The organism is Corallococcus interemptor, from assembly GCF_003668875.1.
Classification (GTDB): domain Bacteria; phylum Myxococcota; class Myxococcia; order Myxococcales; family Myxococcaceae; genus Corallococcus; species Corallococcus interemptor.
On the sequence record NZ_RAWM01000067.1, the window covers coordinates 1 to 46,417 of the forward strand.

At 69.3% G+C, this 46,417-nt stretch carries 39 protein-coding genes; 18 read left to right on the forward strand and 21 right to left on the reverse strand.

Annotated elements, in window-relative coordinates:
* Positions 1-475 (forward strand): EamA family transporter (locus D7X96_RS22880; RefSeq protein WP_147468372.1); only part of this gene is annotated, 475 nt, incomplete at its 5' end.
* 7 nt (positions 476-482) lie between these two features.
* Here D7X96_RS22880 and D7X96_RS22885 read toward each other — a convergent pair.
* Positions 483-2,270 (reverse strand): eCIS core domain-containing protein, encoded by a 1,788-nt coding sequence (locus tag D7X96_RS22885; RefSeq protein WP_158626614.1) that lies wholly within the window; start codon positions 2,268-2,270, stop codon positions 483-485.
* A 247-nt stretch (positions 2,271-2,517) separates the two neighbouring features.
* Here D7X96_RS22885 and D7X96_RS22890 point away from each other — a divergent pair, with 247 nt between their 5' ends.
* From D7X96_RS22890 to D7X96_RS22915, 6 genes are all read left to right on the forward strand, one after another.
* Positions 2,518-3,234, forward strand: coding sequence for a hypothetical protein (locus tag D7X96_RS22890; protein ID WP_121770713.1), 717 nt, complete (start codon positions 2,518-2,520; stop codon positions 3,232-3,234).
* Positions 3,231-4,169, forward strand: a complete 939-nt coding sequence (locus D7X96_RS22895; RefSeq protein ID WP_244219689.1) for a type VI immunity family protein — start codon at positions 3,231-3,233, stop codon at positions 4,167-4,169. The genes D7X96_RS22890 and D7X96_RS22895 overlap by 4 nt, the downstream gene beginning before the upstream one ends.
* Before the next feature lie 98 nt (positions 4,170-4,267).
* Entirely contained in the window at positions 4,268-4,966 is a 699-nt protein-coding gene (locus tag D7X96_RS22900) for a hypothetical protein (RefSeq protein ID WP_244219690.1), read from the forward strand.
* Positions 4,963-5,886 (forward strand): DUF3396 domain-containing protein, encoded by a 924-nt coding sequence (locus D7X96_RS22905; protein ID WP_121770714.1) that lies wholly within the window; start codon positions 4,963-4,965, stop codon positions 5,884-5,886. The genes D7X96_RS22900 and D7X96_RS22905 overlap by 4 nt, the downstream gene beginning before the upstream one ends.
* A gap of 98 nt (positions 5,887-5,984) precedes the next feature.
* The gene (locus D7X96_RS22910) at positions 5,985-6,683 is read left to right on the forward strand and encodes a hypothetical protein (protein ID WP_244219691.1); all 699 of its coding nucleotides are present in this window, start codon (positions 5,985-5,987) and stop codon (positions 6,681-6,683) included.
* A complete protein-coding gene (locus D7X96_RS22915; RefSeq protein WP_244219692.1) occupies positions 6,680-7,591 on the forward strand; it encodes a DUF3396 domain-containing protein in 912 nt (303 codons plus the stop codon). Before D7X96_RS22910 ends, D7X96_RS22915 begins: the two co-directional genes overlap by 4 nt.
* Here D7X96_RS22915 and D7X96_RS22920 read toward each other — a convergent pair.
* The 4 genes from D7X96_RS22920 to D7X96_RS40040 all read right to left on the reverse strand — a co-directional run bounded on the left by D7X96_RS22920 (position 7,588) and on the right by D7X96_RS40040 (position 18,503).
* Entirely contained in the window at positions 7,588-9,561 is a 1,974-nt protein-coding gene (locus D7X96_RS22920; RefSeq protein WP_120547051.1) for a hybrid sensor histidine kinase/response regulator, read from the reverse strand. The two genes, D7X96_RS22915 and D7X96_RS22920, sit on opposite strands and share 4 nt — an antisense overlap.
* Positions 9,562-9,680: 119 nt before the next feature.
* Positions 9,681-17,102, reverse strand: coding sequence for a HAMP domain-containing protein (locus D7X96_RS22925; protein WP_121770715.1), 7,422 nt, complete (start codon positions 17,100-17,102; stop codon positions 9,681-9,683).
* A 224-nt stretch (positions 17,103-17,326) separates the two neighbouring features.
* Complete coding sequence (locus D7X96_RS22930; protein ID WP_120547053.1) at positions 17,327-18,202, reverse strand: hypothetical protein; 876 nt, start codon at positions 18,200-18,202, stop codon at positions 17,327-17,329.
* Between the two features lie 130 nt (positions 18,203-18,332).
* Complete coding sequence (locus D7X96_RS40040) at positions 18,333-18,503, reverse strand: hypothetical protein (protein WP_158626615.1); 171 nt, start codon at positions 18,501-18,503, stop codon at positions 18,333-18,335.
* Positions 18,504-18,776: 273 nt separating this feature from the next.
* Between D7X96_RS40040 and D7X96_RS22940 the strand changes: the two genes are divergently transcribed.
* Positions 18,777-19,520 carry a hypothetical protein gene (locus D7X96_RS22940; protein WP_147442657.1) on the forward strand — a complete coding sequence of 248 codons (744 nt, stop codon included), beginning with the start codon at positions 18,777-18,779 and terminating at the stop codon, positions 19,518-19,520.
* A 67-nt stretch (positions 19,521-19,587) separates the two neighbouring features.
* On the opposite strand, the gene D7X96_RS22945 is transcribed toward D7X96_RS22940, so the two are convergent.
* Positions 19,588-20,325, reverse strand: coding sequence for a MerR family transcriptional regulator (locus D7X96_RS22945; protein ID WP_120547056.1), 738 nt, complete (start codon positions 20,323-20,325; stop codon positions 19,588-19,590).
* 344 nt (positions 20,326-20,669) lie between these two features.
* On the opposite strand from D7X96_RS22945, the gene rsgA reads away from it, so the two are divergent.
* Positions 20,670-21,761: a ribosome small subunit-dependent GTPase A gene (rsgA, locus tag D7X96_RS22950; RefSeq protein ID WP_120547057.1), complete on the forward strand. Its 1,092-nt coding sequence runs from the start codon at positions 20,670-20,672 to the stop codon at positions 21,759-21,761.
* Positions 21,762-21,813: 52 nt separating this feature from the next.
* On the opposite strand, the gene D7X96_RS22955 is transcribed toward rsgA, so the two are convergent.
* Complete coding sequence (locus D7X96_RS22955; RefSeq protein WP_120547058.1) at positions 21,814-22,362, reverse strand: hypothetical protein; 549 nt, start codon at positions 22,360-22,362, stop codon at positions 21,814-21,816.
* 90 nt (positions 22,363-22,452) lie between these two features.
* Positions 22,453-23,058 carry a TetR/AcrR family transcriptional regulator gene (locus D7X96_RS22960; protein ID WP_167510873.1) on the reverse strand — a complete coding sequence of 202 codons (606 nt, stop codon included), beginning with the start codon at positions 23,056-23,058 and terminating at the stop codon, positions 22,453-22,455.
* A gap of 106 nt (positions 23,059-23,164) precedes the next feature.
* On the opposite strand from D7X96_RS22960, the gene D7X96_RS22965 reads away from it, so the two are divergent.
* On the forward strand, positions 23,165-23,914 hold the full coding sequence (locus tag D7X96_RS22965) for an SDR family NAD(P)-dependent oxidoreductase (RefSeq protein WP_120547060.1): 750 nt from the start codon (positions 23,165-23,167) through the stop codon (positions 23,912-23,914).
* Positions 23,915-23,929: 15 nt separating this feature from the next.
* On the opposite strand, the gene D7X96_RS22970 is transcribed toward D7X96_RS22965, so the two are convergent.
* Positions 23,930-24,160 carry a hypothetical protein gene (locus D7X96_RS22970; protein ID WP_120547061.1) on the reverse strand — a complete coding sequence of 77 codons (231 nt, stop codon included), beginning with the start codon at positions 24,158-24,160 and terminating at the stop codon, positions 23,930-23,932.
* A 29-nt stretch (positions 24,161-24,189) separates the two neighbouring features.
* Positions 24,190-25,032 (reverse strand): 2-oxo acid dehydrogenase subunit E2, encoded by an 843-nt coding sequence (locus tag D7X96_RS22975; RefSeq protein WP_121722103.1) that lies wholly within the window; start codon positions 25,030-25,032, stop codon positions 24,190-24,192.
* Positions 25,033-25,107: 75 nt separating this feature from the next.
* Here D7X96_RS22975 and D7X96_RS22980 point away from each other — a divergent pair, with 75 nt between their 5' ends.
* Entirely contained in the window at positions 25,108-26,034 is a 927-nt protein-coding gene (locus D7X96_RS22980) for a DUF1684 domain-containing protein (protein ID WP_120547063.1), read from the forward strand.
* 8 nt (positions 26,035-26,042) lie between these two features.
* Here D7X96_RS22980 and D7X96_RS41060 read toward each other — a convergent pair whose 3' ends face one another.
* Together D7X96_RS41060 and D7X96_RS22990 are read right to left on the reverse strand one after the other, a co-directional pair.
* On the reverse strand, positions 26,043-26,942 hold the full coding sequence (locus D7X96_RS41060) for a hypothetical protein (protein WP_120547113.1): 900 nt from the start codon (positions 26,940-26,942) through the stop codon (positions 26,043-26,045).
* Positions 26,943-27,354: 412 nt separating this feature from the next.
* Complete coding sequence (locus tag D7X96_RS22990) at positions 27,355-27,933, reverse strand: type 1 glutamine amidotransferase domain-containing protein (protein WP_120547064.1); 579 nt, start codon at positions 27,931-27,933, stop codon at positions 27,355-27,357.
* Positions 27,934-28,099: 166 nt separating this feature from the next.
* Here D7X96_RS22990 and D7X96_RS22995 point away from each other — a divergent pair, with 166 nt between their 5' ends.
* Complete coding sequence (locus D7X96_RS22995) at positions 28,100-29,281, forward strand: PQQ-dependent sugar dehydrogenase (RefSeq protein WP_120547065.1); 1,182 nt, start codon at positions 28,100-28,102, stop codon at positions 29,279-29,281.
* Here the strand turns inward: D7X96_RS22995 and D7X96_RS23000 are convergent.
* Together D7X96_RS23000 and D7X96_RS23005 are read right to left on the reverse strand one after the other, a co-directional pair.
* Positions 29,278-30,081 carry an ABC transporter permease gene (locus D7X96_RS23000; protein WP_121722099.1) on the reverse strand — a complete coding sequence of 268 codons (804 nt, stop codon included), beginning with the start codon at positions 30,079-30,081 and terminating at the stop codon, positions 29,278-29,280. The two genes, D7X96_RS22995 and D7X96_RS23000, sit on opposite strands and share 4 nt — an antisense overlap.
* Positions 30,078-30,848: an ABC transporter ATP-binding protein gene (locus D7X96_RS23005; RefSeq protein WP_121770717.1), complete on the reverse strand. Its 771-nt coding sequence runs from the start codon at positions 30,846-30,848 to the stop codon at positions 30,078-30,080. Before D7X96_RS23005 ends, D7X96_RS23000 begins: the two co-directional genes overlap by 4 nt.
* 148 nt (positions 30,849-30,996) lie before the next feature.
* On the opposite strand from D7X96_RS23005, the gene D7X96_RS23010 reads away from it, so the two are divergent.
* The 3 genes from D7X96_RS23010 to D7X96_RS23020 are packed head-to-tail and all read left to right on the forward strand — an operon-like array spanning position 30,997 to position 34,764.
* Positions 30,997-32,553, forward strand: coding sequence for a cation:proton antiporter (locus D7X96_RS23010; RefSeq protein WP_244219693.1), 1,557 nt, complete (start codon positions 30,997-30,999; stop codon positions 32,551-32,553).
* Complete coding sequence (locus D7X96_RS23015; protein WP_120547068.1) at positions 32,550-33,686, forward strand: cyclic nucleotide-binding domain-containing protein; 1,137 nt, start codon at positions 32,550-32,552, stop codon at positions 33,684-33,686. The genes D7X96_RS23010 and D7X96_RS23015 overlap by 4 nt, the downstream gene beginning before the upstream one ends.
* Before the next feature lie 16 nt (positions 33,687-33,702).
* On the forward strand, positions 33,703-34,764 hold the full coding sequence (locus tag D7X96_RS23020) for an SDR family oxidoreductase (protein WP_121770718.1): 1,062 nt from the start codon (positions 33,703-33,705) through the stop codon (positions 34,762-34,764).
* Here D7X96_RS23020 and D7X96_RS23025 read toward each other — a convergent pair.
* The 5 genes from D7X96_RS23025 to D7X96_RS23045 form a co-directional block, all read right to left on the reverse strand.
* The gene (locus D7X96_RS23025) at positions 34,751-35,299 is read right to left on the reverse strand and encodes a hypothetical protein (protein WP_121722095.1); all 549 of its coding nucleotides are present in this window, start codon (positions 35,297-35,299) and stop codon (positions 34,751-34,753) included. The genes D7X96_RS23020 and D7X96_RS23025 overlap by 14 nt on opposite strands.
* A gap of 64 nt (positions 35,300-35,363) precedes the next feature.
* Positions 35,364-36,536, reverse strand: a complete 1,173-nt coding sequence (locus D7X96_RS23030; RefSeq protein ID WP_120547071.1) for a tetratricopeptide repeat protein — start codon at positions 36,534-36,536, stop codon at positions 35,364-35,366.
* Between the two features lie 50 nt (positions 36,537-36,586).
* Positions 36,587-38,302, reverse strand: coding sequence for an aldehyde dehydrogenase family protein (locus D7X96_RS23035; protein WP_121770719.1), 1,716 nt, complete (start codon positions 38,300-38,302; stop codon positions 36,587-36,589).
* 86 nt (positions 38,303-38,388) lie between these two features.
* A complete protein-coding gene (locus D7X96_RS23040) occupies positions 38,389-40,605 on the reverse strand; it encodes a M56 family metallopeptidase (RefSeq protein WP_121770723.1) in 2,217 nt (738 codons plus the stop codon).
* Positions 40,606-40,610: 5 nt separating this feature from the next.
* A complete protein-coding gene (locus D7X96_RS23045; protein ID WP_120547074.1) occupies positions 40,611-40,991 on the reverse strand; it encodes a BlaI/MecI/CopY family transcriptional regulator in 381 nt (126 codons plus the stop codon).
* 227 nt (positions 40,992-41,218) lie between these two features.
* Between D7X96_RS23045 and D7X96_RS23050 the strand changes: the two genes are divergently transcribed.
* From D7X96_RS23050 to D7X96_RS23060, 3 genes are all read left to right on the forward strand, one after another.
* Positions 41,219-42,178, forward strand: a complete 960-nt coding sequence (locus tag D7X96_RS23050; RefSeq protein WP_120547075.1) for a hypothetical protein — start codon at positions 41,219-41,221, stop codon at positions 42,176-42,178.
* A gap of 148 nt (positions 42,179-42,326) precedes the next feature.
* Positions 42,327-42,941, forward strand: a complete 615-nt coding sequence (locus D7X96_RS23055; protein ID WP_120547076.1) for a hypothetical protein — start codon at positions 42,327-42,329, stop codon at positions 42,939-42,941.
* Positions 42,942-43,047: 106 nt separating this feature from the next.
* Positions 43,048-44,412: a hypothetical protein gene (locus D7X96_RS23060; RefSeq protein ID WP_120547077.1), complete on the forward strand. Its 1,365-nt coding sequence runs from the start codon at positions 43,048-43,050 to the stop codon at positions 44,410-44,412.
* Here D7X96_RS23060 and D7X96_RS23065 read toward each other — a convergent pair.
* Both D7X96_RS23065 and D7X96_RS23070 read right to left on the reverse strand, forming a co-directional pair.
* Positions 44,409-46,031: a phospholipase D-like domain-containing protein gene (locus D7X96_RS23065; protein ID WP_120547078.1), complete on the reverse strand. Its 1,623-nt coding sequence runs from the start codon at positions 46,029-46,031 to the stop codon at positions 44,409-44,411. The genes D7X96_RS23060 and D7X96_RS23065 overlap by 4 nt on opposite strands.
* A 52-nt stretch (positions 46,032-46,083) precedes the next feature.
* Positions 46,084-46,320 (reverse strand): chaperonin, encoded by a 237-nt coding sequence (locus tag D7X96_RS23070; RefSeq protein ID WP_120547079.1) that lies wholly within the window; start codon positions 46,318-46,320, stop codon positions 46,084-46,086.
* Between the last annotated feature and the right edge of the window lie 97 nt (positions 46,321-46,417).

Sequence of the window (46,417 nt, forward strand, 5' to 3'; positions counted from 1 at the left end):
GGGGTTCGCGGGGGTGGCGCTGCTCAACCTGGGTGGGGACATGGGAGGCGGAGGCGTGGCGGCGCTGGCGGTGGTGGTGGCGCCCATGGCGTGGGCCTTCGGGTCGGTGTGGAGCCGGAGGCTGCCGATGGCCGCGGGGTTGATGACGCCGGCGACGCAGATGTTGAGCGCGGGCGTGATGATGATGGGGGTGAGTTTCGGGTTGGGGGAGCGGATGGCGGACGTGGTGCCCGCGCGCGCGCTGGCGTCGTTCGTGTATCTGGTGGTGTTCGGTTCGCTGGTGGCGTTCAGCGCGTACGGGTACCTGCTGAGGCACGCACGGCCGGCGCTCGCGACGAGCTACGCGTACGTGAACCCGGCGGTGGCGGTGCTCCTGGGAGTGGTGTTCGCGGGAGAGACGCTGGGCCCCCTGACCTGGGCGGCGATGGGCGCCATCCTGGTCGCGGTGATGCTGCTGGCGCGAGGAAGGCGTTGAGCCGGCTTTAGCGCCCGCAGCGGCTGAGCTTGGAGACGCACAACGTCAGGGCATTGGCGAAGCCGTGGGCGTAACAGCTCTCGTGCCAGGACTGGGCGATGAGCGGATCATTGACCTGGGTGGGCACGCGGGTCATCTGGAAGAAGCCTCGTTGCTCGCCGCCATGGAGCTGGGGACCATCGCGGTCCTCGTAGTTGCGGGCGTAGTTCTCGAAGGTGATGCGGTCCGCGCCGCTCTCCGCGACCACGCCGCCCCAGTGATACTCCCACACCGGTTCGCAGTAGACGGGCGGAGGGATGGGCGCTGCCGGGCGGGGAGCGACCTCGTCCCGCATCCGCATCCAGTTGCGGTGCTGGGCGTCCTGATAGCGCTCCATGGCGCCCACGGAGTAGGTCTGGAACGCGTCGCCCACGCGCGGGTTCGCATGGGAGTTGAGGCCCAGCCGGAAGAGCAGCTGCTCGTAGCGTGCGCCCAGCGTGGCCGCGTTGAGGTTGACGCCGTTGAGGGTCATGGCGGCGTTGGCGCGGACGCGGTTCACCAACCGGCCGTAGTTGCGGCCAATGGGGCCATAGAAGCCCGCGAGCGCCGCCATCTGGGCCGGAGGGGTGTTGGCGCCCACCAGCGCGTTCTGCAATCCCACCTGGTAGTCGTTGACCGCGCGCTGCCGGGCCGCGGCGGCGTTGGGGCCCTCGCCCTGTCCATGGAAGAGGAACGTGGTGATGAGCACCGCCAGCCGGAAGGGGATGTCGCCATGGGTCGGGTAGGCATGGGCCCATCCTCCGAGCTGCCAGCGCGGGAGGTTGAGGAAGAGCTGATTGCCGGACGGGTTGAGCCTCACGGTGCGCCGCGAGTCCTGCTGCTCCCCCATGACCTTGCCGGAGATTTCGTTGCAGTTCTGCGACACGGGGGGATCGAACAGCCCGTCCTCGGACATGGCCACCTGGAACAGCCGCTTGGGTCCCGGACCGCTCAGGAAGGGCAGGCAGCCTGGCTGCGCGGGGGGACCGACTTCGAGGTAGCGGGGCCCGGGGACCTTGGCGATCCGGTAGTTGGAGCCCGCGGAACGCAGCGCGCGGTTGCACCGGTCGATGGCGCGGTCGGTGGCGAAGAAGTGCTTGGCCTGCTCGTGGCGGGGATTGGTGTCCTCGACGGCGAGCTCGTTGTCATCCGAGAACCGGAGCGCGACCTGGTTGTGGGCGCGCACCATGACGTTCGCCGTGCCGGCATCGATGAGGAAGCTGTCGGGGTTCGTCTTCGGGTAGGGCTGGGGCCGCAGGCCGTCCCGCTGCGTCTCGAAGGTGGCGTTGTGGAGGTTGACGTGCTGGGCGCCGAACTGGGCGTTCGGGACGACGTGGTACGCCTGAAGCGCGGGAGTGGGCGAGGTCCCCCGGCCCGCGCCCGTCCAGCAGTCACGCGCACCCGACAGGGCCCGTGCCGCCAGGGCCTCGGCCTCTGCTTCGAGGGCTCCATCCACGAGCAGCCCGGCCCCACCGTTTCCGTGAGGGACGCGCCCCGCGCGCTGTTGCAGCACATGCACCAGTTCGTGCGCGAGGATCCGGCCGCCGCGAGCCAGGTCGTGTTCCAGGGTTCCCGGAGCGAAGAGGATCCGCTCGCCCCAGCACAGGGCCTGTGCTCCCAGCCTCGCGACGAGGGGATGCTCGTGCAGGCGAACGGCGCTCAGGTCGGCCCCGAAGGCGCGCTCGAACCGGGCACGCAGCCGCGGTGGGAGTGCCTGTCCCCCAGCGCAGGCCTGCGCCAGGAGCGAGGGGGAGATCCAACCGTGCCGAGCGTCCAAGGTCCGTGCTCCCATGTATCAGGCGTGTCTCGTGAAGTGTCTTGTTACACCAGGGCGCACAGCACACGCGAGCGCGGCCATGGTCCTTGGAATCCAGGTGACTCCTTCAAGCATGGACATCGCCGGAGCTGGAGGAGGCAATAGAGTCCGGCGCGTGCGTCCCGTGACGAGTCTCTGGGTGGTGGGTGCGTTGCTCACGGCGTGTACCGGGGGTTCACGGCATTCCCGGCACGGAGACCTGGGGTTCGTGGATTCGGAGACGGCCGGCAAGGCACGGCACGCGGCCTACGTGGCGGAGCAGGCCTCCGCGAGGGCCGCGACCCTGGCCATGGCCTCCCCGTTGGTTCGGGCCATTCCGCCGGCCGTGCTCGCGCTGATGCAACAGGACCACGACGCGGATGAACTGGAGAAGCAGCTCACCGCCTGCGCGGTGCAAGCCGAGCAGGTGGGGAACGCACGCTACTTCCATGGCCGGCCTCCGACGCGGCAGGAGTGCGCCGAGGTGGTGGAGCAGGACCGCTGTGGCAACCCGGTCACCCGGGCCATGTTCCTGGGCAAGCAGAAGCATGTGCTCGCGCTGGCATGCGCGGAGCAGGTGCTGAAGAAGCTGTGGCCCGCGCCCTTCAGCATCGAGCAGCGCTACCGCTACTACCCCCATGCCCGGATGGTGGAGAGCATCAGCAAGGACAAGGAAGCGCGGCTCATCGCCGATGGCTGCACCGATGAACTCCGGGGCACCATCAAGCCGGACATCGTGCTCCACGAGGACCGCAGCCTCCTGCTGAAGTCCGTGCTCACGCTGGACTTCAAGTTCCCGTGCCCGGACACAAACGGGCCCACCTGGGCGAGGTATGACACAGGCTCCTACGCCGGCAGGTCCCAGCGAACCGTCTACGAGGAAGCCCTGGGAGGGCAGGCCTTGCTCATTTCGCCTCGTACAGGCGTAAAGGAGGTGAAACCATGATCAGGGAATACCCTGTCATCCGCCTGTGGTCGAAAGGCTCGCCCCCGCTCCCCGCGGCTCGCGATGGCATTGGCCTCAGCTTCTTCATCCACCGCGATCACACGGAGATCGCGCCCGCTGTATGGCGTGCGCTGCAGGCCTATCTTCGAGCCATTCCTCCGGGCTCGCTGGGTTGGTACGGCACGGATGACGGCGACATCCTGGAGCTTGATGACAAGGGCTGGGAGGTGGTTCGCCAACAGATGCTCGAGCGCCCCTGGGGATACAGCGGGAACGCGAGCCTGTCGGAGAGCCCCGGCGGAGGTGAAGTCTCCAGCGGCTACATCTTCGAGTACGAAGGCCATCCGCTTGATACGCCGTTCGGCAAGGCACCCATCAACTCGGTGTCATTCACGTTTCCCACGGACTACCTCTTGGGAAATGGTGCGGCCCATCTCCGCGCACTGACGCTGGAGCTCGCTCGCGAGCTTCCGTTCAACTTCGGATACGCCAGCTTCGCCATCACCTCGTCCCATGGCATGTCGGGCGCGGCGAAGTGGGACCACGTCGAGGACCTCCTCACTCGCTATCCGGGCCTGGACCTCCACCACGGCACCGGGTTCCACTCCATCCTCGGCGCCCGAGCCCTGGCCCCCGCCTGGCTCACGTTCTTGGGCCAGCCCCTGCTGGGACAGCTGGGCGGCATCGCCGCGCTCCGGAAAGTGCTTCCGTTCCCGGAAGTCTCACTGCTCCCCATGGACGGAGACCGCGTGCTCATCACGTTGGACGACTGGCCGGACCCCATCGACACGCAGGAAAAGGCCATCCCTCCCCAGTACCGCGCGCTGGCCCGCCTGATGGAGCCCTTCCTCTTCAGGTACGAAGGCGAAGAGACAGAGCTCCCTCTCTACCAGCAGGACACGAACCGGTGGATCCGCCGGTTCCTCCAACCCTGATGGCAGTTCGACAGCGCATGAGTCTCTGGGTCGCCTGTGCCCTGCTGACGGCATGTGCCGGTGGCTCACGGCATTCCCGGCACGGAGAGCTGGGGTTCGTGGATTCAGAGACCGCCGGGAAGGCACGGTACGCGGCCTACGTGGCGGAGCAGGCATCCACGAGGGCCGCGGCATCGACCCTGGTTCGTGCGGCGCCCGTCCTGATGGGCATGATGCAGCAGGAGCACGACGCGGACGAACTGGAGAAGGGACTCGCCGCCTGCGCGGCGCAAGCCGAGCAGGTGGGGAACGCACGCTACTTCCACGACCGGCCTCCGACGCGGCAGGAGTGCGCCGAGGTTGTCGAGAAGGACCGCTGCGGCAATCCCGTGACCCGAGCCATGTTCCTGGGCAGGCAGAAGCACGTGCTCGCCCTTCAGTGCGCGGAGCAGGTGTTGAAGAAGCTGTGGCCCGCGCCCTTCAGCATCGAGCAGCGCTACCGCTACTACCCGAACGCCCGGATGGTGGAGAGCATCAGCAAGGAGAAGGAAGCGCGGCTCATCACCGATGGCTGCACCGAAGAACTCCGGGGCACCATCAAGCCGGACATCGTTCTTCACGAGAGCCGCACCCAGCTGCTGAAGGCCGTGCTCACGCTGGACTTCAAGTTCCCGTGCCCCGACAGCAACCTGCCAAAGTGGGCGCTGTATGGCCCCGGCAGTCCCTACGTCGGCAAGAACCAGGGTGAAGTTTATGAAGCCGCACTGGGCGGACCGGCTCTGCTCATCTCACCAGGCAATGGAGTGAAGCCGCCATGAGTGACGCATTTCCAGTCATCCAGCTGCGCGCCAGGAAAGGCTGGCTCGCCGGCCGGGATGGCGTTGTCATCTCCTTCTTCATCCATCGGAACCCCGAGGATTTCGCGCCTGCCGCATGGCGCGCCCTGCAGGTCTACCTTCAAGCCATTCCCCCCGGAACGTTGAGCTGGTACCCGGACGACGACGGCGAGATGGCTCCACTCGATGACACCGGCTTGGATTACATCCGGAGGTGTCTGCTGGAGTCGCCCTGGAACGGCCTCCGCCCCATTGAGCTCTTGGAAACCCCGAGCGAGGCTGGCGGCTACCACTTTGAGTACTACGGGAGGCGGCTCGGGGATCCCATTCTCAAGGACCCCATCGGCTCGGTGTCGTTCTCGTTCCCGACTGAGTACCTCAAAAAGCACGGAGCTTCACACCTGCGAGCCCTTGCGCTCCAACTGGGTCACGAGCTGCCTTTCAACTTCGGCTACGTCAGCTTCGCCATCGTCTCCCCCCAAGGCTTGTTCAGCTCAGGCGACTGGACCATCACCGAGGCACTCCTCGCCCGGTACCCGGGGCTGGACGCATACAACAACAGGCAGCTCAGCTCAGTCATCGGCACGCATGCCCTGGCACCCGCCTGGCTCACGTTCCTGGGCCAGCCTCTGCTGGGACAGCTGGGCGGCATCGCCGCGCTCCGGAAAGTGCTTCCGTTCCCGGAAGTCTCACTGCATCCCATGGACGGGGACCGCATGCTCGTCACGCTGGACGACTGGCCGGACCCCATCGACACGCAGGAAAAGCCCATTCCCCCCCAGTACCGTGCACTGGCCCGCCTGATGGAGCCCTTCCTCTTCCAGTACGAAGGCGAAGAGAAAGAGCTCCCTCTCTACCAGCAGGACATGAACCGGTGGATCCGCCGATTCCTTCAACCCTGATGGCAGTTCGACAGCGCATGAGTCTCTGGGTCGCCTGTGCCCTGCTAACGGCATGTGCCAGTGGCTCTCGGCATTCCCGGCACGGGGAGCTGGGGTTCGTGGATTCAGAGACCGCCGGGAAGGCACGGTACGCGGCCTACGTGGCGGAGCAGGCGTCCACGAGGGCCGCGGCCTCGACCCTGGTCCGTGCGGCGCCCGTCCTGATTGGCTTGATGCAGCAGGAGCACGACGCGGACGAACTGGAGAAGGGACTCGCCGCGTGCGCGGTGCAAGCCGAGCACTTGGGGAACGCACGCTACTTCCACGACCGGCCTCCGACGCGGCAGGAGTGCGCCGAGGTTGTTGAGAAGGACCGCTGCGGCAATCCCGTGACCCGAGCCATGTTCCTGGGCAGGCAGAAGCACGTGCTTGCCCTGGCGTGTGCGGAGCAGGTGCTGAAGAAGTTGTGGCCCGCGCCCTTCAGCATCGAGCAGCGCTACCGTTACTATCCGAACGCCCGGATGGTGGAGAGCATCAGCAAGGAGAAGGAAGCGCGGCTCCTCGCCGATGGCTGCACCGACGAACTCCGGGGCACCATCAAGCCGGACATCGTGCTTCACGAAAACCGCACCCAGCTGCTGAAGTCCGTGCTCACGCTGGACTTCAAGTTCCCGTGCCCGAGCAGCAACCTGCCACAGTGGACTCGCTATGGTAGCAGCAGCCCATACGCAGACAGTTTTCAAAACAATATCTACGAAAGAGCATTGGGCGGCCGGGCCCTGCTCATCTCGCCCACCCAGGGAGTCGTGCCACCGTGAACGAGACCTATCCAATCATCAGGCTTCGAGGCAGGAACGATTGGCTCGCGGCACGGGACGGCATTGTCTTTTCCTATTTCATCCATCGTGATTACTCGGAGGTCGGCTCAGCGGTCTGGCGCGCGATCGAGGCCTACCTTCGCGTCATTCCGCCCGGCTCACTCAATTGGTACACGTCAGCGGACGGCGACATGGTCCCACTCGACGACGAAGGATGGGAACACAACCGTGAGGAGGTGGCTGGACGCACCGGTGGCGGCGGCAGGACCGCTGAGTTGAGGGAAAGCCCCAGTGAAACCGGCGGCTATCAGGTCGAATACTACGGACGACGGCTCGACAGCCCCTTTCATGATGCTCCCATTACCACCTTGGCGTTCACGTTCCCCACGGAGTACCTCGTGGAGCACGGCGTGGCCCGCCTTCGCACCCTGGCGCTCGAGCTGGCTCGTGAGCTGCCCTTCAACTTCGGTTACGCCAGCTTCGCCCTTGTTTCGACACAAGGCTCTTGGGCCGCAGGCGATTGGAACATCACCGAAGCGCTCCTCGCTCGCTATCCCGGCCTGGATGCGCCTCATGCCACGAGATTCAGTTCCATCCTCGGAACCCGGGCCCTGGCACCCGCCTGGCTCACGTTCCTCGGTCAGCCCCTGCTGGGCCGGCTGGGCGGCATCGCCGCGCTCCGCAACGCGCTCCCCTTCCCCGAGGTCTCCCTGCTTCCCATGGACGGAGACCGCGTGCTCGTCACGCTGGACGAATGGCCAGACCCCATCGACACGCAGGAAAAGGCCATCCCTCCCCAGTACCGCGCGCTGGCCCGCCTGATGGAGCCCTTCCTCTTCCAGCACGAAGCGGAGGGACTGTCCCTCCATGAGAGCGACACGAACCGGTGGATCCGCCGGTTCCTCTAGCTCGGCGTGCGCGAGGACTCCGTCGGCGTCGCCGCCTGGGCCTCCGTGCGCCGGGGCAGCCAGACGTTGAAGGTGGAGCCCTGGCCCACCTTCCCCGTGGACTCCGCCCAGATGCGGCCGCCGTGCTGCTCCACGATGCCCTGGCTGATGGTGAGCCCCAGCCCCAGGCCTCCGTACTTGCTGCCGTGCGCGCGGCCGAAGCGCTCGAAGATGAGCCGCTGCTTCTCGCTGGGGATGCCCACGCCCTGGTCCTTCACGGACAGGTGCACGCCGCTGTCGCCCTCGGCCGCCAGGCGCACCAGCACCTGGCCACCCTCCGGCGAATAGCGGATGGCGTTGGACAACAGGTTCGTCAGCACCTGGTCCAACCGCCCCCGGTCCCACGTGCCTTCCAGGTGCTCGGGGACCTCCACCTTCAGCTCGTGCGTCTGCGACAGCACCGCCATGCGGTCCCGCGTCTCCAGCACCAGCTGCGACAAATCAAACGGCTCCAGCTCCAGGGACAGGCGGCCCGCCTGCAGCCGGCTGATGTCCAGCAGGTCCTCCACCAGCTTCGCCATGCGGTCGATCTGCCGGTTGATGATCTGCAGCGACTTGCCCGGGCCGGCCTCCGTCTGCCCGCCCAGCTTCAGGAGCGCCAGGTGCGCGTGGCCCTTCGCCGCGGCCAGCGGCGTGCGCAACTCGTGGCTCGCGGCGGCGAGGAACGCGTCCTTCGCCTCGCTCGCCAGCCGCAGCGCCGTCTCCGCGCGCTGGCGCTCGGTGATGTCGCGCGCCACGGAGATGAAGCGGCCGGGGCCCTCCTTTTCCGCCACGTACTGGAGCACCACCTCCACCGGCACCTCCGTGCCGTCGCGGCGGCGGTGGTTGGTGGAGTACGTCTGCGACGGCAGCGTGCCGGACATCAGCGGCGCCAGCAGCTTGCGGAAGCCCGTCTCGTCGAAGGCGCCCTCCACCTCCAGCACCGACAGGCCGACCAGCTCCTCCACGGAGGAGGACAGCTGCTTGGCCGCGCCCGCGTTCGCGTACGCGAGCGTGAGCGTGTCCGGGGTGAACATCAGGACGCAGTCCAGCGTGGCGTCCAGCGTCGTCTTGAAGCGGGCCAGCGCCTCCTCCGCGCGCCGCTTGTCGTCGATGTCCGTGGCGATGGCCAGCCAGCCCACCAGCGCCCCGTGCTCGTCGTGCTCGGGCACCGCGCGCGCCAGGTGCCAGCGGTAGACGCCGTCCTTGCGCCGCAGCCGGAACTCCTGCGTGCTGCCATGCACCTGCTCCAGCCCGTCGCTCCACACCACGCGCATGCGCTCGCGGTCCGCCGGGTGCACGTCCTGGAGGAAGGAGGAGAGCGACAGCTCATACCCCTCCTGGTGGCCGGTGTACTCCCGCCAGGCCCGGTTGGCGTACGTCAGCGCTCCGTCCGCGCGGGCCGCCCACATGGGCTCCGGCAGGGCCTCCGTGAGCCGGCGGTAGCGCAGCGCGCTCTGGCGCTCCAGGGCCTCTCGGTCGCGCTGGCGCAGGAGGGCCGCCTGGCGCTGGAGCTGCTGCTCCTTGAGGAACAGGTCCACGAAGACGCTGACCTTCGAGCGGAGGATTTCCGGGTCGAAGGGCTTGAGCAGGTAGTCCACCGCGCCGTGCGCGTAGCCCTTGAAGACATGCGCCGCGTCACGGCTGAGCGCGGTGAGGAAGATGATGGGGATGGTGCGCGTGCGCTCGCGCTGCTTGATGAGCGCCGCCGTCTGGAACCCGTCCAGCCCCGGCATCTGCACGTCCATCAGGATGACCGCGAAGTCGCGCTGCAACAGCTGCTTGAGCGCCTCCTCGCCGCTGGTGGCCTTCACCAGGTCCTGGCCCAGGGGCTCGAGGATGGCCTCCAGCGCCAGGAGGTTGGCCGGATGGTCGTCCACCATCAGGATGGCCGCGCGCGGCGACGCGGCGGCTTCCTGGGGACGTTCCGGAGTGTGCTCAGTGGAGTTCATGTGCGCAGTGGGGGAGCGCGTGGGTCAGGGGACCCGAGACACGGCGAACAAGGCTAGGTCCGCCCCCTTCCAGACGGAAGTGCAAAGGGGGCGGGAGGGTGGATCGCCCTCGTTGAGTATCAAGCACTCACCCAGAGCCGGACCAGTTCCAACAGCTTGTCGGTGTCCACCGGCTTGGGCAGGTAGTCACTCGCGCCGGCGGCCATGCACTTCTCCCGGTCGTCCTTCAGCGCCTTCGCGGTGACGGCGATGATGGGCAGGCTGGCGTACTTGGGGTCCTTGCGGATGGCACGCATGGTCTCATAGCCATCCATCTCCGGCATCATCACGTCCATCAACACGACGTCCACGTCGGGGTGCTGGCCGAGCATTTCAATGGCGGCCCGCCCGTTCTCCGCGAAGACGACCTGCATGCTGTGATTTTCCAGCACGCTGGTGAGCGCGAAGATGTTTCGCATGTCGTCATCCACCAGCAGCACCTTCTTGCCGGCCAGCGGTGCGTCCTGGTCGTTGCGCTGCGCCAGGGCCGCCCGTGCGCGCGCCGGGAGGTTCTCATCCAGGCGGTGCAGGAAGAGCGCCGTGTCGCTGAGCAGCTGGTCCGGGCTCTTCGCGCCGCTCTTCAGGATGACGCTGCCGGTGTAGCGCCGCAGGCGGGACTCGTCCTTGGGCGTCAATTCACGGCCGGTGTAGACGACGATGGGCAGGTCGCGGAAGCGCTGCTGCGTCTTCACCTCCTCCACCAGCTTGATGCCGTCCATGTCGGGCAACAGCAGGTCGATGACGAGGCAGTCGTACTCGTTCTCCTCCAGCTTCTGGAGGGCCTCCTGGCCGGACGCCACCGCGGTGACGACGACGTCGCCGCCATCGCTGAGCAGCTGGGTGAGGCTGCTGCGCTGCACGTCGTCGTCTTCAATGACGAGCAGGCGGCGCTCGCGGCGCTCCAGGAAGCGCGACAGCTGGCCGAAGACGCGCTCCAGGCCCTCCTTGCTCACGGGCTTGGTCAGGTAGCCGAACGCGCCCTGGGTGTTGCCCAGGTGCTTGTCCATCACGCTGATGATGTGGACGGGGATGTGGCGCGTGCGCGGGTTGCGCTTGAGGCGGTCCAGCACGCTCCAGCCGTCCACCACGGGCAGCTGGATGTCCAGGGTGATGGCGTCCGGCTGGTACTCGTGCGCCATGGACAGGCCGCTGTCCCCGCGCGTGGCGACCAGGGCCTTGAAGCCCTTCTCGCGCGCCATCTGGACCATGATGCGGGCGAACTTCAGGTCGTCCTCGATGATGAGCAGGGTGCGGTCACCCTCGCGGATGAGGTCGCGGTCGTCCTCCACCACGACGGGCGTGTGCGCGCCCTCCACCTGCGGGGGCAGCGCGGCGTCCAGCACGTGGGCCTGCGGCTCCAGCACGGGAGGAGGCGTGGAGGCCAGCGGCGGCGGCGTGGCGGTGCTGGAGACGGGCGAGGTGATGAGCGGCTCCGGCAGGGCCCCCAGCGCGCGGCTGGAGGTCTCCGAGCCCTGGGACACATCGTCATCCGCGCCCTGGTACTCCGGCGGCAGGTAGAGGGTGAACGTGCTGCCCTTGCCCGGCTCGCTCTCCAGGCGGATTTCGCCGCCCAGCAGCTTGGCGATTTCGCGGCTGATGGACAGGCCCAGGCCGGTGCCGCCGTACTTGCGCGCGGTGGAGCCGTCCGCCTGCTGGAACGCCTCGAAGATGATGCGCTGCTTGTCCTTGGCGATGCCGATGCCGGTGTCCTTCACCGCGAAGGCCAGCACGTTGCGCGAGCGGCGCAGCGTCTCGTGGTCGAAGCGGATGCCCTTGTCCGCCTGGCGCACGGTGAGCTTCACGCCGCCCTCGTCCGTGAACTTGAAGGCGTTGGAGAGCAGGTTCTTGAGCACCTGCTGCAGCCGCTGCGGGTCCGTGCGCACGTGGCGCGGCGTGCCCGGGAGCACCTCCACCTGGAAGGTGAGGCCCTTCTGGTCCGCCACCGGACGGAAGCTGCGCTCGATGAACTGGTTGAGCTCCGTGAGGACGATGTCCCGGGGCTCCACCTGCATCTTGCCCGCCTCCACCTTGGACAGGTCGAGGATTTCGTTGATGAGGCTGAGCAGGTCCCCGCCGGACGCGTAGATGGTGTTGGCGTACTCCACCTGCTTGGTGGAGAGGTTGCCGTCCTTGTTGTCCGACAGGAGCTTCGCGAGGATGAGCAGCGAGTTGAGCGGCGTGCGCAGCTCGTGGCTCATGTTGGCCAGGAACTCGCTCTTGTACTTGGAGATGATGGTGAGCTGCTCCGCCTTCTCCTCCAGGCTGACGCGCGCCAGCTCCACCTCGCGGTTCTTCTCCTCCACGCGGGTGTTCTGGTCCGCCAGCTCCTTCGCCTTGTCCTCCAGCTCGATGTTGGTGCGCTTGAGCTCGTCCTGCTGCTGGGTCAGCTCGCGCGACTGGCTCTGGAGCTCCTGGGTCAGGCGCTGCGACTCGGAGAGCAGCGTCTCCGTGCGCATGTTCGCCATGATCATGTTGAGCACCACGCCGATGCTCTCCGTCAGCTGATCCAGGAAGATTTGATGGATGGCGCTGAACGGGTGGAACGAGGCCAGCTCGATGACGGCCTTCACCTCGCCCTCGAAGAGGACGGGCAGGACGATGATGTTGAGCGGCGCGGACTCACCCAGCCCGGAGGAGATGGTGATGTAGTCCGACGGCACGCGCGTCAGCAGGATGGTCTTCTTCTCCAGCGCGCACTGCCCCACCAGGCCCTCGCCCAGGCGGAAGCGGTTCGCCAGGTGCTTGCGCTCCCGGTACGCGTAGGTGCTGGTGAGCTTGAGGGACGGCATGCCGCCCTCGGGGTCACTGAGGAAGAAGGCGCCGTGGTGCGCGGACACCAGCGGGGTCAGCTCGCTCATGATGAGGCGGCTGACGGCGTCCAGGGACTTCTGGCCCTGCATCATGCCGCTGAACTTCGCCAGGTTCGTCTTGAGCCAGTCCTGCTCCTGGTTCTTCTGCGTGGTCTCACGCAGGTTGACGATCATCTGGTTGATGTTGTCCTTCAGCGCCGCGACCTCGCCTTCGGCGACGACCGTGATGCTGCGGGTCAGGTCGCCCTTGGTCACGGCGGTGGCCACGTCGGAGATGGCGCGCAGCTGGCTGGTGAGCGTACCGGCCAGCTGGTTCACGTTGTCCGTCAGCTGCCGCCACGTGCCGCGCGCGCCGGGCACGCGGGCCTGGCCGCCCAGCTTTCCTTCGATACCCACCTCGCGGGCCACCGTGGAGACCTGCTCCGCGAAGGTGCCCAGCGTGTCGGTCATGTTGTTGATGGTGTCCGCGAGCGCCGCCACTTCGCCCTTCGCGTCCACGATGAGCTTCTGGGTCAGGTCGCCGTTGGCCACCGCCGTCACCACGCGCACGATGCCGCGCACCTGGGTGGTGAGGTTGGAGGCCATGAAGTTCACGTTGTCCGTGAGGTCCTTCCACGTGCCGGCCACACCGGGCACGCGGGCCTGGCCGCCCAGCTTCCCTTCCACGCCCACCTCGCGGGCCACCGTGGAGACCTGCTCCGCGAAGATGCCCAGCGTGTCGGTCATGTTGTTGATGGTCTCCGCCAGGGCGGCCACTTCGCCCTTCGCGTCCACCACCAGCTTCTGCTTGAGGTCGCCGTTGGCGACCGCGGTCACCACCTTCACGATGCCGCGCACCTGCGTCGTGAGGTTGCGGGCCATGAAGTTCACGTTGTCCGTGAGGTCCTTCCACGTGCCGGACACGCCCTTCACCTCCGCCTGACCGCCCAGCTTTCCTTCCGCGCCCACTTCGCGCGCCACGCGGGTCACTTCCGAAGCGAAGCTGTTCAGCTGATCCACCATCGTGTTGATGGTGTTCTTCAGCTCCAGGATTTCGCCCTTCGCGTCGACGGTGATCTTCTTGGACAGGTCACCGTTCGCGACGGCCGTCGTCACCAGCGCGATGTTGCGCACCTGGCTGGTGAGGTTGGACGCCATGCTGTTCACGTTGTCCGTGAGGTCCTTCCACGTGCCGGCCACGCCGGGCACCGCGGCCTGACCACCCAGCTTGCCGTCCGTACCCACTTCCTTCGCGACGCGGGTCACTTCGGAGGCGAACGCGCGGAGCTGGTCCACCATCGTGTTGATGGTGCTCTTGAGCTCCAGGATTTCGCCCTTCGCCTCCACGGAGATCTTCTGCGACAGGTCGCCGTAGGCCACCGCCGTGGTCACCTTGGCGATGTTGCGCACCTGGTCCGTGAGGTTCGCGGCCAGGACGTTCACGTTGTCCGTGAGGTCCTTCCACACGCCCGCGACGCCGGGCACCGCGGCCTGGCCGCCCAGCTTGCCCTCCGTACCCACTTCCTTACCGACGCGGGTGACTTCCGAAGCGAAGGCGCGCAGCTGGTCCACCATCGTGTTGATGGTGTTCTTCAGCTCCAGCACCTCGCCCTTCACGCTCACGGTGATCTTCTGGGACAGGTCGCCGTTCGCGACCGCCGTCGTGACCTTGGCGATGTTGCGCACCTGGTCCGTGAGGTTGCCGGCGAGGACGTTCACATTGTCCGTGAGGTCCTTCCACACGCCGGACACGCCCTTCACGTCGGCCTGGCCGCCCAGCTTGCCTTCCGTACCGACTTCCTTCGCGACGCGCGTCACTTCCGCGGCGAACGCGCGGAGCTGGTCCACCATCGTGTTGATGGTGCTCTTCAGCTCGAGGACTTCGCCCTTCGCGTCGACGGTGATCTTCTTGGACAGGTCGCCGTTCGCGACCGCCGTCGTGACCTCCGCGATGTTTCGCACCTGGGCCGTGAGGTTGTTGGCCAGCAGGTTCACGTTGTTCGTGAGGTCCTTCCACGTGCCGGCCACTCCAGGCACTTCCGCCTGGGCGCCCAGCTTGCCCTCGACGCCCACCGTGCGCGCGACGTCCGTCACCTGCTGTGCGAAGACGGACAGCGTCTGGGTCATCGCGTTGATGGTGTCCGCGAGCGCGGCGATCTCGCCCTTGGCCTCCATCACCAGCTTCTGGGACAGGTCGCCGTCGGCCACCGCCGTCACCACCTTGACGATGCCGCGCACCTGGGTGGTGAGGTTGAAGGCCATGCTGTTCACGTTGTCCGTGAGGTCCTTCCACACGCCGGACACGCCCTTCACGTCGGCCTGGCCGCCCAGCTTGCCGTCCGTGCCCACTTCCTTCGCGACGCGCGTCACTTCCGCGGCGAACGCGCGGAGCTGGTCCACCATCGTGTTGATGGTGCTCTTGAGCTCCAGGACTTCGCCCTTCGCGTCGACGGTGATCTTGCGGGACAGGTCGCCCTTCGCGACCGCCGTCGTCACCTCGGCGATGTTACGGACCTGGTCCGTCAGGTTGTTCGCCAGGAGGTTCACGTTGTTCGTGAGGTCCTTCCAGGTGCCCGCGACGCCCGGCACCACGGCCTGGGCGCCCAGCTTGCCCTCCACGCCCACCGTGCGCGCGACGTCCGTCACCTGCTGCGCGAAGATGGAGAGCGTCTGGGTCATCGCGTTGATGGTGTCCGCGAGCTCCGCGACCTCGCCCTTGGCCTCCATCTTCAGGCGCTGGGTGAGGTCGCCGTTCGCGACCGCCGTCACCACCTTGGCGATGCCTCGCACCTGCGTCGTGAGGTTGGACGCCATGAAGTTCACGTTGTCCGTGAGGTCCTTCCACGTGCCGGACACGCCCTTCACTTCCGCCTGACCGCCCAGCTTGCCGTGCGTGCCCACCTCGCGGGCCACACGGGTCACTTCCGAGGCGAAGCTGTTGAGCTGGTCCACCATCGTGTTGATGGTGTTCTTCAGCTCCAGGATTTCGCCGCGAGCGTCGACGGTGATCTTCTTGGACAGGTCACCGGTGGCCACCGCCGTCGTCACCAGGGCGATGTTGCGCACCTGGGTGGTGAGGTTGGAGGCCATGCTGTTCACGTTGTCCGTGAGGTCCTTCCACGTGCCGCCGACCCCCGGCACCGCGGCCTGACCGCCCAGCTTGCCGTCCGTACCCACTTCCTTCGCGACGCGGGTCACTTCCGCTGCGAAGGCGCGGAGCTGGTCCACCATCGTGTTGATGGTGCTCTTGAGCTCCAGGACCTCACCCTTCACGTCCACGGTGATCTTGCGGGACAGGTCACCGTTCGCGACCGCGGTGGAGACCTCCGCGATGTTGCGCACCTGGCTGGTGAGGTTGGACGCCATCAGGTTCACGTTGTCCGTGAGGTCCTTCCACGTCCCCGCGGCGCCGGGCACCTGGGCCTGGGCGCCCAGCTTGCCCTCCACGCCCACCGTGCGCGCGACGCTGGTCACCTGCTGCGCGAACACGTTGAGCGTGTCCGTCATGTTGTTCAGCGTGGCGCCCAGCGCGGCGATTTCACCCTGCGACGGCACCATCAGCTTCTGGGTGAGGTCGCCGTTGGCGACCGCCGTCACCACCTTCACGATGCCGCGCACCTGCGTCGTGAGGTTGGACGCCATGAAGTTCACGTTGTCCGTGAGGTCCTTCCACGTGCCGGACACGCCGGACACCGCGGCCTGACCGCCCAGCTTTCCTTCCGTACCCACTTCGCGCGCGACGCGGGTCACTTCGGAGGCGAAGCTGTTGAGCTGATCCACCATCGTGTTGATGGTGCTCTTGAGCTCCAGAACCTCGCCCTTCACGTCCACGGTGATCTTGCGGGACAGGTCGCCGCGGGCCACCGCCGTCGTGACCTCCGCGATGTTTCGCACCTGCGCGGTGAGGTTGCCGGCGAGGACGTTCACGTTGTCCGTGAGGTCCTTCCACACGCCGGACACGCCCTTCACGTCGGCCTGGCCGCCCAGCTTTCCTTCGGTGCCCACCTCCTTCGCGACGCGCGTCACTTCCGCGGCGAAGCTGTTGAGCTGATCCACCATCGCGTTCACGGTGGTGCCGATGCGGAGGAACTCGCCCTTCACGGGCTGGCCGTCGATTTCGAGGGCCATCTTCTGGGTGAGGTCGCCTTCGGCCACCGCCACCAGCACGCGCGCGACTTCCGTGGTGGGCTGCACCAGGTCGCCGATGAGGGCGTTGATGGACTGGACGCTGGTGGCCCAGTCGCCGCGCACGTCGCCCAGGCCCACGCGCTCGCCCATGCGGCCCTCGCGGCCGACGACGCGCTCCACGCGGACGATTTCGTGGGTGAGCGTGGAGTTGAGCGTCACCACCGCGTTGAACGCGCGGGCGATCTCATCCATGACCACGTCCTGCGCGCCCGAGGGCAGCCGCACGGAGAAGTCACCGCCCTGCACGGCCCGGAGCGCCGCCAGCAGCTGCTGGAGCGGAGGAGGACCGCCGGGGCGCAGGTCGTCCGAGGAGGAGCGGCTGTTGCCGTTGCGGCCACGAGCAGGAGTTCGGCGGGCGGGTTCGGCGCGCGTCGCCTCCACGTCGCTCAGCCGGTTGGCCGCGACATTGCCCTGCGACCGGGTGGCTGGAAGGCCAGCGTCCTGGCCTGCGGCGGCCCCGGCCGTCTTTCGGCCATTGGTGCGCTTGCGGGGAGCGGAGGAGCTGGAAGCCTTGGTGTCGTCCACGAGTGAAACCCCTGATCGGCGAAAGCGTTGCGACCGGTACTGCGAAACCGGCCCGCGATCCCAGGAACGTCCAATGAGTTCGCGGGTTTGTCGAATGTAAAGCCGGGGTGGAGAGGCCCTGGGTGTCAGGCACTGAACGTCGTGCCCGCACGTGAACCCCACCAACCCCGGAAGCCCCGGTTCAGCGAGTCACCGGCCCAGGGCGGAACCTCCCCATAACAGGTTCAAGGGGGTGAGGCGGTGCACGGGAAGCCATCACACCCCTGCACGTACAGCGCCCGCCCCGAGAGCCTTCGGGCAGGCGTGCGCGTGCGAGCAGGCACGGTCTCACGGGCGCCGGTGCGGACATCGAAGCGCAGCGAGGACGGCCCGCCACAGGCCAGCAGGACCTGATCCGCGGTGTCGAGCCACCACAGGAACTCCACGGTGCACGGGGCTTCCGCGCGCACGAGCTCCAGGGTGCGGGCGTCGTAGACGATGACGCCGCCGCCCCACTCCACCGCCGCCAGCACGCCGCCGGGGCCGATGGACAGACGGCCTCCAGGCCCTGGCAGCTGGGTCTGGGCCAGCACCTTGCCGTCCGGCGCGATGGAGACGAGCAGCCCGGTGGCATCCAGGGCGAGGACCCCGCCCGCGTGGCCGATCAGCCACTCCGGCGGAGCGATGTCGCCCACCGGCTGGAGCGCGCCGTCGCGCTCGCGCAGCAGGTGGCCTCCGGCGGCGGCCCACAGGCGGCGCTCGCCGTCGAAGGCGAGCGCGGTGGCGCCGGCGATCTCCAGGCGCGAGTGCGAACCGTCCTCGCCGCAGATGGCAATGACGCGGGGCCCGAACACCGCGGCGCGCGAAGCATCCGGCGCCACGGCCCAGCCCAGCCGCGTGGCCCCTTCCAGCTGCCGCGCCAGACAGTCATTGAGCGCGCCCAGGTGCGCGTCCCCGGCGGGTGAGGCGATGAGGTACGGCAGGCTGGTGGTGGAGACGTAGAGCAGCAGGCCCAGGCCCGCGGCGATGACGAGCGTGAGCGGCCAGGCACGGGCGCTCACGCTTCGCGCCAGGCGCATGCTCTTGCGGCCCGCGGCCAGATGCCCTTCCCGTCCGCTCACGCACGCGCCTCCCTGGACCGGAGGACAGCACAGAAATGGCGCGAAGACCGCTCGGCGCGTCACGAATGCCCGCCTGCTGGACACCCCGCAGCTGGCCCATGCCCTGCAATCCGTGGAGGGCATGCCTTTCTCATGGCGTTTCCGTCGGCGGATGCGGCTCGTGGGCCTCGGACTGTGCGTGCCCGGCCTCATGTTCGTGGGGCTCCTGGCCGCGCTGGAGCGTGTTCGAGCCGGACGCCTCCATGACGGTGGAGCCCGTGTGGCCCTGGACCGCCGTGACGACCGTCGCACGCGTCCTCACGTCGAAGCCTGGCGACAGACAATGGCGTTCTGGATGGACGCTCGGCGCGAACATCCCGAGTGCTTCGTGGATCAACTCCAGCCGCGCCGGGACGGTTTGCTGCGCCGCATGCGTGAAGCCGGCGCGCGTGCGTGCAACCCCTGCCCCGGGTGCTTCGTCCCATGAATGACCTGCGAGCTGCCGGCCTGCCATGTGCCGGGTGGATCCAAAGGGTTGCCCTGTCCGCTGAAGCACACAGCTTTAGGCCTCCAGCGACGGGAAAGGGTTCCAGACATGCGACGCTCCATCGGCACTGCGGCACTGGCTTTCAGCTTCCTCCTCTCCACCAGCGCGTTTGCCCAGCAGGTAGGCGACGGGTCGAGCCCCGGGACGACCCCTGGCTCCTCGGGCGGCTCGCCCGAGATGATCAACAGCGGGCAGACGGGCTCCGCCAACTCCACCGGCACGGTCTCTCCTGGCACCACCAACTCCACGGGCGTGGAGACGGGTAACACCGCCACCGGCACGGGCGGATCTGGCTCCGGCGTGACGACGACCCCGGGCACCACCGGCACCGGCACCACCGGCGGCAGCACTTCCGGCACCGGCGGCACCGGGACCAGCGGCATCGGCACGGGCTCCGGCACCACCGGCTCCAGCTCGGACACCTTCGGCACCGGGAGCACCGCGCCGTCCACCGGCACGAGCACCGGCACCTACGGTGGGTCCGGCACCAACACGGGCACCGTGGACGGTGACAACTCCGGTAGCTCCGGCACGATTGGCGGCTCGGGCAGCACCGGTACCATTGGCGGCTCGGGCACCGGCACCACGGGCTCCACCGCTCCCGGCACCGAGTCCAACGGCTCGACCGTCATCAACCCGGGCGGCACCGGCACGGGCGGCACCAGCGGCACGACCGGCACGGGCGGCGTCGGCGGCACCGGCACCAGCGGCTCCGGCGGCACCATGGGCGGCGTCGGCGGCACCGGCACCAGCGGCTCCAATGGGTCGTCCGCGGGCACCATCGGCCAGTAGCCTGGATGCCTCGCGATGACAGCCACGGCCGCCAGTCCTTCACTGGCGGCCGTCGCCGTGTCTGGCTTTACTTCGGCGCGTCCAGACAGGCCATGGCCCGGCCCACGTACTCCATGAGCTGGGGGTCACGGCCCTGGCGCTGCGCCACCTGCGGCTCCTGCTGGTGCAGCGTCTGGAGCGACCTCTCGATGCCGGGGTTGCCGCCCGTGAAGGCGCGGACCAGCTCGCGCCAGCGCGTGGCCAGGGCTCGCACCGGCTCGGACGCGGGGTCGGCGCCCTGTTCCATCTGCTCGCGCATGCTCGCGATGAGGCGGGGCCACTCGGCCTCCACTTCCTTGATGGCGTCGTCGCCCATCGCCTGGCGGCGGGCCTCCAGTTCCTTCAGCTGCTCCGGGGTGTAGTACTTCTCGAACATGGTCATGGCCTCGATGGTCTGTAGGAAGTCGTCGGCGGAGACGGGCTCCGCCGCTCTCAGCTGCCGTGCGAGGGAATCCAGGCGGTCGCAGAGCTGACGCTGTTCCGCCAGCTGCTCCCGGGCCCGCTGGAGCCGCAGCTCCACCACGCGCAGGGCGGAGAAGTCCGCCCGGCCCAGCGTCTCGGAAATCTCCTCCAGCGAGAACCCGAGCTGCTTGAGCGACAGGATGTGACTCAGGCGGGCGATGTCCGCCGCCGTGTACAGCCGGTGCCCCGACTCCGTGTGCGCCGAGGGCTTGAGCAGTCCAATCTCGTCGTAGTGATGCAGCGCGCGGATGGACAGCCCCGTGCGCCGGGCCAGCTCTCCCACCTTCAGCTCCGTGTGCTGCATGCCTCACCCCTTTCCAGCCACGGCCTTCCTCGTGACTGGATGTGATGGGTACAACCTCACGTTGCGTGAGGTTCAAGTGGGAAAACGCACGCAGGAGTTGCTAGGGTCCTTGCACACGCGAACGGCGATGACCGCCGGTGGTGACGCGCACCCTTGAGGAGACCTGTCCTGATGACTCCGCCCCTTGTCGTCGCGGCCCTGTCCGCCACGCGGGCGCTCATCCGCTGAGCCGGTCGTAGCAGCACCGTCGTCCGTCGCAGCGCGAGCCCTGCTTCCTTTTCCGCCCGGCGCCCCGGAGTACCCTCCCACGCGCCCGTGGCATCGCTCTGCCCGGAGTTCCTCAAGTGTCACTCGAAATCCTCGGTTGGGGTCCCGACCTCGACGTCTCCCTGTCGTCTCTCGTCTCGCAGTCGTCATCCAACAACCTCGTCCCCGGGCGCGTCGTGCGTCAGCAGCGGGGACTGCTCACCGTGCAGACCGCCGGCGCGGCCTTCCTCGCGCGCGCCTCGGGACGCCTCCTCCATCAGGCCCAGGGCGTGGAGGCCCTGCCCACCGTGGGAGACTGGGTCCTCTTGCAACCGCCCGCGTCCGGTGACGGCGAGGCGCTGATGCACGCCGTGCTCCCCCGCCGCAGCCTCCTGAAGCGGCGCGAGGCGGGCAGCGAACACGACGCCCAGCTCATCGCCGCGAACGTGGACGTGGTGTTCCTCGTCACCGGACTGGATGGCAACTTCAACCCCCGCCGCATCGAGCGCGCCCTCACGGTCGCCTGGAGCAGCGGCGCCACGCCCGTCGTGCTCCTCAGCAAGGCGGACCTCGCGGACGACGCGGCCGCACGCGTCCTGGAGGTGGAGGCCCTGTCCCCCGGCGTGGACGTGCTCGCGGTGAGCGCACGCACGGGCCTGGGCGTGGAGGAGGTGCGCGCGCGGCTTCCTCCCGGCAAGACGGGCGTGCTGCTGGGCTCGTCCGGTGTGGGCAAGTCCACGCTCACCAACCGGCTGTTGGACGACGCACGGCTCGCCACCCAGCCCGTGCTGGCGGAGGGCGACCGGGGCCAGCACACCACCACGCACCGCGAGCTGTTCGTGCTGGAGCACGGCGGCCTCATCATCGACGGGCCCGGCATGCGCGAGCTGGGCCTGTGGGGCGACGATGACGAGGGATTGGCCCAGGCCTTCGCGGACGTGCTCACGCTGGCCGCCGGGTGCCGCTTCAACGACTGCGGCCACCAGCGTGAGCCGGGCTGCGCGGTGCGGGCGGCGGTGGAGGACGGCACGCTCTCCGAGGAGCGGCGCGCGAGCTTCGAGAAGCTCCAGCGCGAGCAGGCCTTCCAGCGCCGTCAGACGGACGCCGTCGCGCAGCGGGAGCACAAGCGGCTGGAGCGGAACCGGTCCAAGGAGGGGCCGGCGCGGGCGCGCTTGAAGCGCGGCGAATAGACAGACATCCCGGGCGCGGCGCGTGAAGGGCCGCGCCGCGTCCGGGCGTATTTCAGAGACCGGGGCTCGACTCCGGGACGGAGCCGGGCGGCGGCAGTGGCGGCGGGGTCGGGGTCTCGGGCATCGGGACCTCGCCCTCCTCCGGCGCGCGGACCGGCGTCTCCGAGCCCGGGCCCTCACCCAAATCGTGGCGCGGATTGACGTTCTGGGACCCCGACGCGCAGGAGTACGCCACGGTGCGCGAGCCCACCAGCAGCGTGGGCACCAGCAGGCCAATGGCGGCGCAGTTGCCCAGCTCCTCGTCGGTCCGGTTGCTGCCCCCGCACACCGCCGACCCGATGAAGGCTCCCGCCACCGCGAGGCCCGCCTGGATGAGGAAGTCGCTCGGCGTCGCCCGGCTCTGGGCCCACGCGATGCCGTTCTTGCACTCGCTGCCCGGGGGGCTGGACACGGGCACCAGGCCCGCCGCCGTGAACCACTGCCGGTCCTGTTGGACCTTGGGCTCCGGCCGCAGGTTCGTGACGATGCTCGTCCGATAGCAGCCCGTCTGCCCCAGCAGCAGCGCCGCCATGGACGCCGCCACCGCATGTGCCTTCCGCATTGATGCCCCCATCCCGGTGAGTGACCGCACGCACCCGCGTTCAGGCCCCGTGCCTAGCCTGAACGCGGGGGTCACCGGAAGAGGGCGGCGCTAACGGCGGCGCTTCGCCGCGACAGGCAGCCCTTCGAACGCGGTCTCCACCATGCCTCGCAGCGTGGCTTCATCCATGCCTGCCTTGCCCACGGCCTCCAGCCCCCGCTGGACGGCGAGCAGCATGGCGCCCAGCTTGCGCGGATCCGCGTGGGGCGCGAGGTCCCCGTGCGCCCGGGCCTGCTCCAGGCAGCGCACGAACGCGTCCTCCAGCGCCCGGAAGGTCTCCAGGGCCCGGTCCGCCACCTGGGCGTCCTGCGCCGCCAGCTCCGACGTGCCGCGCGACAGCAGACACCCCCGCCGGTTCGCGGGCGCCGCGGACCCGGTGGCGGTGCCCAGCAGGTGCTGACGCAGCCGCTCCAGCGCCCCGGCGTCCGGCCCCTCCAGCGCCTTCTTCACCGACTCCACGGAGCCCACGCAGTACGCGTCGAACACCTTCAGGAAGAGCTGATGCTTGTCGCCAAAGGCGCCGTAGAGGCTGCCCTTGCCCAGCCCCGTGGCCTGCATCAGGTCATCCATGGACGTCGCCGCGTACCCCTTGTTCCAGAACTGGTCGCGCGCCGCCCGCAGCACCTGCGCTTCATCGAATGTCCGAGGCCGAGCCATACCCGGAAAATAAAAGTTATTGACCGCTCGGTCCACCATTCTTAGATATGGACCATAAAGTCCATAACTCCTCGCCAGGGCGGGGGCGGACCAAGGGAGCGGCACCATGGGCAGGCTCGACGGGAAGGTCGCGGTCGTCACGGGTGGAACCACGGGCATCGGCTTCGCGACGGCGAAGCGCTTCGCGCAGGAGGGGGCGAAGGTGTTCCTCATGAGCCGCCGGCAGGCGGAGGTGGACCGGGCGGTGCAGGAGATTGGCCACGGCGTGGTGGGCGTGCGCGGGGACGTGTCCGTGATGGCGGACCTGGACCGGTTCTACGCGCGGGTGAAGGAGGACGCGGGGCACGTGGACGTGGTGTTCGCCAACGCGGGCCTGGGCGAGTTCGTGGCGCTGGACGCCATCACGGAGGCGCACTTCGACAAGACGTTCAACGTCAACGTGAAGGGCACGCTGTTCACGGTGCAGAAGGCGCTGCCGCTCTTGAAGGACGGCGGCTCGGTCATCCTGACGGGCTCCACGGCGGGCTCGGACGGCTCGGCGGCGTTCAGCGTCTACGCGGCGACGAAGGCGGCCGTGCGCTCGTTCGCGCGCACCTGGGCCACGGACCTGAAGGGGCGGCGCATCCGGGTGAACACGCTCAGCCCGGGCCCCATCGACACGCCGGGACTCAACGGGCTGGTGGCCGGCGCGTTGGGGGAGAAGCAGATCAAGGACTACCTCACCAGCCTCATCCCGCTGGGCCGCATGGGGCAGCCGGACGAGGTGGCGAAGGCGGCGCTGTTCCTCGCCTCGGACGACAGCAGCTTCGTCAACGGCGCGGAGCTCTTCGTGGATGGTGGCGCCGGGCAGGTCTGAAGCGGCGCGGGTGTCTCAGTCCGCCTTGCCGTCCGGGTTGGACGCGGCCAGCTTGCGCAGCTTCGCGGCGAAGGGGCTCTCGCCGTTCACCGGCAGCGGGCCACCGGCCATGCGCTGACGGCGGTCCATGGCGAGGGGGCCTTCAGGGGGGCCCTCCAGGGCTTCCTTCTCGAAGCGGTCCTGGCCGCTCAGCACGCGCCCCACGGGACGCGAACCACCGACGCGACGAAAGGGATCCACGGACATGGTGCCGACCTCCGGATGACACCCCGGTTCTACCGCGCTTCGGCCCCGGGTGCATCCCACCCGCTGGGGTCCTCCAGCGCGCCGCCGATGTGCCGCAGCACCCGGGCGGCCAGGTCCACGTCGATGAGGCGCGCGTCCCACGTGCAGGTCAGCGTCATGGCCTTGCCCGGCACCAGCGCGCCGCCCTCCACCACCGGGACGTCCCGCACCAGCCCGGGCGCCAGCAAGAGCGGCACGCGCGTGTAGGGCACCATCGCCACGAAGCCCCGCTCCAACCCCAGCGAGCCCAGGTTCGTCACCGCCACGGAGCCGAACGGGTCGAACGGCATCCCCACCTTGCGCAGGTCCACGTTCAGGCCGTACCAGACGAAGGACAACAGCCGCAGCGCGGGGCCCATCAACCATCCGGGCAACAGCGACGAGCGGCGCTTGCCCCGTTCAATCTCCACGTCCTCGCGCGCGCGGACCCGCGACACCCGCGACTCCATGGCGTCCGCCAGGTCCTCTAGCGACCTCTGGTCCGCGCGGTGCACGGTGGCGGTGGTCAGGTCCACGCGCGACGCGCCGCTCGCCGGCTGCACCACCAGCACGCAGACGCCCACGTCCTCGCGCAGCCAGGGACGCTGGCCGCGCAGCACGACATTGGCCTCCGGGTAGCGGCCGAGCGCGTCCGCCGCGGCCTTCGCCACCAGGTGCGTCACCGTCAGCCGGCGGCCGGTGCGCGTGCGGTGCGTGGCCATGAAGGCGAGCGCCGGCTCCATGCGGACCTCCAGCGACGCATAGGCGGTGGGGTCCCTGGGCGCGCGCCACGTCCCCAGCGCGAGCTTGCGCAGGGCACTGGCCGGGGGCGCGGAGTGGAGGTCCAGGTTCATGGAAGGTTTCTCAAGCCTTTGCACGGAGGACCGGCCGCGCGCAACCCGGCCGGGCTCCTGCTAGACATTGGCCGCATGAGCACCCTCGCCCTGGTCCTGTCCCTGGCCCTGCAGGCCTCGCCGCCCGCGAAGCCGCTGCCGAAACCCGCCGCGCAGGCCGCGCCCAGGAAGGCCCCCGCGGAGGACGTCGCCGCCGCCACCCAGGCGTGGCACGCCGAGCGGCTGCAGCGCCTGACGTCGCCGGACGGCTGGCTCACGCTGGTGGGGCTCACCTGGCTGAAGGAGGGCGAGCAGACGGCCGGCTCCGCGCCCGGCAGCGCGGTGGTCCTGCCCGCGCCGGCGCCGTCCAGGGCGGGCACCTTCGTGCGCAAGGGTGACAGCGTGAGCTTCCAGCCCGCGCCCGGAGCGGCCTTCACGCTGGAGGGCAAGCCCTTCACGGGGGGGGCGCTGAAGACAGACGAAAAAGGCGCGCCGGACGTGCTGCGCCTGGGCAGCGTGAACTTCCAGGTCATCCGCCGCCAGGACCGGCTGGGCGTGCGCGTGAAGGATTCAGAGGCCGCCGCGCGCAAGCAGTTCCACGGCATCCCGCTGTATCCCGCCAGCGCGGACTGGAAGGTGGAGGCGCGGCTGGTGCCGGATGAAAAGCCGCGCATGCTCAGCGTGCCCACGGTGCTGGGCTACTCGGAGGAGATGAAGTCCGCCGGCACGCTCGTCTTCACGGTGGCGGGCAAGGAGTACCGGCTGATGCCCGTGGCGGAGGACGGCTCGGACGAGCTGTTCATCATCTTCGGCGATGAGACGAACCGCGACGCCACCTATGGCGCGGGCCGCTTCCTCGAAGCGCCGCTGCCGGACAAGGACGGGCGCGTCGTGCTGGACTTCAACCGCGCCTACAATCCGCCGTGCGCCTTCACGCGCTTCGCCACCTGCCCGCTGCCTCCGCGCGGCAACCGCCTGGCCGTGCGCGTGGAGGCCGGTGAGAAGCGCGCGGGAGACCACTGAGCCCGGCCTCAGAGCTGGATGGTCTTCTCCACGTCCGCCATGCGGAAGCGCGCCATGGCCAGGTTCGAGTTCGCGCGGTGCAGCGCGATGTAGAGGAACAGGCCCTCGCGCGCCGCGAGCGGGCGGATGATGTGGTACTGCTCGCCCAGGGTGATGAGCATGTCCTCGATGCGGTCCTTGATGCCCAGGGCCTTCATCGTCTTCAGCTTGGCGCGCATCACCTCGGTGTTGCCCGCGGCCGCCGCCTCGACGTTGAACGTCGCGTTGCCGCCCACGCTGCCCAGGGTCATCCCGCTGTTGGCATCCGCGAGACAGACCGCGAACGCTCCCTCAATCTTCATCGCCTCTTCCAGCGCCTGCTTCACGTTCGCCATGACTTCACCTTCCAGTAGGACGGGGGGACCCGAGGGGGACTGCGACTGCGTAACGGCAGGCTGCGGTTGCATCGTGTCGGCGGTGAGCTCCGCCAGCTCGAACGTCAGCTGGCTGGAGTAGGAGCGGGGCTGCGGGACGAAGAGGGCCTGCGCCTCCGTCAGCCCGAAGAGCGTGTCCAGCTGCGCGCGCACGTGGTGGCAGAGCAGGTCGCGCAGCGTGTCGCGCGGCACCAGGCCCCACGACACCAGCGTCTCGCAGAAGTTGCCGCCGCTCTTGCGGCACTCCGCCATCACCTGCTCGACGTCCTCGCGGCTCACCAGCTTCGCGTCGATGAGCGCCGTGGAGAAGCTGCGCGCGCCCGGGCCGGTGAGCACCGTCCACGCCACCTTGTGCTCCACCACGAAGATGCGGCCGGAGACCGTGGCGGACTTCACCACCACCTCGCCGCCCATCTTGCTCTCCAGCGCTTCGGTCAGCACGGCCCGGACGACCTGACGGGGCGGGGACACCACGGTACGGGGGGCCGGATTCATGGGGGAGTCCACAGAGACCGTCCGTGATAGCGCAGTCCGTCAAGGAGGCGTTGCGCTCCTGATGATAAGCAATGGAGCTGCATAATAGCAACTCAGCTGTAAAAGTCAGGGAATGAATGACTCCCCTGGGGTTGGTGAAACCCCGTACAGACGTCTGAGTGTCTTGTACCGGAGGCCCAAAGACAACGGAACAATTCCAGAGGAGCAAAAACCCGACGCATGCTCCAGACAACGCAATGCGGCGGACGGATGACGGGTCCGCTCGCCAACAGTTTCCCTCTGGGGACGGGGGCAGGCAGGCGCCGCCAGGCGGCGGAAATCCGTTCTGACGCGGCGCACGTAGAGGCCCCAGGGCGCCTGGAGCACCCTGGGGCCTGGGTCCTGTTGGACCATGTTTCGCCTGGGTGTTGGCTCAGTGCACTGGCGGTGCGCGGTCCGCGGCCGCTTCGGGGGCCAGAGGTGACTCCAGACGTGGGGCGATGCCGTCCTTCAGCTGGCGCAGCAGGGCGGCGCAGAAGGCGTCCAGGTCGTCCGGCTTGCGGGACGTGATGAGGTTGCCGTCCTCCACCACCTGGCGATCCACCCAGCGTGCGCCGGCGTTGATGAGGTCCGTCTTGATGGAGGGGAACGACGTGACGGTGCGCTCGTCCGCGATGTCCGCCTCCACCAGCATCCACGGTGCGTGGCAGACGGCGGCGATGGGCTTGTCCGCCTTGAAGAAGTCGCGCACGAAGCCGACCATGGAGATGTCCATGCGCAGGTGGTCCGGCGAATAGCCGCCGGGGATGACCAGCGCGGCGAAGTCCGCGGCCTTCAGCTCCTTCACGGCCTTCTCCGTGCGGATTTCGGCGCCCTTCTTCCCCTTGAGCGTCTTGCCCGCCTCCACACCGATGACGACGGGCTCGTGGCCCGCCTGCTTGAGCTTGTCGTAGGGGACCTGGAACTCGGAGTCCTCGAAGTCGTTGGCCACGATGAATGCGATGCGCGCCATGGAACTGCCTCCCGCCTGGGCGTTGGTGTCGTTGAACCCGCCCGAGCAAGGTGCCCACGACAGGGGCCGCGACAACGCCGTCCGGCACCGTCTTCCGGTCGCGAATGCGCTCGCCTGCCCCCCTTCCGGGTCGGTAGGCCCCGTTCACCAACGCTAGATTGTCCGCATGCGCTCCCGCCGCCTGCTCCTGTCCGCCCTCGTGGTGCTCACCGCCTCCGCCTCCGGCTGCCGCAGGAGCCAGGCGCAGGGCACGGCCTCCGCCGCGGACTGCGTCCTGATGGAGGACGGCTGGGGCCAGGACGGCAGCGCGCCCGTCACCGTGGACGTGGTGGCCGAAGGGCTGGAGGTCCCCTGGGGCGTGGCCTTCCTGCCGGGCACGCCAGGCTCGGCCGCCGACGCGCTCATCACCGAGCGGCCCGGCCGCGTGCGCCTGCTGCGTGGAGGCCAGCTGCAGCCGGGCGCCGTGGCCACGCTGCCCCTGACGGCCAACGGAGAGGGCGGCCTCCTGGGCATCGCCGCGCACCCGGACTTCGCGACGAACCGGTGGTTCTACCTGTACGTCACCACCCAGGCGGACGGGAAGGCGCAGAACCGGGTGGAGCGCTGGACGCTGTCGCCGGACGGCACGAGCGCGACCTTCGAGCGCGTCATCTACGGGAACATCCCGTCCGCGAAGTACCACGACGGCGGGCGGCTGCGCTTCGGGCCGGACGGCATGCTGTACGTGGGCACGGGCGACTCGCGCGACCCGGACCTGTCCCAGGACGTGATGAACCCCGCGGGCAAGCTGCTGCGCCTGACGCCGGACGGCGCGGTGCCCCAGGACAATCCCTTTCCCAACTCACCCGCGTTCCTCACGGGCGTGCGCAACACGCAAGGCTTTGACTGGAAGGACGCCACCACGCTGTACGTCACCGACCACGGCCCCAGCGGCGAGACGATGCGCTTTGGCCACGACGAGGTGAACGTGGTGAAGGCGGGCGACAACCTGGGCTGGCCCGGCATCTATTCGTGCGAGACGCAAGCCGGGCGCATCACCCCGTCGCTCACCTTCGACGACGCGGCCCCCCCGGGCGGCGCCGCAGTCTACACGGGCAGCGCCATCCCGGAGTGGACGGGGTCGCTGCTGGTGGGGACGCTCAAGTCCAAGCACCTGCACCGGGTGGAGTTCGATGCGAACGAGCCCCGGCGCGTGGCGAAGCACGAGGTGTACCTGCGCGACACCTGGGGCCGCCTGCGCGACGTGCTGATGGGCCCGGACGGCCACCTGTACGTCACCACCAGCAACTGCGACGGCCGGGGCGAGTGCGGCCCGAAAAAGGACCTGCTCCTGCGCGTGCGGCGCTAACTCACGCTCTCCGCGCTGTAGCGGGCCAGCAGGCCCGTGCGCACCGCGTAGCGGTAGACGCGCTGGAAGACCCAGGCCGCCAGCACGATGTCCAGGAGCGCCAGCGCGAAGCCCCACCCGAGCGTGGCGCCGGAGAACTCGCCGCCGGCCACCAGCGTGCGCACGCCCTCGAAGACGTAGGACGGGGGCAACAGCTTCGCCACCCACTGCATCCACTCCGGCAGCGTGGACAGCGGATAGAAGACGCCCACGAACGGGGACAGCAGGCTGGGGATGGGCCAGACGAACCACTCCGACGCGGGCCCCAACCTCAAGACCATCGCGCTGCTCAGGATGCCCAGCGCGATGCCGAAGAGGAACAGCACCATCACGAAGGGGATGAACAGCGCTCCGTACGCGGCGAAGGACAGGCCGAACACCGTGGTGGACAACAGCAGCATGACGACGAGGCCAATGGCGCTGGTGGCGATGCTCGTCACCACCAGGCCGCCCACGTACTCCGGCAGCGTGAGCGGCGTGGCGAAGACGTTGAGGAAGTTGCGCGACCAGACGTCCTCGAAGAAGCCCGTGGTGAGCCCCTGCATCACGCGCGCGAAGAAGTCCCAGAGCAGCACCGCGCCCAGCAGCGCCGGCACGAAGTCGTAGCCGGAGGAGGCCACCTCGTTGAGGTACCGGGTCATGAAGCCCCACAGCACCATGTCCACGGCCACCCAGGCGAACAGCGGAACCACGCGCGCGAAGTTGCCCCTGTAGAGATAGAACTGGCGCAGCGCGATGCCCGCGACGTGGTCCAGGTTCATGGCGCTTCGCTCCTCTCCAGCGACAGCGGTTCGTTGGCCACGGCGATGAACAGCTCCTCCAGCGTGGCCTTGCCGTGCTCTCGGGGCAGCGTCCTGGGGTCTCCCTCCAGCAGCACCCGGCCGCGCGCCAGGAAGAGGACGCGGTCGCAGACGGACTCCACCTCGTACATGTTGTGGGACGTCCACAGCACGCTGCTGTCGCCCTGCGCGGCGAAGGCCTTGATGCGGGTGCGGATGTCCAGCGCGGTGGCCGGGTCCAGCGACGCGGTGGGCTCGTCCAGCAGGAGCAGGCGGGGCTCGTTGAGCATGGCCTTGGCCAGGGACACGCGCGTCTGCTCGCCAGAGGACAGCACGCCGCACTTGGTGTCGCGGAAGCGCTTCAGGTCGTACTGCTCCAGCAGGGACTCGATGCGGGCGGACAGCCCCTTCACGCCGTAGATGAGGCCGAAGACGCGCAGGTTCTGCGCCACGGTGAGGTTGCCGGGCAGGGGCGAGTAGACGGCGGCGAAGTTGGTGCGGGACAGGGCCTTGACCCGCTGGGTCTCCAGGTCCGTGCCCTCGATGGCGATGGTGCCGGAGGTGGGCTGGAGCACGCCCAGGAGCATGTTGATGGTGGTGCTCTTGCCCGCGCCGTTGGGTCCCAACAGCCCCACGATTTCGTTTCGGCGCACATGGAAGGAGATGCCATCCACGGCCGCCCGGCCGCCGTACGTCTTGCGCAGGGCCGTGACGGAGAGCACCAGGGGGTCCAGCGAGCCGGATTTCATCAGGGCCGCTGCTGTACCACGCGGACCTCCGGCGACGAAAAGCGGACGGTGGCCGTGCACGGTCCGCATGAATCTGGAAAACTTCGCGCCCTCCCTTGGTCCCAGTGGAGTCGCCGTGCTGCTGGAAGTACCTATCTTAATTGGCTTGATGGTGGCGGCCATCGCGCTTGCCATCGCCGCCAAGCGGGCCAGCGTGCCGTACAACGTCGCGCTGGTGCTTGGTGGCTTGCTCATCTCCGTCGCACACCTGCTGCCGGGCGTGCCCCCGCTCAACCCGCAGGTGGTCTTCCTCATCTGCCTTCCCCTGCTGCTCTTCGAGGGCGGCATCATGGCGGACCTCAATGGCATCCGCGCGAACGCGGTCCCCATTGGCCTGCTGTCCACGCTGGGGATGGTGCTGGCCATTGGCGCCACCGGCGCCTCGCTGCACTGGATGCTGCACCTGGCGTGGGGGCCCGCGCTGCTGCTCGGCTCCATCCTCGCGGTGACGGACACGGTGTCCATCCTCTACGCGTTCCGCCGCGCGCCGGTGCCCGGGCGGCTGGCGGGCATCATCCAGGGCGAGAGCCTCTTCAACGACGGCACCGCGCTGGTGGCGTACACGGCCATCGCGGCGGTGGTGGCGGGCGGCGCGGCGCCCTCGCTGGGCTCCTTGAGCGGCCACGTGCTGCTCGCGTCGATAGGCGGCGCGGTGGTGGGCCTGGCGCTGGGCCTCCTGGGCGGCTTCATCATCCGGCGCGCGGAGGATCCGCTCGCGGAGATCATGGTGACGACGGCGGTGGCGCTGGCGTCCTACGTGATGGCGGAAGAGGTGCACCTGTCGGGCGCCATCTCCGCGGTGGTGGCGGGCCTGGCGGTGGGCGTGACGCTGCGGCGGGAGGTGCCGCCGCAGAGCCAGGTGGCCATCCACTCCTTCTGGGAGTACGCCACCTTCGGCGTCAACACGTTCCTCTTCCTCTCCGTGGGCCTGGACACGCGGCCGGAGGCGCTCCAGGGGCACCTGCCGGGCGTGGGCATGGCGGTGGTCGCGGTGGTGGTGGGGCGCGCGGTGGCCATCTACCTGCCCTTCCTGCTGTTGCGCATGTTCAAGCCCGCGGAGTCCATCCCGCTGCGCTGGCAGCACGTGTTCCTGCTGGGCAACATCAAGGGCGCGCTGTCCATTGGTCTGGCGCTGGGTCTTCCGGAGTCCACGCCCGCGCGCGAACAGATTGTCTCCATCGCGTTCGGCGTCACGCTGGTGTCCATGGTGGGCCAGGGGTTGATGCTCACGGGCGCGCTCAAGGCGCTGGGGCTGTTCCAGCAGGACGCGGTGGCGCTGGAGATGGCGGAGCAGCGCGGCAAGCTCATCGCCAGCCGCGCGGCGCACGTGGAGCTGGAGGCCCTGCATACGCAGGGGCTGTTGCCGCGCGCGGCCTATGAGCACCTGCGCAGCGAGTACCAGGTGAACATCGCCCGGGCGGAGCGGGAGCTGCGGCGCATCAGCGAGCAGCACCTGGCGGAAGGGGCGAAGGACCTCTTGAGCACGCGCAGGCGGCTCATCGACGCGGAGCGCACGGCGTTGCAGGGCGCCCGGCGCAACGGGCTGATTCCGGAGGCGACGGCGGAGGAGATGCTGGCGCACCTGGACGCGCGGATGTTGGACCTGGAGAAGGTGCTGCACGGCGGCCACGCGAACATGGAAGGCAAGGAGCAGAAGGCGTCATGAGGATCGTCATCGCGGGGGGAGGACGGGTGGGCGGAGCGCTGGCGGCGCGGCTCGTGTCGGAGCAGCACACGGTGACGGTCATCGAACGCGACGCGGGCATCTGCGCGCGCCTCTTCGACGAGGTGGGCGTGGTGACGGTGTGCGGGGATGCCACCAACCCGCGCGTGCTGGAGGCGGCGGGCATCGGGACGGCGGACGTAGCCGCGGCAGTGCTGGCGCACGACCCGGCGAACCTGGCGTTCGCCATGCTGGTGCGCTCCACGTCCAGCGCGCGCCTGATGGTGCGGATGCTGGACACGAGCTACCGCGACGCGTACCGGCTGGCCGGCGTGAAGGAGCTGGTCGCGGAGGCGGACGTGGTGGTCTCCAAGATGACCACCGCCATCGACTTCCCGCAGGTGTCCGGGTCGCTGCCGCTCAGCAGCGGTGATGCGCTCCTGTTCGAGCTGGCCATTCCCGTGCGCGCCCGGGTGGCGGGGCAGACGGTGGCGCAGGTGCGCGGCATGGAGGGCTTTCCTCGCGAGTGCATCTTCATCGCGATGGTGGATCCGCAGGGCCACACCGCGCTGCCGGAGGGCAACACGCAGCTGAAGGCCGGCCACAACGTCATCCTCGTGGCGCGCCGCACGCAGGTGGCGAAGGCGGTGGAGTTCCTCACGTCGGAGCCGCCGCTGGGCGCGGGCGTGGCGTCGTCGCTGGCGACGACCCTGCGCAAGCTGGACTTCCTGGCACCCCTGAGTGACGGAGAGCTGGAGGCGGTGGCGCGCGGCGCGGAGCTGCTCCAGACGCCCGCGGGCACGGAGCTGTTCCGCCAGGGCGACGCGGGCGAGACGTTCTACGTGGTCATCTCCGGCGAGGTGGCGATGAAGGACGCCTCGCGGCAGACGATGGCCACGGTGAAGCAGGGCGGCTTCTTCGGAGAGCTGGCCCTGCTCACGGGCGAGCCCCGCAACGCCACCGCCGTCACGTCCACGCCGTGCGAGCTGGCCGCCGTGGGCCGCGAGGACTTCCGCGGCGTGATGATGGCCAACCCCGCCGTCGCGCTGGAGATGAGCCGCATCCTGGGCCAGCGGCTGTCACGACTGGGCGGGCAGGCGCAGCCGGCGAAGAAGCGCGGGTTGTTTGGCCGCTGAAAAGGACAGGACTCCCATGACGACGAAGCACACGGCGCTGGTGCTGGGCGCCACCGGCATCATTGGCCGCAACCTGCTCACGTACCTGGACACGCGGCCGGACTGGAAGGTGAAGGCCGTGTCGCGCCGCGCGCCGGACTTCGCCACGCGCGCGGAGGTGAAGTCGCTGGACCTCTTGTCGCCGGACTCGCTCGCCAGCGCGTCGGAGTGGCTGCGCGACGTGACCCACGTCTTCTTCGCGGCCTACCAGGAGCACCCGGACGCCTCGGACCTCACGCGCATCAACGTGTCGCTGCTGCGCAACACCGTGGAGGCGCTGGAGCGGCACGCTCCGGGCTTCCGCCATGTGTCCTTCATCCAGGGTGGCAAGGCGTACGGCGCGCAGTTCGGCCTCTACAAGACGCCCGCGAAGGAGACGGACCCTCGTCACTTCCCGCCCAACTTCTATTACGACCAGGAGGACCTCCTGCGTGACGCGTCCCAGGGCCGGCGCTGGAGCTGGACCGCCCTGCGGCCCGACATGATGATGGGCCTGGCCGTGGGCAACCCCATGAACCTGGGCAACCTCATTGGCGTGTATGCGTCGCTGTGCAAGGCGTTGCGCGTCCCGCTGCGCTTCCCCTCCACGCCTCGCGCGTACTCCATCCTGGCCAACGTGACGGATGCCACCGTGCTGGCCAAGGCCATGGAGTGGTCCGCCCTCAACGAGGCCTGCGCGGGCGAAATCTTCAACATCACCAACGGCGACGTCTTCCGCTGGAGCCAGGTCTTCCCGCGCATCGCGGACGCGTTCGGCATTCCCTGCGCGGATCCGCAGCCCTTCTCCCTCACGGAGGCGATGCGGGACAAATCCCCCGTCTGGGAGGCGCTGACGCAGCGCCATGGCCTGCATCCCCACGGCCTGAAGAAGCTGGCCAACTGGGCCTTCGGCGACTTCATCTTCGGCGTGGAGAACGACGCGTTCTTCGACGTGAACAAGGCCCGCCGCTTCGGCTTCCAGGAGATGCACCTGGACAGCACGGAGGCCATGGTCGCGCTGATGAAGCAGCTTCAGGCGGAGAAGCTCATCCCCGCTTGAGGCGCCCGCACACCGCGGACGCCGCCAGGAAGCCCACGCTGAAGGCGTTGCGGAACCGTTCGTAGAGCGCGCCCACGCCGGGCACGTTGGCGATCATGTCGCCGAAGCTCCACATCTCCTCGTGCGCGTGGATGAGCGGCAGCACCTCGCCGCCGTCCTCGCCGCGCTGGAGCGTGAAGTCGTAAACGAGGATGGTGCGCAGCGGGTACGTGTAGAGCCACGCGAACTGCTTGAGGTTCATCACCCCGTCCACGATGGCCCGCCCGCTCTTGCCGTCCGGCTCCAGCTGGACGTTGAGCTGGTAGATGTCGAAGTCGAAGCGGAACATGCAGTGGAAGCCCGCCGCGCCCTTGCGGTACGTCTCCTTGCCGCCCCCCTTCTGCCAGGGGTCCGTGAAGGTGACGTCCTCCGCGATCATCGGCATCAGCTCCGCGTCCAGCACCGGCGCGGGGATGGACGTCGTGTAGAGCAGCCGCGTCACTTCCCGGAAGCGCGCTTCCAGCTGTTCAATGAGTGCCTGCTCCGCCTTGCGCATCACGCCCCCCTTGGACCGGGCCTGAAGGTAGGCACGGCCCCGGGCTGGGGGAAGACGGGGTGCGTCAGCCGCTCAGCTCCGTCAGCAGCTGCGCCGCCTGGTCCTTCACGGCGGCGTCCGCGCCCAGCGACTGCGCCTGCCGGGCGTGCCTGGTGGCTTCCGCCCGGTCGAACGGCTGGGTGGCGCGCGCCAGGTTCAGGTGCGTGAGCGCGTCCTGGGGGTTCGCCTCCAGCACCCGCTCCAGCAGCACGCGGGCGCGCGCGTGGTCCTGGTCTCCCATCAACAGGCGCACCAGGTCGTTGGTGGGGCCGGGCTCCTGGGGCACCACCGCGACAATCTCCTCCAACAGCTTGCGGGCCTCGGCGCGCTCGCCCAGCGCCTCGTGCGCCTGCGCCAGCGAGTGGCGGATGTCCCACTGGTTCGGCGCGCGCTGGAGCGCTTCCGCGAAGAGCGCCTTCGCCTCCTCCAGTTCACCGGCCAGCATGCAGGCCAGGCCGTGCAGGTGGACGTAGCGGACCTGCGAGGGGTCCAGCTCGCGCAGCTCCAGGATGGTGCGGCGGGCCGCGTCCTTGCTGCTGGCCTGGAGGTAGAGGCGGAAGAGGTCCTGCAACACCGCCACGCGCGTGCGGCCCTGCGCGTGCTCCAGGGCCCGCGTGGACGCCGCGATGGCCGCCCCGACGGCGCCGTTCGCCGCGTGCGCGCGCGACAGCATCAGGTGCGGCAGCGCCTCCTGGGGCGCCAGCGCCGCGGCCTGCTGGAAGTGCACCGCCGCCGCGGCGGAGTCCTTGCGCAGCATCGCGATGCGGCCCAGCTCGAAGTGCGGGTAGACGCTGTGGGGCGCCACCACCTGCGCGGCCTCGAAGGCGGCCTTCGCGCCCTCCAGGTCGCCGCGCTCGGCCAGCAGCGTGCCCAGGTTGAAGCGCTCGAAGTAGCCGGCGGTGGGCGCGGCGGCCAGCGCCTTGAGCGTCACCAGCGCCACCGGGTCCCCGGCCTGCGCCTTGAGCATGGCCAGGTGCGCCTGCGCCTCCGTGTTGTCCGGCTGCACCTGCAACAGGCGCGTCACGGCGCTCTCCGCATCCTTCGCGGCGCCGGTGCTCAGGTGGGTGCGCACCAGGCCCATCAGACAGTCCACGTCCTTCGGATCAATGGAGAGGCCCTTCTGGAAGGCCTTCACCGCCTCCGCGGGCTGACCCTGCTGGAGCGACTGCCCACCCTCTTGCGCGTACCTGGATGCCATGGCCCCCTACCTACCACGAGCCTCCCGATTCCCCGCCTCCCCGCCTGCCCCTAGCGGCGCAGCGCGGCCAGGGCGACACCGGGCAGCTTCCACCAGGACGGGGACTGCTCGAATTCCATCAACCGGCGGGACAGCGTCGCCATGCTCTTGTGACCTGGCACCCACGGGGGCGGGATGAGGGAGGTGAGCGGAGCGCGCAGGACCGACTTCTCGATGGACTCCAGCATGAACGTGTTGTGCACCCAGCCCTGCCCGCTCTGGATGTCCCGGGGCGACGCGGACGGATGGCCGCCCCAGGGCATGCTGCCCAGCGCGTAGCCCGCCGCGGGCCAGGTGTTGAGGGCCACGGTGCCGTAGCGCAGGTCCCGCACCGCCTTCTCCACCGCCTCGCGCACCCTCGGGTCGCGCATCGTCTTCGGGTGGACGATGAGCATCGCGTTGAGGGTGCCCCACACCTTCTCGTTGAGGAACGCGACCGCCGCCTCCAGGAAGGCCACCGGTTCATCGGAGCCCGGCAGGCCCGTCTCCGACAGCACCGTGCACCAGGGCTCGTGGTGGAACACGCGGTCGTCCGTCTTGGACGGATCCACGTCCGGAATCAGCGCGTAGGCCAGGTCGCCCTCGCCGGGGTTGCCGACGAGCCGCAGGTTCGCTCGCGCGTCGGTGAACTGGCGCCAGCGCTCCTGCGCGCCCGGGTAGTACGCGCGGCGCACGGGCGCCTGGCCCAGGCTCATCTGGATGCGGTCCATCAGCGGGCCGCGTTGGGCCCAGTCCTTCGGCTGCACCAGCAGCTTCGCCGCGTTGCAGTTGAAGGACGCGTTGTTGGCGACCATGCCGGCGATGTCGTCCGCCTGGAAGCGCAGCTCGCCGTCCGAGTACGGCCCCGGCACCACCACCACCGGGGAGATGTTGCCCAGCTCGCTGGAGACGCGCTTCGCGAGCAGTGGTTCGTTCTTCCGGCGGCGCTCGTCGGACTCCGGGCCGGGCGGGCCCCACACCAGCGCGTCGTGCGTCTTGTCGCTGCCGGTGATGTGCACCTCGTCCACCGCGTCGTGGTGGACCAACTGCGCGCCCTCCTCCGCGCCACCGTACATGATGGCCAGCGCGTCGCGCGCGATGAGCGGAGCGAAGGCCTGCTCCAGGAACGGGCCCAGGTACGCGTTGACGGGGTTCATCTTGAGCACGCAGGCGGTGCCCTCGACGAAGAGCTTGTAGAGGCAGTCCAGCGGCGGGATGGAGTTGACGTTGCCGCCGCCCAGCACCGCGCAGACCCGGCCCTTGTGGGGCTTCTTGTAGAAGGACGCCTGGTGGTCGCGCAGGTTGTCCGCGGTGACGCCGGGCTGGAAGTAGACCTCGCCCGTGGTGGCGGGCAGCAGCATCCCCTCCAGCCGGTCGCGAGGAAACAGCCTCGCGGCGAGCCGCCCGTCCTCCAGCGTGCGCAGGTGCTTGCGCGGGATGAGGGGCACGCCGTGCTTCTGGATGTCCTTCAGCGACTCCGACAGCAGCCGCAGGTTGCGCACCACCACCATGGGCCCGCCGAGCCACTCCTCACCCGCGAGTGGCCCGCCGGGGTCGATTCCCTTCGCCTCGCAGGCCGCCCGGACGCTGGGCTCCGCGATGCCGACATACGCCTGGCGCAGGTCCTCCAGCAGCCGGATGCGCTCCGGCAGGGAAAGCTTCGCCCACGCGCTCGAGCCCTGACGGACCCGGCGCACCAGGATGTCGATGGTGGTGCGTGACGTGTGCTGCGGGACGGCGGCGGACATGGCGACCTCCGAGACAGGCTTCACACCGGGTCCCGGTATAGGGAACCCCCGCGTGCGCCGTCACCGGTGGGCCGCGCCCTCCGTCCTCAGGTGGGCAGGGGCTCGGCCAGGCCCTTGCGGATGGCCTCGTCGATGACGGCCATGACCTTCTTCATGTTCTCGCGGCTCCTGGCCGCCTGCTGCTCGCCCAGCTTCGCCTGCTGCTCGCCGAGCTCGGCCTGCTTCTCCCCCAGCTTCTCCTGCTCCTCGCCGAGCGCCTCCATCTTCTTGCTGAGCTCCTCCTGCTGCTTGTCCAGGCCCTCCAGCTCCTGGTCGAAGGAGGCGTCGCGCTTGTCGAGTTCCGCTTCCTTGCGGTCGCGATCCGGGCCGTCCGCGAGCGAGTGGAGCCGGGCGCGCTCCATGGCGATCTCCGCGCGCTTGGACGCGATGGCGGCGTGCTTCGCGGCGATCTGCGACATGGGGTAGGCGAGGTCCGCCTGCTTCTGGCCCAGCGCCGCCTGCTGCTCGCCCAGGGCCGACTGCTTCTCACCGAGCGCGCCCTGCGCGTCGCCCAGCTTGCGGTCGTCCTCCATCAGCTTGCGCACCTGCTCCAGCGTCTTCGCGTCGCGGATGATCAGGGGCTTGTTGTCGCGGCGCACGAAGAGCAGGTCCTTGCCCGTCTGCTTGAAGGTGCGCGCCAGGTACAGGTCGTCCGTGGAGCCGGCCATCATCGTGCGGCCGTCGGAGAGGTACGCGAAGGAGTCGCCGTCCTCGATGTCCAGGTCCGGCGGAGCGGGAGGCGCGGGGGGACGCGGCGCGGCCGCGAGCATGGGGGCCATGGGCGCCGGAGCCACCCGGCCACCCACCGGAGGCACGGGCGCCACCGGAGCCAGTGCGCCACGCGTCGGAGGCGCGGGCGGCGCGGTAGGCACCGGAGGCAGCGCGCCACGCGTCGGAGGCGCGGGCGGCACGGGCGCCGCAGGCGGCGCGACGTGCAGGGTGGTGCTCTGCGTGGTCGCCTTCCCCGGCGTGGGAGGGGGCAGCGCGGGGAGCGCGGGCAGCGGCGGCGCATTCGCGGGCGTGCCGGGCGCCTTCGCGGTGTGCTCCGTCACGGTGGGCTTCGACGCGGGCGACGGCTTCGCGTTGGAGGCCTGCGCGGTGTGCTCCGTCACGGTGGGCTTGGACGCGGGGGCCGCATCCTTCGTGGCCGGGGCGGTGCTCTCCGCGGGCGCCTTGGCGACGACCTGGAAGGGCATCAGGACCACCGCGCCGAGGGCGAACAGCGCCCCCTTCAGCCACCGGCGGGGTTGGGTGGGGACGACGTCGACATGTTCCAGCATGCGGAGCCTCCTGTGCAGCGCGTGAAGGTGGGCCGACGCCCCGAGCGCCGCTGCGCTGCCCGGGGGCCGGGTGATGCCAAAGGCGATGAGCAGCTCGCCGTAGTCCGCGGGCTCCGCGCCCGTGAGGCGCAGCGCCTCCGCGTCGCACGCCTCTTCTCGAGCGAGCGCGTACTCCCGGGCCGCCTGGCGCGCGAGCGGGTGGAAGAAGAGGACCGTCTCCGCCAGCGCCGGCACCCAGCCCAGCCACAGGTCCCCGCGCCGCAGGTGCGCGATCTCATGCGCCAGCGCCATGCGCAGCGAGTCCTCCGGCAGCTCGCGCAGCGCCTTCGCGGGCAGCACGACGACGGGCGACACCAGCCCCGCGGCCAGCGGGCTCACGACCTCGTCCGACACGAGCAGCGTGGGAGGACGGCTCAGGCCCGCCTCGTTCGCCAGGAACTCCGCCTCCTCCTCCAGCACCGGGTGACGCAGGGGCCGCGCGCGCTCCCGCATGCCCCGCACCTGGCGCCATGCCATCACGTGCCCCCGCACCTTCCACGCCACGCCCGCGCCCCACAGGACGAGCAGCGCCCAGACACCGCCCCCCGTCCACGGGTGCGAGCGGAGGGAGGCCACCCGCGCCCCCATCGACGGGGCCGGTGTCTGTCCTTGCGGAGACAGCCGCGTCCGCACGACCGCATCCGGCGCCGTGCGCATCACGACCACCGTCTCCGGCGTCTGGGATTGAGCACGCACCGTCTGGAATTGCACGGGGGCCGCCTCCACGGGCAACAGCGCCAGCGGCATGGGCCTGGGCCAGCCCAGCGTGAGCACGAACTTGAGCGCCACCAGCCACCACAGGCCGGCGCGCAGGGCCGCGGGCAGGCGCGGCAGCGTCCGGGCCAGCAGCCACACGGCCAGCGCGCACAGCGCCCCCTGCCACGAGGCGCGCCACACCGACTCCGGCCACGACGACCACCACGGCGAGGTCACGAGAGGCGTCACGGGACTCACTCCTTCCGCTTCTGGCGCAGGCGCGCCACGACGTCCTGGAGCTGCTTGAGCTCTTCGTCGGACACGTCCTCCGTCTCCGACAGATAGGTCACGAACGGCGACAGCGAACCGCTCAGCGTGCGCTGCACGAAGTTCCCTACGACGTCGCGCAACAACTCTTGCGGCGCCACCGGCGAGGCGTACTGGAACACCCCGTCCACCTTCGAGCGCGTCAGGTGCCCCTTCAGCCGCAGCCGCTCCATCACCGTCAGGATGGTGGAGCGTGCCAGCCCTTGAGCCTCACCGAAGCGCTCCGCCACCTCGCCCACCGTCGCCGGCCCGTGCTCGGCCACGTACCGCAGCACCGCCAGCTCCTGCTCTCCCACCGGCTTCTTCATGCGCCCTGCCCTTCGTGACGACAGCTGTAGTCAGAAGCAAGGTACGACTGACTACAGCCGTAGTCAAGCGGGTGCCAGCAGCTCAGAATTCAAGAGATGGCACCTGGAGGCGTCAGGGATCTTCCTCAAAGACAGGCGCTCCCGGCTTCCCTAGTCTGCCCCTTCCCCCATGACGTGTACCCGCCGCACCCTCCGGCCGGGCCCCGTCGATAGAAGGCAGGCGACGCATGCGAGGCATTGGCCCCAAGCTGGGACAGACGCAGTTCAAGGTCGGCAACAACTCCACGAAGGTGGGCGAGCAGGTGAAGTACGGCCCCACCGCGGACCTGAACGACAAGCAGAAGCAGCAGTTGCTCCAGCACTACGGCAAGCACGGCACGGAGAAGACGCCGCAGAACGCGCTGGAGCGCCTGACCCAGTACAGCGACTCCCACACCACGTACACGAACGCGGCGAAGAAGTCCGGGCGGCCCCTGACGGAGCAGGAGGCCCTGGTCTCCACGAGCCCGAAGAACAAGGCGCCCGCCTCCAGCATCAACCACGTCATCGCCTCCGGCACCGGCCAGAACGTCTTCAACCACGAGACGCTCCAGTTCCAGGAGGGCGTGAAGAACACCCAGGCCGCGCAGCAGAAGCTGAAGACGGCCACCGACCCCGCGGAGGTGGCCGACGCCCAGAAGCAGCTGCGCAAGGGGCTGGCGCAGCAGGCCGCCGGCGCGGGCCGCATGCAGGGCTACTCGCGCGCCACGCTCGAGGAGCGCCACGGAGAGCTGACCCCGGCGCAGGTCACCGGCAAGCGCAACGAGACGCTCAAGAACACCCTCACCGCCATGCAGGGGCCTGATCAGGACAAGCGCTTCGGGGCCTACAAGAATGTGCTGAAGGACACCTTCGACGCGCCGGGCAACCTGCGCCTGGGCAACCGGACGCAGAACACGAAGATCAGCACCGGCTTCGACACGCCGCTGGACGCGAACGGCAAGCCCACGAAGCGCGCCGAGCGCCTCTTCGACGCGCACCAGACCTTCGGCCCGGACCGGCTGCTCAAGGAGGACCGCCTCTTCACGAAGAACGACAAGGGCGAGGCCATGTCCTCCAGCAAGGAGGCGGCGGTGGCGGGCGACAAGCGCAAGGCGGACGCGCTCGACACCGGGACGTCCTCGGTGAAGAAGAAGCGGAAGGGCTGAGTCACCTGACCGGCACCTGAGCGCCCGGCTGCCCGGCCGCTCAGGTAAGGGTCGGGGGGCAGCGGACCGTGTGTGTCCTTGTCTCTGTCGGAAGGGCAACCAGATTTCTGGAAGCCGACTTCAAACCCGACACACACGGAGATTTCCCATGAAGCTCCCTCTGTTCGCGGCGATCGCCGCCCTGTCGCTGTATGGTTGCGCCAGCCACAACGCCAACACCCGCGAGGCCTCGTCGCCCGAGGCAGGCGCCATCGGCGGCTCCGGCAGCGCCGGCAGCACCACGGACACCAGCGGGAGCCTCGACTCCTCGTCCATCGACTCCTCGTCTTCTGACTCCGCCAACCAGGAGCTGCCCGGTGAGACGGGCAACGTCAGCGACCTGGAGAAGCGCGACCGCATGAACGCGCCCACCGTCTACGAGGGCGAGGCCACCGGCGGCTCCGGCGCCCCGGACGAGGCCGTGAAGACCAAGGACGGCCAGAAGTGGGACGTGCAGCAGAACACGCCCACGGAGCTGGGTGACACCCAGTCCCCGTCCGGCGCGGTGAACCAGAACCGCGACTCCAATGAGAAGGGCAACCTGGGCACCGAGGGCAACCTCGGCGGCACCGGCGGCTCCGGCAGCACCGCCACCGAGGGCAAGAGCGACGTGAAGGACGTGAGCGGCGAGACCGGGTCCGGCGCCCTCAACGCCGACACGGACGACTCCAGCACGGACAGCTCCAAGGTGGAGTCGGGCGCCACGCCGGATCCCACGAACTAGTCATCGCCCCCACGCGAGGGCGGATACCCGGGAAAGCCCGCTCCGCGCGGGCCGTCCCGGGTATTCGTCTGTCCACTGCGCGGCTCGCCAACTAGAGTGAGCACCAATGACTGGTGCTCCCTTCGCGGCCCTCCTCGCACTGCTTCACTCCCAGTCCTCCACCATCGAGGAGGTCCCCAATGATCCGCCGCAGGAGTCGTACTCCGCGCCGGGGAGTTCGGGGGGTTCGTCGGAGGGCGGCATCGGGTTCCGGGCGCTCCTGGAGGTGGGGCCGCTGAGCTTCCCGTCCGGGACGCGGGGCGGAGAGCAGGACCTGTTCGGCTACGCGTACCCGTCCCTGGGCGTGGATGGCGGCGAGGACTTCGCGTTCATGCTGGGCGCGCCGCTGCGCTTCCGGCTGCTGGACAACGCGCCGAAGCAGAAGGACCAGGACTATGGCGCGTGGCTGCGGCGCGAGGACTGGGACGAGCGCAGCGACTACGGACAGGTGGTGCGCCTGCTGCGCATTGGCGACGAGTCCGGCCGCTTCGGCCTGCGCGTGCAGCCGTTCCTGGAGGAGTCGCTGGGGCGCGGCTACCTGGTGAACCGCTACGACAACCAGCTCAACCCGAACTACCACCCGGCGGGCGGCACGCTGTCGTTCACCGCGGGGCCCGCGCGCGTGCAGCTCCTGGCCAGCGACGTGCTCGCGGCGCGTGTGTTCTCCGGCGAGCTGCTGCTGGACATCGGCCGCATCGCCAGCGACAGCGAGGGCAACTTCGACCGCTACCTGGTGCGCGCGTCCGCGGCGCACGACTTCGGCGAGGCCGGCGGCGTCACGCCAGCGGCCACGGTGGCGTCGGTGGGCGGCGAGTTCGCCATGTACAAGGGTGAGCGGCTGCGCTCGTGGGCCCTGGTCGCCGGCGGCGCGCGGCTCAACGACGGTGCGCAGGACCTGGGCGCCCTGCTGGGCGTCGCGTTCGAGGGCAACTTCAAGGGCACGCAGATCAGCGTCACCGCGCAGGGGCGCCGGCAGGGCGGCGGCTTCCGCTTCGGCTACTTCGGCGCGGGCTATGAGCTGGCGCGCTTCTCCGCCGTGGGCCTCTCCGAGGAGCCCCAGTCCGACCAGCGCGTGCCCAAGGACTTCTCCGGCTACCTGGAGCTGTCCGTGGCGCGAGGCGACGGGCCGGACTCCGCGGAGGTCGTGGCCAGCGGCGCCGTGGAGTACTCCGCCTTCGGCCGCGCGGACGGCGACCTGTCCCTGAGCTTCAGCAGCCCGGGCGGCGAGTCGCGAGGCATCGCGCGCGTGGTGGTGGTGGGCCTGGGAGACAAGCCCCGCTACTCGGTGGCGGCGGAGTTCCGCCAGCGCGTGCTGCCCGCCATGTACGTCTGGGGTGCCGGCAGCACGGTGACCTTCCCGCAGCCGGACGGCACGCTGGTGCGCGGCGTGAGCGCGGGTGCTGGCGTGGGCGTGGACTTCGCCCGCCGCTAGCTCAAGGCCCCGCCCTCCTCCTCCTGCACCGGAGCGCAGGGCAGGATGGCGCTGTGCCGCCGCGCGGCCTCGCACGACTTGCCCACGAGCAGCCGGGACAAGAGGCGCACGCCCGAGGCGAAGAGGCCGTCGTCGCCCTTGTGCAGGGCCTCGAAGAGGGACTCGTCCAGCACCGACTCCTCCGGGTCGATGAGGAACTCCTCCGGCTCCAGCGGCTTGAAGAGGGGGTTCTGGTCGAACACCGTCTCCAGCGGGTGCGGCCGCAGCCGGTGCTGTCCCGCCTGGGCCAGCGCGTCCAGCGTCTCCACCAGGTGCGTCGCGGTCACCAGCGGGCGCAGCGCGGCCACGCCGGCCAGGCCCACGTGCTCCGCCATCAGCGACACGCGCACGCGGCGGATGGCGCGCGACACCTCGTCCCCGGGCGCCCGAGCCTCCCAGCTCAGGTTGAGTTCCGAGTCCAACCCCAGGCTGCGGTTGGTGGTGTTCGCGGACCCGATGGTCATGAACGTGTCATCCACGATGAGGACCTTCGAGTGGATGTACGTGAACACGTCCGAGCCGTCCTCGTCCGTGGCCGCCGAGCCGTACACCGCGAAGCCGTGGCCCGTTTCGGAGGCCACCTCGCGCAGCGCGCGCAACAGGCGCACCTGGGCCACGCCCATGGCGATCTGCTCGCGCAGCGCCTCTGGCTGACGGGGCAGCACCAGCATCACCTGGAGCCGGGGCCGTCCGGCCGCGCGCATGCGTTTGACGAGCGCGCCGTAGATGGCGCGTGAGGAGAAGTACTGGTTCTCGATGTAGATGAAGCGTTCGGCCGCGGCGATGGCGTCCACGTACAGCGCGCGGATCTCCTGCACCTCGTCCTGAGGCGGCAGGATGGTTTTTCCAAACGTGCGGCTGATGGCCACCGGGCCCGGAGGCGCGGGCATCGTCGCTTCGAAAGTCAGGTCGTCGCGGTGCACGGGCTCCAGGTGGATTTCCCCTCCACCCGAGTGCGCCCAGCGCGCCTCGAACAGCTCCGCGAGCGGCTTCACCGCGGGGCCTGTCAGCACCGTCTGCACGTCGTGGTACGGCCCGTGCGGGTCGCGGCCGGAGTCGCAGCGCAGCTTCGAGCGCGCGGGGTGGTCCCGGTCGTCCCAGCGGCAGTCACACACGTCCATGCCGCCGGTGAACGCCATCACGCCGTCGATGACGACGAGCTTCTGGTGATGCGCGCCGTACAGCGGACTGGAGGAATCGAAGCGGAAGCGCAGCCGTTCGTTCGTCGTCCAGTTGAAGAGCACGTTCTGCATCCACTCGCGCTCCATGGCGAGCAGCATGCTGAAGTCCCACGCGAGGATGTAGACGTGCAGCTCCGGGTTCTCCCGGCACATCTGGTCCAGCAGCGGCAGCAGCCGGACTTCGCCGCCGTTCGCCTCCTCCAGGTCCTCACCGCGCAGCAACGTCACGTCACTGTCGAACTGCCAACCGGTGATGACGATGGAGCGGCGGGCCTTCCGGATGGCCCTGTACAGCTCCCGGTAATAAGCCCGGGCGTCCACCAGCACGCCCGCGTCATGCGTTTCCGAACGCGTCCAGCAGTTGCGTCCGGGGATGAGAATGGATTTCACGTCGCTCACCTGGCCCTGGAGTGGATTCCCTGATGTCGTCCGCGCCCGGCCGGCGGAAGCATCACCCCACGAAGACAATGTGCTTGCCGGTCGCCAGCGTCATGTCGGTGGACGAAACAACCTTGGCCACCTTGCGAGCCTCGCCGCCCACGGTGTCGAAGGCCGCGGCGATCAGGTCGCCGAGCGTCACCTGCACGCGCCTGGCCTGCTTGCCCGCGTTGGACACGGCCTTGACCGTCTTCGCCTTCACCTGACGGGCCTTGCGCTGGATGGTCTGCTTCTGGGTCTTGGTCGCCATGGTCTTCGTTCTCCGAGGATGAAGTGTCTGTGTGGTGTGCCGTACCGCCCCGTACCGCCCGTCCTGCCGTGCTGCCCCTGCCCCTGCCCGCCCGTAC

Bases quoted from the DNA above. Each gene is read 5' to 3' on its own strand.
- D7X96_RS22975 (WP_121722103.1), bottom strand. From the start codon at position 25,032: ATGAACCTGGACCTCCACTCCGCGCCCCCGGCCAGTGCCCTGCGCAAG.
- D7X96_RS22970 (WP_120547061.1), bottom strand. From the start codon at position 24,160: ATGTCCGTGGATCCCTTTCGTCGCGTCGGTGGTTCGCGTCCCGTGGGG.
- D7X96_RS23000 (WP_121722099.1), bottom strand. From the start codon at position 30,081: ATGAACCTGGACCACGTCGCGGGCATCGCGCTGCGCCAGTTCTATCTC.
- D7X96_RS23050 (WP_120547075.1), top strand. From the start codon at position 41,219: ATGCGAGGCATTGGCCCCAAGCTGGGACAGACGCAGTTCAAGGTCGGC.
- D7X96_RS23045 (WP_120547074.1), bottom strand. From the start codon at position 40,991: ATGAAGAAGCCGGTGGGAGAGCAGGAGCTGGCGGTGCTGCGGTACGTG.
- D7X96_RS22895 (WP_244219689.1), top strand. From the start codon at position 3,231: ATGATCAGGGAATACCCTGTCATCCGCCTGTGGTCGAAAGGCTCGCCC.
- D7X96_RS23030 (WP_120547071.1), bottom strand. From the start codon at position 36,536: ATGGCATCCAGGTACGCGCAAGAGGGTGGGCAGTCGCTCCAGCAGGGT.
- D7X96_RS22980 (WP_120547063.1), top strand. From the start codon at position 25,108: ATGAGCACCCTCGCCCTGGTCCTGTCCCTGGCCCTGCAGGCCTCGCCG.
- D7X96_RS23035 (WP_121770719.1), bottom strand. From the start codon at position 38,302: ATGTCCGCCGCCGTCCCGCAGCACACGTCACGCACCACCATCGACATC.
- D7X96_RS22905 (WP_121770714.1), top strand. From the start codon at position 4,963: ATGAGTGACGCATTTCCAGTCATCCAGCTGCGCGCCAGGAAAGGCTGG.
- D7X96_RS22995 (WP_120547065.1), top strand. From the start codon at position 28,100: ATGCGCTCCCGCCGCCTGCTCCTGTCCGCCCTCGTGGTGCTCACCGCC.
- D7X96_RS22990 (WP_120547064.1), bottom strand. From the start codon at position 27,933: ATGGCGCGCATCGCATTCATCGTGGCCAACGACTTCGAGGACTCCGAG.
- D7X96_RS23055 (WP_120547076.1), top strand. From the start codon at position 42,327: ATGAAGCTCCCTCTGTTCGCGGCGATCGCCGCCCTGTCGCTGTATGGT.
- D7X96_RS22965 (WP_120547060.1), top strand. From the start codon at position 23,165: ATGGGCAGGCTCGACGGGAAGGTCGCGGTCGTCACGGGTGGAACCACG.
- D7X96_RS23070 (WP_120547079.1), bottom strand. From the start codon at position 46,320: ATGGCGACCAAGACCCAGAAGCAGACCATCCAGCGCAAGGCCCGTCAG.
- D7X96_RS22955 (WP_120547058.1), bottom strand. From the start codon at position 22,362: ATGCGGAAGGCACATGCGGTGGCGGCGTCCATGGCGGCGCTGCTGCTG.
- D7X96_RS41060 (WP_120547113.1), bottom strand. From the start codon at position 26,942: ATGAATCCGGCCCCCCGTACCGTGGTGTCCCCGCCCCGTCAGGTCGTC.
- D7X96_RS23060 (WP_120547077.1), top strand. From the start codon at position 43,048: ATGACTGGTGCTCCCTTCGCGGCCCTCCTCGCACTGCTTCACTCCCAG.
- D7X96_RS22920 (WP_120547051.1), bottom strand. From the start codon at position 9,561: ATGAACTCCACTGAGCACACTCCGGAACGTCCCCAGGAAGCCGCCGCG.
- D7X96_RS23020 (WP_121770718.1), top strand. From the start codon at position 33,703: ATGACGACGAAGCACACGGCGCTGGTGCTGGGCGCCACCGGCATCATT.
- D7X96_RS23010 (WP_244219693.1), top strand. From the start codon at position 30,997: ATGGTGGCGGCCATCGCGCTTGCCATCGCCGCCAAGCGGGCCAGCGTG.
- D7X96_RS23005 (WP_121770717.1), bottom strand. From the start codon at position 30,848: ATGAAATCCGGCTCGCTGGACCCCCTGGTGCTCTCCGTCACGGCCCTG.
- D7X96_RS22945 (WP_120547056.1), bottom strand. From the start codon at position 20,325: ATGCAGCACACGGAGCTGAAGGTGGGAGAGCTGGCCCGGCGCACGGGG.
- D7X96_RS23015 (WP_120547068.1), top strand. From the start codon at position 32,550: ATGAGGATCGTCATCGCGGGGGGAGGACGGGTGGGCGGAGCGCTGGCG.
- D7X96_RS23025 (WP_121722095.1), bottom strand. From the start codon at position 35,299: ATGCGCAAGGCGGAGCAGGCACTCATTGAACAGCTGGAAGCGCGCTTC.
- D7X96_RS22960 (WP_167510873.1), bottom strand. From the start codon at position 23,058: ATGGCTCGGCCTCGGACATTCGATGAAGCGCAGGTGCTGCGGGCGGCG.
- D7X96_RS22940 (WP_147442657.1), top strand. From the start codon at position 18,777: ATGCGACGCTCCATCGGCACTGCGGCACTGGCTTTCAGCTTCCTCCTC.